Source organism: Kluyvera ascorbata ATCC 33433, from assembly GCF_000735365.1.
Taxonomy (GTDB): Bacteria; Pseudomonadota; Gammaproteobacteria; order Enterobacterales; family Enterobacteriaceae; genus Kluyvera; species Kluyvera ascorbata.
This window is the reverse complement of record NZ_JMPL01000018.1, coordinates 1-55,831: the sequence shown is the minus strand read 5'-3', so window position 1 is coordinate 55,831 and position 55,831 is coordinate 1. Positions and strand designations below refer to the sequence as shown.

At 53.1% G+C, this 55,831-nt stretch carries 52 protein-coding genes, 1 pseudogene and 1 other annotated feature; of the genes and pseudogenes, 27 read left to right on the top strand and 26 right to left on the bottom strand.

Annotation, left to right across the window (positions count from 1 at the left end):
* Together GKAS_RS07260 and cedA are read left to right on the top strand one after the other, a co-directional pair.
* Positions 1–347, top strand: a 347-nt coding sequence (locus tag GKAS_RS07260) for a ChbG/HpnK family deacetylase (RefSeq protein ID WP_035892994.1), incomplete at its 5' end; no start/stop codon positions are given.
* A gap of 139 nt (positions 348–486) precedes the next feature.
* Positions 487–726, top strand: coding sequence for a cell division activator CedA (cedA, locus tag GKAS_RS07255; protein ID WP_035892993.1), 240 nt, complete (start codon positions 487–489; stop codon positions 724–726).
* A gap of 124 nt (positions 727–850) precedes the next feature.
* Here cedA and GKAS_RS07250 read toward each other — a convergent pair whose 3' ends face one another.
* From GKAS_RS07250 to hxpB, 4 genes are all read right to left on the bottom strand, one after another.
* The gene (locus GKAS_RS07250; RefSeq protein ID WP_035892992.1) at positions 851–2,242 is read right to left on the bottom strand and encodes an L-cystine transporter; all 1,392 of its coding nucleotides are present in this window, start codon (positions 2,240–2,242) and stop codon (positions 851–853) included.
* Positions 2,243–2,419: 177 nt separating this feature from the next.
* Positions 2,420–3,010, bottom strand: a complete 591-nt coding sequence (locus tag GKAS_RS07245; RefSeq protein ID WP_035892990.1) for a metal-dependent hydrolase — start codon at positions 3,008–3,010, stop codon at positions 2,420–2,422.
* Between the two features lie 89 nt (positions 3,011–3,099).
* Positions 3,100–3,861: a 2-dehydro-3-deoxy-D-gluconate 5-dehydrogenase KduD gene (gene kduD / locus GKAS_RS07240; RefSeq protein ID WP_035892987.1), complete on the bottom strand. Its 762-nt coding sequence runs from the start codon at positions 3,859–3,861 to the stop codon at positions 3,100–3,102.
* Positions 3,862–4,014: 153 nt separating this feature from the next.
* Positions 4,015–4,683 (bottom strand): hexitol phosphatase HxpB, encoded by a 669-nt coding sequence (gene hxpB, locus GKAS_RS07235; RefSeq protein WP_035892986.1) that lies wholly within the window; start codon positions 4,681–4,683, stop codon positions 4,015–4,017.
* A 135-nt stretch (positions 4,684–4,818) separates the two neighbouring features.
* On the opposite strand from hxpB, the gene GKAS_RS07230 reads away from it, so the two are divergent.
* Positions 4,819–5,355: a YniB family protein gene (locus tag GKAS_RS07230; RefSeq protein WP_035892984.1), complete on the top strand. Its 537-nt coding sequence runs from the start codon at positions 4,819–4,821 to the stop codon at positions 5,353–5,355.
* A gap of 82 nt (positions 5,356–5,437) precedes the next feature.
* Here GKAS_RS07230 and yciA read toward each other — a convergent pair whose 3' ends face one another.
* The 3 genes from yciA to GKAS_RS07215 are packed head-to-tail and all read right to left on the bottom strand — an operon-like array spanning position 5,438 to position 7,182.
* Positions 5,438–5,836 carry an acyl-CoA thioester hydrolase YciA gene (gene yciA / locus GKAS_RS07225; RefSeq protein WP_035892982.1) on the bottom strand — a complete coding sequence of 133 codons (399 nt, stop codon included), beginning with the start codon at positions 5,834–5,836 and terminating at the stop codon, positions 5,438–5,440.
* Between the two features lie 15 nt (positions 5,837–5,851).
* Positions 5,852–6,391, bottom strand: coding sequence for a septation protein A (locus GKAS_RS07220; RefSeq protein ID WP_035892980.1), 540 nt, complete (start codon positions 6,389–6,391; stop codon positions 5,852–5,854).
* A gap of 47 nt (positions 6,392–6,438) precedes the next feature.
* Positions 6,439–7,182, bottom strand: coding sequence for a YciC family protein (locus GKAS_RS07215; RefSeq protein ID WP_035892977.1), 744 nt, complete (start codon positions 7,180–7,182; stop codon positions 6,439–6,441).
* Positions 7,183–7,700: 518 nt separating this feature from the next.
* Here GKAS_RS07215 and ompW point away from each other — a divergent pair.
* Positions 7,701–8,336 carry an outer membrane protein OmpW gene (gene ompW, locus GKAS_RS07210; protein WP_035892976.1) on the top strand — a complete coding sequence of 212 codons (636 nt, stop codon included), beginning with the start codon at positions 7,701–7,703 and terminating at the stop codon, positions 8,334–8,336.
* A 96-nt stretch (positions 8,337–8,432) separates the two neighbouring features.
* On the opposite strand, the gene GKAS_RS07205 is transcribed toward ompW, so the two are convergent.
* Positions 8,433–8,924, bottom strand: coding sequence for a hypothetical protein (locus GKAS_RS07205; RefSeq protein ID WP_051910732.1), 492 nt, complete (start codon positions 8,922–8,924; stop codon positions 8,433–8,435).
* Positions 8,908–9,714, bottom strand: a complete 807-nt coding sequence (locus GKAS_RS07200; protein WP_035892970.1) for a winged helix-turn-helix domain-containing protein — start codon at positions 9,712–9,714, stop codon at positions 8,908–8,910. The genes GKAS_RS07205 and GKAS_RS07200 overlap by 17 nt, the downstream gene beginning before the upstream one ends.
* A 423-nt stretch (positions 9,715–10,137) precedes the next feature.
* Between GKAS_RS07200 and GKAS_RS24795 the strand changes: the two genes are divergently transcribed.
* Positions 10,138–10,722: a hypothetical protein gene (locus tag GKAS_RS24795; RefSeq protein ID WP_147281557.1), complete on the top strand. Its 585-nt coding sequence runs from the start codon at positions 10,138–10,140 to the stop codon at positions 10,720–10,722.
* A gap of 155 nt (positions 10,723–10,877) precedes the next feature.
* Here the strand turns inward: GKAS_RS24795 and GKAS_RS07190 are convergent, their stop codons facing one another.
* Positions 10,878–12,359: a UbiD family decarboxylase gene (locus tag GKAS_RS07190; RefSeq protein ID WP_035892968.1), complete on the bottom strand. Its 1,482-nt coding sequence runs from the start codon at positions 12,357–12,359 to the stop codon at positions 10,878–10,880.
* 113 nt (positions 12,360–12,472) lie between these two features.
* On the opposite strand from GKAS_RS07190, the gene GKAS_RS07185 reads away from it, so the two are divergent.
* Together GKAS_RS07185 and GKAS_RS07180 are read left to right on the top strand one after the other, a co-directional pair.
* The gene (locus GKAS_RS07185) at positions 12,473–13,351 is read left to right on the top strand and encodes a LysR substrate-binding domain-containing protein (RefSeq protein ID WP_035892964.1); all 879 of its coding nucleotides are present in this window, start codon (positions 12,473–12,475) and stop codon (positions 13,349–13,351) included.
* A gap of 99 nt (positions 13,352–13,450) precedes the next feature.
* The gene (locus GKAS_RS07180; RefSeq protein WP_035892962.1) at positions 13,451–14,974 is read left to right on the top strand and encodes an EAL domain-containing protein; all 1,524 of its coding nucleotides are present in this window, start codon (positions 13,451–13,453) and stop codon (positions 14,972–14,974) included.
* A gap of 9 nt (positions 14,975–14,983) precedes the next feature.
* On the opposite strand, the gene GKAS_RS07175 is transcribed toward GKAS_RS07180, so the two are convergent.
* Together GKAS_RS07175 and GKAS_RS07170 are read right to left on the bottom strand one after the other, a co-directional pair.
* On the bottom strand, positions 14,984–15,616 hold the full coding sequence (locus GKAS_RS07175; protein ID WP_035892960.1) for a LysE family translocator: 633 nt from the start codon (positions 15,614–15,616) through the stop codon (positions 14,984–14,986).
* A 304-nt stretch (positions 15,617–15,920) separates the two neighbouring features.
* Entirely contained in the window at positions 15,921–16,868 is a 948-nt protein-coding gene (locus GKAS_RS07170) for a quinone oxidoreductase family protein (protein ID WP_035892959.1), read from the bottom strand.
* Positions 16,869–16,943: 75 nt separating this feature from the next.
* Between GKAS_RS07170 and GKAS_RS07165 the strand changes: the two genes are divergently transcribed.
* A complete protein-coding gene (locus tag GKAS_RS07165; RefSeq protein ID WP_035892957.1) occupies positions 16,944–17,399 on the top strand; it encodes a MarR family winged helix-turn-helix transcriptional regulator in 456 nt (151 codons plus the stop codon).
* A gap of 32 nt (positions 17,400–17,431) precedes the next feature.
* Here the strand turns inward: GKAS_RS07165 and trpA are convergent, their stop codons facing one another.
* From trpA to GKAS_RS07140, 5 genes are read right to left on the bottom strand one after another with little or no spacing between them, the layout of a single operon-like run.
* Positions 17,432–18,241 carry a tryptophan synthase subunit alpha gene (gene trpA / locus GKAS_RS07160; protein ID WP_035892955.1) on the bottom strand — a complete coding sequence of 270 codons (810 nt, stop codon included), beginning with the start codon at positions 18,239–18,241 and terminating at the stop codon, positions 17,432–17,434.
* Positions 18,241–19,434, bottom strand: a complete 1,194-nt coding sequence (gene trpB, locus GKAS_RS07155) for a tryptophan synthase subunit beta (RefSeq protein WP_035892954.1) — start codon at positions 19,432–19,434, stop codon at positions 18,241–18,243. Before trpB ends, trpA begins: the two co-directional genes overlap by 1 nt.
* Positions 19,435–19,443: 9 nt before the next feature.
* Positions 19,444–20,802: a bifunctional indole-3-glycerol-phosphate synthase TrpC/phosphoribosylanthranilate isomerase TrpF gene (gene trpCF / locus GKAS_RS07150; protein WP_035892953.1), complete on the bottom strand. Its 1,359-nt coding sequence runs from the start codon at positions 20,800–20,802 to the stop codon at positions 19,444–19,446.
* Positions 20,803–20,805: 3 nt separating this feature from the next.
* On the bottom strand, positions 20,806–22,401 hold the full coding sequence (trpD, locus tag GKAS_RS07145) for a bifunctional anthranilate synthase glutamate amidotransferase component TrpG/anthranilate phosphoribosyltransferase TrpD (RefSeq protein ID WP_035892952.1): 1,596 nt from the start codon (positions 22,399–22,401) through the stop codon (positions 20,806–20,808).
* Positions 22,401–23,963, bottom strand: a complete 1,563-nt coding sequence (locus GKAS_RS07140; protein ID WP_035892950.1) for an anthranilate synthase component 1 — start codon at positions 23,961–23,963, stop codon at positions 22,401–22,403. Before GKAS_RS07140 ends, trpD begins: the two co-directional genes overlap by 1 nt.
* A gap of 34 nt (positions 23,964–23,997) precedes the next feature.
* Positions 23,998–24,090: a sequence feature (Trp leader region), on the bottom strand.
* Positions 24,091–24,257: 167 nt separating this feature from the next.
* Here GKAS_RS07140 and rnm point away from each other — a divergent pair.
* Both rnm and GKAS_RS07130 read left to right on the top strand, forming a co-directional pair.
* A complete protein-coding gene (rnm, locus tag GKAS_RS07135; protein ID WP_035892945.1) occupies positions 24,258–25,139 on the top strand; it encodes an RNase RNM in 882 nt (293 codons plus the stop codon).
* The gene (locus GKAS_RS07130) at positions 25,136–25,756 is read left to right on the top strand and encodes an L-threonylcarbamoyladenylate synthase (protein WP_035892943.1); all 621 of its coding nucleotides are present in this window, start codon (positions 25,136–25,138) and stop codon (positions 25,754–25,756) included. Before rnm ends, GKAS_RS07130 begins: the two co-directional genes overlap by 4 nt.
* 40 nt (positions 25,757–25,796) lie before the next feature.
* Here the strand turns inward: GKAS_RS07130 and GKAS_RS07125 are convergent, their stop codons facing one another.
* Entirely contained in the window at positions 25,797–26,708 is a 912-nt protein-coding gene (locus tag GKAS_RS07125) for a LysR family transcriptional regulator (RefSeq protein ID WP_035892942.1), read from the bottom strand.
* Positions 26,709–26,804: 96 nt separating this feature from the next.
* Here GKAS_RS07125 and GKAS_RS07120 point away from each other — a divergent pair, with 96 nt between their 5' ends.
* Positions 26,805–27,296: a GNAT family N-acetyltransferase gene (locus tag GKAS_RS07120; RefSeq protein WP_035892940.1), complete on the top strand. Its 492-nt coding sequence runs from the start codon at positions 26,805–26,807 to the stop codon at positions 27,294–27,296.
* Positions 27,297–28,537: 1,241 nt separating this feature from the next.
* On the opposite strand, the gene GKAS_RS07110 is transcribed toward GKAS_RS07120, so the two are convergent.
* The 3 genes and pseudogenes from GKAS_RS07110 to GKAS_RS07105 form a co-directional block, all read right to left on the bottom strand.
* Complete coding sequence (locus GKAS_RS07110; RefSeq protein WP_035893000.1) at positions 28,538–28,789, bottom strand: bacteriocin immunity protein; 252 nt, start codon at positions 28,787–28,789, stop codon at positions 28,538–28,540.
* Positions 28,782–29,034 (bottom strand): annotated as a pseudogene (locus GKAS_RS23780) (bacteriocin immunity protein). Before GKAS_RS23780 ends, GKAS_RS07110 begins: the two are co-directional and overlap by 8 nt.
* A complete protein-coding gene (locus tag GKAS_RS07105; RefSeq protein ID WP_035892936.1) occupies positions 29,035–30,693 on the bottom strand; it encodes an S-type pyocin domain-containing protein in 1,659 nt (552 codons plus the stop codon).
* Positions 30,694–31,288: 595 nt separating this feature from the next.
* Between GKAS_RS07105 and rluB the strand changes: the two genes are divergently transcribed.
* The 4 genes from rluB to GKAS_RS07080 all read left to right on the top strand — a co-directional run bounded on the left by rluB (position 31,289) and on the right by GKAS_RS07080 (position 37,117).
* Positions 31,289–32,206: a 23S rRNA pseudouridine(2605) synthase RluB gene (gene rluB, locus GKAS_RS07095; RefSeq protein WP_035892934.1), complete on the top strand. Its 918-nt coding sequence runs from the start codon at positions 31,289–31,291 to the stop codon at positions 32,204–32,206.
* 181 nt (positions 32,207–32,387) lie between these two features.
* The gene (locus GKAS_RS07090) at positions 32,388–33,749 is read left to right on the top strand and encodes an MFS transporter (protein ID WP_035892933.1); all 1,362 of its coding nucleotides are present in this window, start codon (positions 32,388–32,390) and stop codon (positions 33,747–33,749) included.
* An 18-nt stretch (positions 33,750–33,767) separates the two neighbouring features.
* Positions 33,768–36,119, top strand: a complete 2,352-nt coding sequence (locus GKAS_RS07085; protein WP_035892931.1) for a beta-glucosidase — start codon at positions 33,768–33,770, stop codon at positions 36,117–36,119.
* A 23-nt stretch (positions 36,120–36,142) separates the two neighbouring features.
* Complete coding sequence (locus GKAS_RS07080; RefSeq protein ID WP_035892929.1) at positions 36,143–37,117, top strand: helix-turn-helix transcriptional regulator; 975 nt, start codon at positions 36,143–36,145, stop codon at positions 37,115–37,117.
* Here the strand turns inward: GKAS_RS07080 and cobO are convergent.
* Both cobO and GKAS_RS07070 read right to left on the bottom strand, forming a co-directional pair.
* Positions 37,089–37,679 (bottom strand): cob(I)yrinic acid a,c-diamide adenosyltransferase, encoded by a 591-nt coding sequence (gene cobO / locus GKAS_RS07075; RefSeq protein WP_035892927.1) that lies wholly within the window; start codon positions 37,677–37,679, stop codon positions 37,089–37,091. The genes GKAS_RS07080 and cobO overlap by 29 nt on opposite strands.
* Positions 37,676–38,437, bottom strand: coding sequence for a YciK family oxidoreductase (locus GKAS_RS07070; RefSeq protein WP_035892925.1), 762 nt, complete (start codon positions 38,435–38,437; stop codon positions 37,676–37,678). The genes cobO and GKAS_RS07070 overlap by 4 nt, the downstream gene beginning before the upstream one ends.
* 253 nt (positions 38,438–38,690) lie before the next feature.
* On the opposite strand from GKAS_RS07070, the gene sohB reads away from it, so the two are divergent.
* On the top strand, positions 38,691–39,737 hold the full coding sequence (sohB, locus tag GKAS_RS07065; RefSeq protein WP_035892924.1) for a protease SohB: 1,047 nt from the start codon (positions 38,691–38,693) through the stop codon (positions 39,735–39,737).
* Between the two features lie 92 nt (positions 39,738–39,829).
* Here the strand turns inward: sohB and GKAS_RS07060 are convergent, their stop codons facing one another.
* Positions 39,830–40,081, bottom strand: coding sequence for a YciN family protein (locus GKAS_RS07060; protein ID WP_035892923.1), 252 nt, complete (start codon positions 40,079–40,081; stop codon positions 39,830–39,832).
* Positions 40,082–40,475: 394 nt separating this feature from the next.
* On the opposite strand from GKAS_RS07060, the gene topA reads away from it, so the two are divergent.
* From topA to acnA, 5 genes are all read left to right on the top strand, one after another.
* Entirely contained in the window at positions 40,476–43,073 is a 2,598-nt protein-coding gene (gene topA, locus GKAS_RS07055) for a type I DNA topoisomerase (protein ID WP_035892922.1), read from the top strand.
* A gap of 181 nt (positions 43,074–43,254) precedes the next feature.
* Entirely contained in the window at positions 43,255–44,229 is a 975-nt protein-coding gene (gene cysB, locus GKAS_RS07050; protein WP_035892921.1) for an HTH-type transcriptional regulator CysB, read from the top strand.
* 336 nt (positions 44,230–44,565) lie between these two features.
* Positions 44,566–44,682 carry a YmiA family putative membrane protein gene (locus tag GKAS_RS23775; protein WP_072011363.1) on the top strand — a complete coding sequence of 39 codons (117 nt, stop codon included), beginning with the start codon at positions 44,566–44,568 and terminating at the stop codon, positions 44,680–44,682.
* A gap of 2 nt (positions 44,683–44,684) precedes the next feature.
* Positions 44,685–44,852 (top strand): hypothetical protein, encoded by a 168-nt coding sequence (locus tag GKAS_RS25255; protein ID WP_156105145.1) that lies wholly within the window; start codon positions 44,685–44,687, stop codon positions 44,850–44,852.
* 214 nt (positions 44,853–45,066) lie between these two features.
* Entirely contained in the window at positions 45,067–47,742 is a 2,676-nt protein-coding gene (acnA, locus tag GKAS_RS07045) for an aconitate hydratase AcnA (RefSeq protein ID WP_035892920.1), read from the top strand.
* 122 nt (positions 47,743–47,864) lie between these two features.
* Here the strand turns inward: acnA and GKAS_RS07040 are convergent, their stop codons facing one another.
* Positions 47,865–48,620 carry an oligogalacturonate-specific porin KdgM family protein gene (locus GKAS_RS07040; protein ID WP_072011362.1) on the bottom strand — a complete coding sequence of 252 codons (756 nt, stop codon included), beginning with the start codon at positions 48,618–48,620 and terminating at the stop codon, positions 47,865–47,867.
* 424 nt (positions 48,621–49,044) lie between these two features.
* Between GKAS_RS07040 and GKAS_RS07035 the strand changes: the two genes are divergently transcribed.
* Genes GKAS_RS07035 through bglB form a run of 3 tightly spaced genes read left to right on the top strand, consistent with a single transcriptional unit; the run spans position 49,045 to position 52,625 of the window.
* Positions 49,045–50,217 carry an oligogalacturonate lyase family protein gene (locus GKAS_RS07035; protein ID WP_035892918.1) on the top strand — a complete coding sequence of 391 codons (1,173 nt, stop codon included), beginning with the start codon at positions 49,045–49,047 and terminating at the stop codon, positions 50,215–50,217.
* Positions 50,214–51,506 carry an ABC transporter substrate-binding protein gene (locus GKAS_RS07030; RefSeq protein WP_035892916.1) on the top strand — a complete coding sequence of 431 codons (1,293 nt, stop codon included), beginning with the start codon at positions 50,214–50,216 and terminating at the stop codon, positions 51,504–51,506. Before GKAS_RS07035 ends, GKAS_RS07030 begins: the two co-directional genes overlap by 4 nt.
* A gap of 9 nt (positions 51,507–51,515) precedes the next feature.
* Positions 51,516–52,625 carry a beta-galactosidase BglB gene (gene bglB / locus GKAS_RS07025; RefSeq protein ID WP_035892913.1) on the top strand — a complete coding sequence of 370 codons (1,110 nt, stop codon included), beginning with the start codon at positions 51,516–51,518 and terminating at the stop codon, positions 52,623–52,625.
* Between the two features lie 19 nt (positions 52,626–52,644).
* Here bglB and GKAS_RS07020 read toward each other — a convergent pair whose 3' ends face one another.
* Positions 52,645–53,493 carry a helix-turn-helix domain-containing protein gene (locus GKAS_RS07020; protein WP_035892911.1) on the bottom strand — a complete coding sequence of 283 codons (849 nt, stop codon included), beginning with the start codon at positions 53,491–53,493 and terminating at the stop codon, positions 52,645–52,647.
* A 192-nt stretch (positions 53,494–53,685) separates the two neighbouring features.
* Here GKAS_RS07020 and GKAS_RS07015 point away from each other — a divergent pair, with 192 nt between their 5' ends.
* The 3 genes from GKAS_RS07015 to GKAS_RS07005 form a co-directional block, all read left to right on the top strand.
* A complete protein-coding gene (locus tag GKAS_RS07015; RefSeq protein ID WP_035892909.1) occupies positions 53,686–54,576 on the top strand; it encodes a carbohydrate ABC transporter permease in 891 nt (296 codons plus the stop codon).
* Positions 54,569–55,471, top strand: a complete 903-nt coding sequence (locus tag GKAS_RS07010; RefSeq protein WP_035892907.1) for a carbohydrate ABC transporter permease — start codon at positions 54,569–54,571, stop codon at positions 55,469–55,471. Before GKAS_RS07015 ends, GKAS_RS07010 begins: the two co-directional genes overlap by 8 nt.
* Positions 55,472–55,483: 12 nt before the next feature.
* A partial coding sequence (locus GKAS_RS07005; RefSeq protein WP_035892905.1) for an ABC transporter ATP-binding protein occupies positions 55,484–55,831 on the top strand: 348 nt, incomplete at its 3' end.

The following is a 55,831-nucleotide window of genomic DNA, read 5'->3' as shown; positions in this document are numbered from 1 at the left end:
TGGTGGCCGAGTTTGCGAAATCGAAAGGCATTGCGTTACGCGTTGACCGCACTATTCCGTATCCGTTTGAGTTACCGGAAGGGCTGCGCAGTACCGAAAGCTTTAGCAGTGAGTTCTACGGTGATGCCGTATCGGAAGCGCTGTTCCTGAAGGTGCTGGATAGCTCAATGGCACGTAATGAGCAATCTCTGGAAGTGATGTGCCATCCGGCGTTTGTCGACCGGACGATTATGGGCAGCGCGTATTGCTACCCGCGTCTGGATGAACTGGATGTGCTGACCTCTGAATCGCTGAAGTACGCGATTGCTGAACGAGGTTATCGTCTCGGGACCTACCGCGACGTGTAAGAAGAGTGATGTTTTACCCCCTAAACCCTTGCCCGGCAGTGTTCCTGCCGGGCTTTTTTGTGTATGACGCGCTCGGGTGAATCCTGCTATCATAAGACTTTCCTGCTTTTGCTATTACTGATTGTGAATTTAACTGCTTATGAAACCGCTTCGCCAACAAAAACGGCAGATTATCAGCTATGTACCGCGTACTGAACCCGCTCCGCCCGATCACGCTGTGAAAGTCGAAGGCTTTCGCGATGTCTGGTTACTGCGCGGCAAGTACGTGGCGTTTGTGCTGATGGGCAGCGCGTTTTGTCGCTCTCAGGCGTTCACCATCCCGGAGTCGGCCCAGCGTTGGGCGGTGCAGATGCGGCAGGAAGGGGAGATAGACGCGTAACGGCGTGATACCGATATAAAAAAACCGCTGGCATACAAACCAGCGGTTTTTTTGTAGCCCGGACGAGGCGTAATGCCGACTCCGGAGTCTCCCCGGCGTCGCTTTCGCTCGGCCGGGCTGCAGGTTAGCGGTGGGCTAACTCTGCGTCTTCTTCGCTATTCAACACGTCTTTGTCGGTCTGGCGCAGCCACTGGCTGGTCAGAGTACCGGCAGTCATCGAACCGCTCACGTTCAGCGCGGTACGACCCATATCGATAAGCGGTTCAACGGAAATCAGCAGCGCAACCAGCGTCACCGGCAGACCCATCGCTGGCAGCACGATCAGCGCCGCGAAAGTGGCACCACCGCCCACGCCTGCAACACCGGCAGAGCTCACGGTCACGATGCCAACAAGGGTAGCAATCCACACCGGATCCAGCGGGTTAATGCCTACGGTTGGCGCAACCATCACCGCCAGCATTGCCGGGTAGAGGCCAGCACAGCCGTTCTGACCAATAGTGGCACCAAAGGATGCAGAGAAGCTGGCGATAGACTCCGGCACGCCCAGACGACGGGTCTGTGCTTCCACGTTCAGCGGAATAGAAGCGGCGCTGGAACGGCTGGTGAAGGCGAAAGTCAGCACCGGCCAGACTTTACGGAAATACTTCAGCGGGCTGACGCCGTTAGCACCCAGCAGCAGGCCGTGTACCACGAACATAATGATCAGACCCAGATAAGAGGCGACAACAAAGCTGCCCAGCTTGATGATGTCCTGCAGGTTAGAACCAGCAACGACTTTGGTCATCAGCGCCAGTACGCCGTAAGGCGTCAGCTGCATCACCAGGCGAACCAGCTTCATGACCCAGCCTTGCAGGGTATCGATAGCGGTCAGTACGCGTTTGCCTTTCGGCTCATCGTCTTTCAGCAGCTTCAGCGCGGCGACGCCGAGGAATGCGGAGAAGATAACGATGCTGATAATAGAAGTTGGGTTAGCGCCGGTCAGGTCAGCAAACGGGTTTTTCGGCACGAAGGAGAGCAGCAGCTGTGGCACGCTCAAGTCGGCAATTTTACCAACGTAGTTGCTCTGAATGGCGTTCAGACGCGCGGTTTCTGCCGTACCCTGAACCAGACCTTCAGCGGTCAGACCGAACAGGTTTGTAACCAGCACACCGACCAGCGCGGCAATCAGCGTGGTAAACAGCAGCGTACCGATGGTCAGGAAGCTGATTTTACCGAGCTGAGAGGCGTTATGCAGACGGGCAACGGCGCTCAGAATTGAGGCGAAGACCAGCGGCATCACGATCATTTGCAGCAGTTGCACATAGCCGTTGCCGACAATGTTGAACCACTGAATAGAATCTTTCAGCACCGGGTTGTCGGAACCGTAAATCATCTGTAGCGCAAGGCCAAAGACCACGCCGATAACCAGACCGACCAGTACTTTTTTGGCCAGACTCCACTGCTTATGGCGCGTTTGTGCCAGTGCAAACAGCAGTACCACGAACACAATAACGTTCGCTATTAATGGAAAATTCATCCCCGTTCTCCTGAAGTATTATCCACGGCGTTCAGCGGCAATAAAGACAGCCGCGACGTGTGTTTTTTAGATCAAATCCGTAAAGATTTGTCTGGATGTGAGAAGGTTAACAGAAGTGTATTAGTCCGCTTATATCCAAATGGAATTGATTATGCCAAAAGTGTGAATTTCGCTGGATTATTGCTCAACGTGGCGACCGATAAAGCGGTTGAAGTCCGTTTGCAGCAAATTAATCATTGATGAGGACCAACGGACCGCGCCGTTATCCGGCAGGGACTGCGGCATAAAGACGGCATAGGCGAATAGCGCCATGCACAGCACACGCTCCAACTGGTTACCTTTGCGTGGGGCGAGAATGGGCAGGCGGAAACGCCAGCGGCATGGCCAGAGCAGCGGCACGCCAGCAGGAGTAAGCATGTCAGCCAGAATATGACTGAGATAGCCCAGCACCATCCCCTGAAGCGCATCGGCCGGAACAATCCAGCTATCGGGTACTTTCAGATAGAACAACGTCAACGCGCCAAAAACGGCGAGCAGGCTGTGGGTGAACCCGCGGTGGCCGCAGAGTCGGGCGATGGGTTTCGATAACCAACTCAGCCGCTGCCCAAGCAGCGAGCGCGGGTGGTCAATATCTGGCAGCAGACAGGTCAATATCGCCGACGGCACGATATGCCACCAGTCCCCCTGAGCGAGAACTGGCGTAAGCTCGGCATTTTTAGCAAACACCGCGCAGGCGATGGAAAAGAGCAGATGACCTTCCGCCGTCATGATAAAACCCGTTATTCTGTAAATTCATACAGTATAGGGTTTTTATACAGTAGGCGGAAGAGGTTACAGTGTAACTCTTTGTCAAAAAGTTAACGCGCCAGCCAGCCACCGTCGACGGCAATGGTGTAGCCATTGATATAATCAGAGGCGGATGAGGCGAGGAAGACCACCGGGCCTTTCAGATCGTCTGGCGAACCCCAGCGGCCTGCCGGAATACGGTCAAGAATCTCTTTGCTGCGTTCGGCGTCTTCGCGCAGCTGTTGGGTATTGTTGGTAGCCATATACCCTGGCGCAATCGCGTTAACGTTAATCTGGTGCTGCGCCCATTCATTCGCCAGCAGGCGGGTGATGCCGAGGACGCCGCTTTTTGAGGCGGTGTAGGATGGCACACGAATGCCGCCCTGGAAAGAGAGCATCGAGGCAATATTAATAATTTTTCCGCCGTCACCTTGCTTCATGAACTGCCTGGCAACGGCCTGTGAGAGAAAGAACACCGATTTGATGTTCAGATTCATCACCTCATCCCAGTCTTTTTCACTAAAGGTGAGTGCGTCTTCCCGGCGGATAGTCCCGGCATTGTTGACCAGGATATCAATGCGGCCAGCCGCGGCAACGGCCGCAGGCACAATATCAGCGATGCTTTCTGCCTGACTCAGGTCGGCCTGAATCGCGTATAAACGTCGGCCCAGCGCCGCCACTTTTTCAGCGGTTTCCTGCGGCACCCGACGGCTGACGCTCACAATATCGCACCCGGCTTCAGCGAGCCCCAGCGCCATGCCTTGACCCAGACCTTTATCACACCCAGTGACGAGCGCCACTTTGCCTTGCAGATTAAATGCGTTAAGAATCATGTCGACCCCTGTATGCGGTTTTTATCGTTATGAGAATGACCTACAGACGAAAGCATAGAAGGGCGTAGTCGAAAATTCAAATAAAAATAAAACAGTGTTTCATTTTTATGAGGTGGTTATCATTTGCGGGCATAATGTATGCCCGCACAACCATTACCCAAGAAGATTTTCGCGCGTGAGGGATTCGAGGGAAGACAGTTTGATATCGGCCAGGCTGAAACGCGGGTCAAGTTGGCTTTCAGCCGCGGGAACCACGATAGAGCGCATGCGTGCAGCTTTGCTGGCAATCATCCCGTTAACAGAATCTTCCAGCGCCACGCAGTTGAGCGGGCTGACGCCGAGCTGTGCCGCACAGTTAAGGTAGACCTGCGGGTGCGGCTTGCTGTAGTCCAGCTTATCGGCGGAAGCCAGCGCATCGAACTGGTCACGCAGGTCGAACATGGTCAGCACTTTTTCCAGCATATAGAGCGGCGATGCGGAGGCGAGACCGACCTTCAGCCCCTGAGCTTTGCAAAGCGCTACCGCTTCACGTACGCCCGGCAGCAGCGGACGCGTCTCTTCCACGAGGGAGATAACGCGGCTGATAATGCGCTCAACGACGGTTGCGCGATCCGGCCCCGTCCATGGTTGTTGCCCGAACCAGAGATCCACGACCAGATCGATACGCAGACCGCGGGTATCCGGAAGCTCATGACGGCGGGTGAAGTCTACCCCCAACTCGCTCAGGACTTCGTGTTCCCCACGATCCCACAGCGGTTCTGAATCAATCAATAAGCCATCCATATCGAAAATCGCGGCACGTATTTGACGCTCGGTGGACATAACTACCTCTCCTTTAGGGTATCGAGTGCAGCAATGGTATATCATATCGCGCGTAAAGTCGGGCGAAAGTCACCTTCAGCGGGTAGACTAAATAAGCACTTAGCCCGAGCGTAGGCGTCTTAACAAGGGGAACCCATGACGTATCAACAAGCTGGACGCATTGCCATCCTGAAGCGTATCGCCGGGTGGGTGATTTTTATTCCTGCAGTGATTTCAACGCTGATTTCCGTACTCAAATTCATGTACGAGCACAGCGCTAAACAGCCGGGAATCGATGCCGTCATGATGGACTTCGTGCACGTGATGGTCGAAATGATGCGTTTCAATACGCCATTCTTAAATGTCTTTTGGTACAACTCACCGCAGCCGGATTTCCATAACGGCCTGAATATTATGTTCTGGATTATCTATGCGCTGATCTTTGTTGCGCTGGCGCTGCAGGATTCCGGTGCACGTATGTCGCGTCAGGCGAAGTATTTGCGGGAAGGGGTGAACGATCAGCTTATCCTGGAGAAAGCGAAAGGGGCGGAAGGGCTGAGCCGTGAAGCGCTGGAAGCACGGGTTGAAGTGCCGCGTCACACGATTCTGGTACAGTTTTTCCCGCTCTATATTTTGCCGATTATCATCATCGTGATTGGCTACTTTGTGCTGAAGGTGTTGGGTTTCCTCTAAGGTTGGCCATGCTGCCGGATGGCGCTTTGCTTATCCGGCCTACAAACAACAAGCCCGGCGATAGATTGCCGGGCTTGTTGTTTTATGCACTTGGGATAGCGCGAGGCTTACCTTGCGGGTCAACCGCGACGTAGATAAACAGCGCTTCGGTGGCCTTGTAGCGCTGGCCAATCGGCTCCGACGATACTTTCTTCACCCACACTTCTATGTTGATAGTGACTGACGTATTGCCACGTTTTACGCAGCGCGCGTAACAGCACACCACATCACCCACCGCAACCGGGCGCAGGAAGGTCATACCATCCACGCGAACGGTCACTACGCGGCCATGGGCGACTTCTTTTGCCATAATGGCGCCGCCAATATCCATTTGCGACATCAGCCAACCGCCAAAAATATCACCGTTGGCATTGGTATCCGCAGGCATCGCTAAAGTGCGTAATACCAGCTCACCCTGAGGCGCGTCATTTTGTTGAGTCATGGTTCTTCTCTGTACTTACTTATGGTCGTCTTGCGGCATATGACGATAGATGTAAACGCCGCTCAGCACGGTGAAGACCAGCGTCAGAGCGGTTAAGCCAAACACCTTAAAGTTTACCCAGATTTCCTGCGGCAACCAGAAGGCGATGTAGATATTGGCTACGCCGCATAAGATAAAGAATACTGCCCAGGCCAGGTTCAGCCGCGACCACACGGTTTCCGGCAGGGTGAGTTCTTTGCCCAGCATGCGCTGGATAAGCGGCTTTTTCATCACCCACTGGCTCACCAGCAGCGCGCCAGCGAAGAGGGCGTAAATCACCGTCACCTTCCATTTAATAAACTCATCGTTATGGAAGAAGATAGTCAGGCCGCCAAACACTGCCACCAGAATAAAGGTGATAAGCGCCATTTTTTCAACTTTGCGGTAGCGCACCCAGCTGTAAATCAACACCACCGCAGTGGCGACGATCAGCGCGCTGGTGGCCGCATAGATGTCATAAATCTTATAGAACGCAAAGAAGACAACCAGCGGTAAGAAATCCAGAAACTGCTTCATACTTCGATTCCGTAGTTCAGCGCTGCCCACCGATGGGCAGCATCAGTTTATTGACGAATAAGCATATACACGCGGAATAAATAGATCAGCAACAAAGCCGAAACGAGGTTGCTAAGGGTATTGATCACCACAGCGCCGAGATAAGGAGTGAGTACGGCAAAGCTGGATGCCAGAAGCAACAGCAGCGTTTTTGCCAGCATCCAGCCGATAACTGCCGGTGTGATAAGGCGCCAATTAGCCCAACCCAGACGCGTACTGATGCGAACGGCAGAGAACACGCCAAGTTTATCCTGCACCATGATAATCGGCGCGAACGCCAGCACGATAGCCAGCAGAATACCTGGGACAATAACCAACATCATGCCCATCTGGATCAAGAAAGTGCTGAGAAAAATAAGCACAAACAGTTTCGGCAGCACCGGCGCGCTTGCGCCGATAGCGCGCAGAGCGCTCACGCAGTGTCCGGCGGAGATTAGCTGGATAAGCAGCAGGATCCCACCCGCGAGAACCGCATTACCAATAAGCCCCGAGAAGGTTGAAGCCGCAGAGGAGCGTAGCAGGATTTGCTGCTGCTCTGGAGTCATGTTCTGTACCAGATCGAACAGACCGGTGCTGCCCGCCAGATTATCCCCAGTGGTCAGCATCGCCAGCTGATCGTCGCTCGGAGAAAAGGCATGGCCGAGCACTACGGTGATAAATGAACAGAGCAAAGCAATCAGTAAGATGGTGACGAACTGATTACGGAAAAAATTACCCGTGTCACGGTATACGGACTGCGCCGTGATAGACATGCACTCTCCTTGAGTATGGCAGGTGTTGATTAGCCGGCAATTGTACCGCAAATCGCGTGGCCGTAGCACTCCCTACGCCAGCTGGGCTAAGTATATCTTTGTAAAAAGGAACTCATGATGTCGGTGTCAGAGAGTCCTGCAACGTGATTCCCCCATTTTCGCTCAACGTTCGGGCAGGAATGGTTAGCGCGGGTTGTGACCGAACAGGGGTTATAGGTCAGGCCCTTTTGACGGAGGGTTCCATCCCTGATGAGAGCGATTAGCAAACATCAATAGAATAATTAAGTATAAAAATCAGACTGTTCCATTCATCGCTATGAGAGTACAGCGTTAAATCATTTGCGCGAAATTTATGAAATTGATGTAGATATAAATTCTGTGAATTCGATGTGGGCAAAAAATTAATCTAGATCAATAAATGTTAAATATAATGATTTGGTGTGACTTATCTCGAGCAAAAAGCACTCCGTTATAGGTATATTCTCCGCGCTAGAAAAAACCATAACGAGGAAATGGATATGAAGAAGTTAGCAATGGCTGCATTAGTTTTGAGTACCTTTTCAAGCGGCGTCTGGGCGCACGAGGCGGGAGAATTTTTCATTCGTGCGGGTTCTGCGACGGTCAGACCGACAGAAGGCTCTGATAATGTTCTGGGCAGTCTCGGTGGCTTTAATGTCAGCAACAATACGCAATTAGGGCTGACATTTACCTATATGGCGACGGAGAATATTGGTATTGAACTGCTGGCAGCGACACCGTTTCGTCACAAAGTAGGGACCGGCCCTACCGGTGATATCGCGACCGTCCATCATCTGCCTCCGACGCTGATGGCGCAGTGGTACTTTGGCGACGCGCAAAGCAAGGTACGTCCGTACATCGGCGCGGGCATCAACTACACCACCTTCTTTGATAACGACTTTAACGACACCGGTAAAAAGGCAGGACTTTCTGATCTGAGCCTCGACGACTCCTGGGGAGCCGCAGGGCAGGTTGGTCTGGATTATCTGATTAACCGTGACTGGCTGCTGAATATGTCGGTCTGGTACATGGATATCGACACCAACGTGAAGTTTAAAGCGAATGGCGTGAACCAGAATGTCAGCACCAGACTGGATCCGTGGGTATTTATGTTCTCCGCCGGTTATCGCTTCTGATTTTCGGCAAAACACCGACAAAACTGGTCGTTATATGGCCAGTTTTTTTTCCACGTTTTCCCGCCTGAATCTTTGTAACGGTCCAGGCGCTTCATACTACAACTTTGTATTTACACATAGAAAAACGGGGGAGTGCAGGTTTTCAATAAGATAGGCGTTTCGGGTGGCGCGTATTTTTATGGTTCTTTTTTGCCCATCGGGAACATAAAAGAAATTCATCTTGAACTCATCGTCCGTTACTGAATCTTTCAGGTTTTTGGCATAGCGCATGTTATCTAATGAGATCTCACCCGGCGTCTTCACCTCGTAGTCAAATAACATCGTTCTTGAGATAGTCTGGGTACGATCGTCTTGTTTGATTTTCCCACTCAGGGCAACCTGTCCAGTATGGTTTCGGTGCAATCGGAAGGTGAGATTGATGGTGGCCGTTAGGTCAGGGTCTTTATAGGCCATTTGTAGCATAGTTGAACAATCGACATTCATGCTGCCTCGCGGTTGACGCGTGAAGAGCAAGTATGCCGACAGCAGAAGTGAGGCTATCGCAATGATAGCGGTTAAATACATCACCGGGTTACTGACTTTGTTCATAACCATTCCAGTAGTAATTCAAACATGAAATAAAACCATCACTGTTTGTTGTACAGCGGTTAATAAACACCCGGCCTTCCTTACCATAAAGATATGACTCTGATACCTGGTAAAGAAATACTGTCCCTGGCAGGCAAGATAGTCCCTCTTTAGTGACCATTTTTATGAAAATGTCTTTTTTATTTTCAGATAATGAATCTGTATTTTTCTGAGTGGTATAAACAGGGCAGTTTTTAAAATCAAACAGATGATAAGTCGATAATTTCTCAATGGGGTTATTCTCGTCAAGTAAGTGCGTTTTTTCACGGACTAAAAGACTCATCAAGACGACGACCAATGATAACGTTATGACTAATACAGAATAGAAATAATTAATTCCTTTATGGTTTTTAGACTTGCTCTCCCCAACCTCAGCATTATTGGCTACGTTGGCTAAAGTTGTATTGGTGCTCTCCTGAATAATTTGGACGTCTACGTCACTGCTGAACATAAACCCGATTCGTGGGATGGTCGTGATACATTCATCATGCAGACCAAAAGCAACGAACTGTTTTCTTATTTCAGAGATGTATTTATTCAGCGTGTTATTTGACGAGCGCAGACCATAAACATCCCAGACATTCTCCAGAATTTCATCACGAGCAACGACCTGACCTCTGCGCGCCAGGAGAAAAGAAAGCAATCTGCTCATCGTCACCGTTAGCGTGATGACGGTAGATTCATCTGCCGCGAGCCACATAGCTCCATCATCGGTTCGATACATAATTAATGAGCCAATTCTGAACACCATTACGTGTCTCCATACACCGCTGGGGAAGATATCGACACACAATTAACTTGTAGATATGCCCGTTGTTTACGTTTCTCCATTATCTCATACAAGATCAATCCAACAACGCATACGGATAAATGGTTTGTATTTTATTTATATTTAAGAATAAAAATTTGAATAATGGATAAATATCAATACAAATTGCTGTGGTAGGGCTGGGTAAGTAGGATTGATGTCAACCGCTATTCAGAGCGGGATAGACGAAACGATAAATAGAGTCGCTTGCCATGATGCCCTTTCTAACCAGCAAAAGGATTGTCGGCCTGAGTCTGTATCGTTATGTCTAAAAACTCAGGATATAGCTGATATTCGTTTCAGCTTCTAATAATAGATTAACGTTGGGGAGATAGCTGGCCTCTTCCTGATTGATGGAAAATGACTGTGAATTATTATATTGAGACTCGTAATCAATTCTTACGCTTTGCACTTGAAACGTTATATCAGCAAAACCAGTTCGCACAGGATACCTGTATCATCGACCTGACTTCCTGCCATTCTCTGCTTGAAGTCCTGCGTTATGTTCGACGTAATAATGATGTAAATCGATTTATTTTCATCGGTAATTCTTCTGCGGTTTCTCGGGCGCTGGTGTCACTCGTTTCTATAGAGAGTCATGCTCCAATCGAGAAGTATCATGAAGTAATATGTGATTGCCCTGGTATAAGCTACGGAGTCGCAATACGTTTATTATTGGCGCGCCGAAATATGGATAATTTTACCCATCGCGATAAAACGACGGTCTATGGGCTTTTGCTCAATGACTCAATGAATGAAGCCGCAAGGGTAATGGGAATAAGCGTCAAGCTGTTTTATATGCGCGTCAATCGGCTGGTAAAAGTGTTGAACATGCGTAGTAGTCTTCAGGTACACCAGTTCTTTCGATACGAATATCATCCGAGCTTTGTCAGGCGGAAAATGAATGAACATCACTGTGTATCGGTAAGACAATGGCGAGAAATCTGGTAAATAGCCAATAACCCACCTTAGCGGGTTATTTATTAGCAAGGCACAGTGCAAAGTAACTGATCCACTCTCATCCTGTGACTACAACGCTGGCAATGCCGCCCAGGCGACCTGGTACCTCTTCACCCCAAAAGGGATGAAGAGTGGCGTGACTTGCCCTATTTTTGGAAAAGCGCTGGTGCCCACGGTGTAGGGTCAACCTCCATAAAGGGGGCGCGTTCAAACTGGGATTTCAACGCCCACGGTACGGTGCAGTCAAATACGGTCTTACAGGTAATGCCATTTGCACGGATTGAATGGCTGTAATCTGGCGATTGTGATGGATCTAACTGGTGCCCGCGCAGCCCCGGCAGATTTGTGATGCTGACATCGCCCTGCATTCGGGTCGTCATGGCCCAAAGAATGTCGTCGCTGTCGAAGATATCCACGTCTTCGTCGACGAGAATAATATTCTTAAGCTCGGAGTAGGTGGCTAAAGCGATAGCGGCTGCCTGCCCCTGACGTCCCTCATCAGACGGTTGACGTTTTTTCACCTGCAATATACCGAGGAATTTACCGCCGCCTGCGGTGTGAGCATAAACGTTTTGCAGAAATCCTGGAATAGCCGCTTCGATAGCATTACGAATACTGGCCTCCGTCGGTAGACCGGCAAGCGTGGTGTGTTCTTCGCCAGGCCCCACCAACGTTTGCAAGATAGCGTGGTGACGCATGGTCACAGCTTTGACCTTGATAACCGGTAAGGAGGGGTTAGCGCCGCCGCAGTAGCCTGGGAACTCCGGCATTGCATGTCCGGTATTGGTATGCTGATCCTCTCTGACTCGCACGCCTGGCAGGATTTCACCTTCGATAATAATCTCTGCACGCGCAATGGCCTTTTCCCGTACGGAGACACCCTGAACCAGTTCAACAGGATGCTGACGTAGCGAGCCTGCAACGCCCAGTTCGTTATAACCAAATGGCGTGGTCGGGGCTTCAAAACAAGCGCCAATATAGATAGCCGGGTCGAGCCCCATATTAATGGTCACCGGCAGCGGTTTTCCTGCCTCTTCCGCTTTTTTGCGAAAGACTTCGATATGGCGCCCGGCAGCGAGGAATATGGAGAGCTCGTCACGCTCCTGCACGCAGAGGCGGTGAATGGTAACGTCAGTGAGCGACGCATCTTCTGGATCGCTCGCTAGCACCAGGCCAAGGCAGAAAAACGGGCCTGCATCAATCGGCGTGTTGGTCGGCGCTGGAAGCAGTTTGCGCAGGTCAAAATCAGGGTCGTCAGCGTAGAATATCTGTTCCTGGCAGGGCGCCTGTGAGGCTTGGACAACGACGGGCGCAACCGGTGTTTTTACCGCGTGACCGACATGCTGGGCGAGTTTGGATGGTTCGCAGCCTAACAGCAGCGCGGCGCGCTCCCGGCTGGCGTGCATTCCCACAAGAATACGAGAATCTGGAAAGCCTTTAATACTATTGAACATCATCGCAGGGCCAATGCGTGTTGGACGTTTTACCGTGCCGCCGGCGCCAATATGACGATAAACGCCTGCGAGTTCCGCGTTAGGGTCAACTGGGTGGTCGGTTTCAATATACTGACCGTCGTGGCGTTGTAACAACGCGATGGCGCTTCTGAGATCGTTAATCTGGTTTTCCATGTGCTTCTCCTGATTGTCGTTAACCCCATTCTCATCCGAATGCGAAATACCATCAATTGCATCATTCATGCTATTTTGATAAGAATTTTATTATCATTTTCTCGGTGGAACGTATGCAATTTCGACTGATGCGCAACTTCATCATCGTGGCCGAAGAGCTCCATATGCACAAAGCCGCAGAGCGTTTGAGTATGGCGCAGCCTGCGCTGAGCCAGCAGATTAAAACCCTGGAAGAACGCTTAGGCGTTACGCTGTTTAGCCGGGCAAATAGGCGCTTAACGTTGACACCAGCCGGTGAAGCATTCCTCAATAAATCCAGGATTGCCGTGTCGATGGCGGAGCAGGCGGTGATCGATGCCCGGCAAACGGCCAGAGGGGAACAGGGCATTTTAAATCTCGGATGCGTACCAAGCGTGATGCTCGACGGTAAACTTCCAGGCGACCTGCGTCGGCTGCATGCGCAATGGCCCGCTATCTCATTGTCAATGATGACGGGGAATGTGCAAACGTTGTACGCCGCCGTGCAACATAACCAGTTGGATGTTGCCATCATCCGCGCGCCGCTTCCGGCGTTACCGGATGATCTGCAAAGCCGACCTTTTACCTCAGAAAAAACGGTACTGGCGCTCTATACGCAGCATCCCTTGTCCACCTCTTCGGCGTTGACGCTTTCCTCCGTTAAAGACGACAAATGGATTTCTTTGCATGACCCAGAAGGCGTAGGGCTGGAACAATTCTTCTATGATGCCTGTAACAGCGCGGGGTTCCAGCCTCAGGTGATACAACACGTGACCGATGTCCTTGCCGTTATTAGCCTGGTCTCGGCGGGATTCGGCATTGCGTTATTACCTGCTTCTGCCAAGGCAGTCAGGGTCGAGAATGTTATTTATGTGGATATCATCGACAAGCTTGCGGAGAGCGAGTTAACGCTGGTATGCCACAGAATCATTCGCTCGGAGGTGCTAAATAAATTTCTGAGGAACCTTAAATAGCCGCAGCCTGTCGTGTATGGCATTTCTGCGTGTTATCGACCATGCTTACGGTATAACCAACAACGCTACGGTTTCCTTACTCACGGCCTGGTGACGTTAATGCGCAATATCCTCATTCCCGTCTGTGCCGCGATACTTCTTCTGGTTGCCGGTGTTTTTATTCTTAATGCCCAGCTCTGGTATTCGCTTCGGGAGGATCGCTTAGCTGGCGCGCGTTATGCTGCACAAAATATTGCCACTATTCTTAACGAAGCAAAGGATGCAACTCGCGTAGCGGTTGAGGTTAGCACTCGGGGATGTGATTCCGCAGGGCAATACCAGTTGGGGACCGAGGCGGCGGTGCAGCCGCACCTAAGGACGTTAGTAATCCTCAGTGAGGAGAAGGTCTGGTGTACGTCGTTGCCCGGTAATAATGTGCTGCTTCGACACCTGGATACGATCCCCGAAAAAGAGCTGTCGCTGATTCCCGCAAAAAATGCGGTTGATAACCGGCCTGTGATGCTATTTCAACGACATTTTGCGGGAAAACGCATTATTGTTAGCGTCAGCGATCGCAATATACGCGACGCCATGAATACGCCCCTACGCTACGTAAACTATTCGTTAGCGGTGGGCAATCAGGTGATGGGCATGAGCGGCGATATTACTACGCGGGTGGAAAATGCACCCGGGCGCGGCACCATCGAGGCGACTGCCTATCCTTTTAGCATTCAGTACAATCTCCCACCGTTGTTTAGCGCGAGCCGCCTGATTCACCAGGGCGGTGGGATCCTTATCTTCTTGCTGTTGATGTCCTGCATTGCCGCCTACGCGCTGTACAAATACCTTAACAAAAGCACAACCCCAGAAGAGTCATTGCGCAGGGCCATCGCGAAAGGTGAAATTGTGCCTTTCTATCAGCCTATCATGAACGGTAGGGAGGGTACCGTGCGGGGTATTGAGGTGCTGGCGCGCTGGAAGCATCCGAAAGCGGGCTTTATTTCGCCTTCGGTCTTTATTCCTGCTGCCGAAAAGTCAGGGCTGATCGTTGCGTTGACGCGTAGCCTGATGACTCAGGTCGTGGCGCATATGAATGCAATTGAAAGCAAGCTGCCGGAAGGGTTCCATGTGGGGATTAATTTCAGCGCATCGCATATAACTTCGCCAACGTTTGTTGCCGAGTGCCTTGAATATAAAAAGAATTTCATACGAAAAGATCTGAATCTGGTGATTGAAGTGACGGAGCGCGAGCCGCTGCATGTCGATGAGCACCTGATTCAGACGCTGAACGTGCTACATGAAAGCGGGTTTACTATCGCGCTCGACGATTTTGGTACTGGATACTCCGGGCTCTCTTATTTGCACGACCTGCATATCGATTACATCAAAATCGATCAGAGCTTTGTTGGCAGGGTGAATGCCTATAAGGACTCCACGCTTATCCTCGACTCCGTACTGGAGCTAGCACGAAAACTCTCTATCAGCATTGTCGCGGAAGGCGTCGAAACGCAGGCCCAACTTGACTATCTCAGCCGTAACAACATCACGTTCCTGCAGGGGTATTATTTTTATAAACCGGTCTCTTTACCCGAGCTTGTGAAAATTCTGCTGTCGAAGCCAAAAGTGAAAGTTGTCGTGGAATAATTCCCGCCGCTAGCGGCGGGATTCAGTGGCAATCTTAATCGCCAGCCCCGTTAATACGCCCCCCATTAACCAACGCTGGATGGTGCCAAACGACGGACGGCGCACCAGAAATAGCGCAATGGTGCCCGCTGAAATTGCCACTAGCGCGTTAATTGACACGCTGATAACGATTTGCGTCATGCCCAGCATCAGCGACTGCGTCAGCACGCTGCCCTGCATGGGGTTAATAAACTGCGGCAGGAGAGAAAGGTAGACGATGGCGATTTTGGGGTTGAGCAGATTGGTCAGAAAGCCCATCAGGAACAGCTTGCGCGGACTGTGCTTAGGCAGTTCTTTTAGCTGGAACGGTGAGCGCCCGCCGGGGCGTACCGACTGCCATGCCATCCACAGCAGATAGATGACGCCGGCAATGCGCAGCGCGTCATAGGCGTAGGGTACTGCCATCATCAGCGCGGTTAAGCCAAAGGCGGCGCTGACCATATAGAAGATAAAGCCCAGCGCAACGCCGCCAAGTGAGACCAGCCCCGCAGCACGCCCCTGAGAAATGGAACGTGAAATCAGGTAGATCATATTAGGGCCAGGGGTAAGCGCCATGCCGAGTGACACGAAGGCGAAGGCGAGAATGTTGTGGGACTCTGACATGGGTAACTCCATCGGGGCGAGGAGTTTTTATACTACGACGTCTAATGAATACGGGCGAGACAATTGTTGGTAGGGGCTGCTCCCGGCGGCGCTTCGCGTAGCCCGGGCGAGGCGTTTACGCCGACCCCGGGGCTGGCATGGGGCCAAAAAAAAGCCCGCATAGAATGCGGGCAAAAATACTGGAAGCAATGTGAGCAATGTCGTACCGAATACCTGAGTGATTTGCTCAACTATTCGGTAATGAGAAAGATAATATTTCTCATTTAAGATATCAACCCTATCTTTTGTGTGAAAGCGATTTTTTTTAATCGAGGGTGAAAACGGTGCGTTTCTGACTGTTGTCCTGCGACCATGCGGAGGCGACATCGCGCAGGGGAACGGGGGTGGTGGCGATGGTAAAACCACCGGCAACGGCGGCATGTAACATTTCGCCGGTTGCCTGCAAAAGCTGAGGCATCGACAGGCTGCCAATACCGCTTCCCATCAGCTGTAATGGGGCAGAGCGCAATACCGCACTGTTAAGCGCAATATCGCTTCCTGCAAGTGACCCCACCTGAACATAGCGAAGGGGGGCGTTGCCCGGGCTGTATTTGGCAAGCGCAGGCAGCATCAGCTCGGCGCTATGTCCCCAAAGATAATCGATAACCACGTCAATGCCCTGATTGGCCTGCACCGCAAACTCGGCGCTGAGAGCGGTGTCATCGCCGGTTAGCAGGATAGTGGCATCGGCGTTCAACGCGGCGAGTGCACTGGCATTGCGCCCGGTCGCAATCACTTTTTTTGCGCCAAGGTAGCGAGCAATCTGCACCGCGAGCTGTCCCGCGCTGCCGGTCGCGCCGTTCACCAGCACGGTTTCACCCGCCTCAAATTTTGCGCGTTTGACCAGCGCTGCCCATGCGGACATTCCCGGATTTGCCATCGCGGCGGCGGTCACATCGTCTAAGCCATCCGGCAGCGCAAAGCAGTTCTGGGAAGCAACGGGCGCGTATTGTGCCATGCTGCCCCACGGAGACGCGGGGAAGGCGAAATAGACCCGCTCGCCAGAGGGGAGTGTGCCGGTGCCGTCGATACCGACGACAAACGGCAGCGTGCCGTCAAAACTGTAGTGCTTCCCGCAAGCGCGACTCTTAACAACATGGCTAATCGCGGCGGCGCGTACGCGAATTAACGTTTGCTGCTCGCCGACCTGCGGTTCATTAAAATCGGCCCAAATAGGGCCTTGGGCGAGGTCAAAGACCACGGCTGCTTTCATAATTTTGTCTCCATAGGGTATTTATGTGTAAAATGCACATATCAGATAACGGCACTATACTCGGTTGGAAAATATATGCAATGTGCACATAATGATTATGACATTACGACGTTTCACGGCGCGCTGCTGGATATCATCGGTGTAATGAACCAGCCCGCCCGCGATGAGCAGCTGTTACAGGCCGCGGGCGTTCAGCTGGAACAGCTGCTGTTTCCGCTGCTGGTGGCGATTGGCCGCCGTGGGCCGATAGGCGTGGTGGAGCTGGCGGATAATCTTGGGCGGGATTACACCACCGTCAGCCGTCAGGTGAAAAAGCTGGAAGCGCAGGGGCTGGCGCACAAGCAGCCGAACGCGAACGACAGGCGAATTAGCGAAGTGACGTTGAGCGAACAGGGACAGGCGATTTTTGCGCAGATTGCGCGGGCGCGACAGAAACTGATGAATCAGGTGCTGGCAAACTGGTCACCGGATGAGGTACAGGCGCTGTTCACGCTGACGCGCAAATATGCCGACAGCTTACAGCAGCAATAAGCCGCCTGACGAGCGCCAGGCGGCCAGAGGGATTATGCGGTTTTGGTCGCCGCTTTCATGCTTTTCACAAAGTTTGACAGCTCGTCGAGCATCACCTGAGGCTTCTCGACGTTGCGCTCAATGATTTTAACAATCGCGGAACCCGAAATAGCCCCGGCAGCACCCGCTTCGATGCTCGCGGTTACCTGATCCGGCGCGGAGATCCCAAAGCCCTGCAGCGGCGGTGCCGCGTTGTACTCGGCCAGTTTTTCTACCAGATGGTGCAGCGGCAGCGCGGCGCGCGTTTCGGTACCGGTGACGCCTGCACGGGAGAGCAGGTAGGTATAGCCGCGGCCGTGTTCGGCAATCTGGCGCAGCAGTTCATCGTCAGCGTTCGGCGGGCAGATGAAGATAGGGGCAACGTTGTGGCGCATCGCGGCCTGACGGAACGGCGCGGACTCTTCTACCGGCACGTCGGCAACCAGCACCGAATCGACGCCTACGCGAGCGCATTCGGCGTAGAACTCATCGATACCACGGTTAAAGACCAGGTTGGCGTACATCAGCAGGCCAATCGGAATCGTCGGATGCTTTTGACGAATGGCCGCCAGCATTTCAAAGCACTGGGTCGGCGTAACGCCTGAAGCAAAGGCGCGCAGGGTCGCGTTCTGGATGGTTGGGCCATCCGCCAGCGGGTCGGAGAACGGGATCCCCAGCTCCAGCGCGTCAGCACCGGCGGCAATCAGCGTGTCGATAATCTTCAGCGACTGCTCCGGGTTCGGGTCGCCCAGCGTGACGAAGGGAACAAACGCGCCTTCCTTGCGGGACTTCAGTTGAGCAAACAGGTTGTCATAGCGTTCCATCAGATTTCCCCTCGCGCTTTCAGAATATCGTGTACGGTAAAGATGTCTTTGTCGCCGCGACCGGACAGGTTTACGACCAGCAGCTGCTCTTTTTCTGGATTTTCGCGCATCATTTTCAGCGCGTGAGCCAGGGCGTGGGAGGATTCCAGCGCCGGGATAATCCCTTCGTGGCGGCTGAGCTCCTTGAAGGCATCCAGCGCTTCGTTATCGGTAATTGATACGTATTCGGCGCGGCCAATGCTGTTCAGGAAGGCGTGCTGTGGCCCAACGGACGGGAAGTCCAGACCGGCAGAAATCGAGTAAGATTCTTCAATCTGGCCTTCATCAGTCTGCATCATCGGCGATTTCATGCCGAAGTAGATACCCACACGACCGTGTTTCAGCGGCGCGCCGTGTTCGCCGGTTTCGATACCGTGACCGGCAGGTTCAACGCCAATCAGGCCGACGCTGGTTTCATCGATAAAGTCGGCGAACATGCCGATGGCGTTAGAACCGCCGCCGACGCAGGCAATGACCGCATCCGGCAGGCGACCTTCTTTTTCACGGACTTGCACCTTGGTCTCTTCACCAATCATGCGCTGGAATTCACGCACGATGGTTGGGAACGGGTGCGGACCTGCTGCGGTGCCGAGCATATAGTGCGCGGTTTCATAGCTGCCAGACCAGTCGCGCAGCGCTTCGTTACAAGCATCTTTCAGGGTAGCGGAGCCGCTGTGTACCGCGATAACCTCCGCGCCCATCAGGCGCATACGGAACACGTTCGGCGACTGACGTTCAATATCTTTCGCACCCATATAGATGCGGCATTTCAGGCCGAGCAGGGCGCAGGCAAGTGCAGACGCCACGCCATGTTGACCAGCGCCGGTTTCAGCGATGATCTCGGTTTTACCCATGCGTTTCGCCAGCAGCGCCTGACCCAACACCTGGTTGGTTTTGTGCGCGCCGCCGTGGAGTAAATCTTCACGCTTGAGGTACAGCGTGGTTTTGGTGCCTTCTGTCAGGTTACGACACTTGGTCAGCGCCGTTGGGCGACCCGCGTAGTTTTTCAGCAGATCGGTAAACTCTGCCTGAAACGCAGGGTCTTTCTGGGCGCTGACGAAAGCCTCTTCCAGCTGGCGCAGGGCAGGCATCAGGATCTGCGGAACGTACATCCCGCCAAATTCACCAAAATAGGGGTTCAGTAAAGTGCTCATTATTGCTCCTTAATATGCGCGCAGCGTTTGAAATGCCGAGGCCAGTTTGCTGGCATCTTTAATGCCCGGTTGTAACTCTACGCCTGAATTGAAATCCAGTCCGACGCAGCCGCTTTTGGCGGCGGTCACGCAGTTATCTGCGCTTAAACCACCGGCCAGAATCACATTACTCAGATCCTGACCTTGTAACAGTGCCCAGTCGAAACGCCGCCCGGAACCGCCCTGACCGTTGTCGAAAACATATTTATCGACGTGGTTGAGGTCGCGTGCAGGCAACGTGTCGGCGACGCTCAGCGCTTTCCAGATTTGCACGCTGGCGGGCAGTTCGGCGCGCAGGGCGTCGATATAGGCCTGATCTTCGTCACCGTGAAGTTGAACGGCGCTGAGCTCAAGCGCAGTGGCACGTGCAACGACATCCGCCACAGGCGTATTACGGAACACCCCAACGTAGGAGAGCGGTGCCGCGTTGATCACTTCTCGCGCCTGGTCTTCGCTGACCGCACGAGGTGACGTTGGAACGAAAATCAAACCGCCGTAAATGGCACCGGCTTCATAGGCGGCCTGTGCGTCCTCTACACGCGTGAGTCCGCACACTTTATTCTCGCCAAGCAGCACGCGGCGCACGGCGGCATTGAGGTCGTCATGGGACATCATCGCTGAGCCAATCAGGAAGCCATTGGCATAGTGCGCCAGCTCGCGTACCTGAGCGTTGGTGTTAATGCCAGATTCACTGATGACCGTGACATCGTGACCCAGGCGCGGTGCCAGTTGGCGCGTGCGGTTAAGGTCAATGGACAGGTCTCGCAGGTCGCGGTTGTTGATGCCGACGACTTTCGCTTTCAGCGCAATGGCGCGTTCCAGCTCTTCTTCATTACTGACTTCGGTCAACACGCCCATGTTCAGGCTGTGTGCCACCGCCGCCAGTTGACGATACTGCTCGTCGTCCAGCACGGAGAGCATCAGCAGACAGGCGTCTGCCTGGTAGAAACGCGCCAGGTAAATCTGATAGGCGTCGATGATAAAGTCTTTGCACAGAATCGGCTGCGGCGCGATGCCGCTGACGATAGGCAGGAAGTCGAAGCTGCCCTGGAAATACTTCTCATCGGTCAGCACGGAAATTGCCGAAGCGTAGTGCTTATAAACGTTAGCAATGCGCGCCGGGTCGAAATCATCGCGGATCACCCCTTTCGACGGAGAGGCTTTTTTGCACTCCAGAATAAAGGCGGTGCGGGTGCCGCGCAGCGCATCATAGAAGCTGCGCTGGGTTGGTTGTACGTCATTCTGGAACGAGGCTAACGGTTGTTGTTGTTTGCGGGCTTCTACCCAAATCGCTTTATCGGCAACGATTTTTGCTAATACGGTTTGCATTTCTTATCCTCTTGCCGCTAATGCGGTGACGCGGTCGTAGGCTGCACCACTGTGTAATACGTCGAGTACGCGCTGAACGTTCGCTTTTAAGTCTTCATGACCATACAGGCGCATCAACATGGCGACGTTAACCGCCACGGCGGACTCGTGTGCAGCTTCACCTTTACCTTGTAGCAAGCGTGTCAGAATGTCACGGTTTTCTTCCGGCGTGCCGCCAGCCAGTTCGGCCTGATGATAAGGCTTGAGGCCAAAGTCATCGGCGGTCAGTTGATAGCTTTTAATTTCGCCATTATTCAGCTCAGCGACAACCGTTGGCGCGTGCAGTGAAACTTCATCCATACCGCCGCTATGCACTACTGCAGCACGCTGATATCCCAGCACGCGCAGGGTTTCGGCAATCGGCAGCACCAGTTCTGGGCTGTAGACGCCAATCAGCGCCAGCGGCGGGTGTGCCGGGTTAATCAGCGGTCCCAGCACGTTAAACAGGGTGCGGGTTTTCAACTGCTGGCGAACCGGCATCGCGTGGCGGAAACCGGTGTGATACTTCGGTGCAAACAGGAAGCACACGCCCAGTTCGTCGAGCGCCTGACGTGATTTGTCGGCGTTCATATCAAGGTTAATGCCGAAGGCGGCCAGCAGGTCGGAAGAGCCAGACTTACTGGAGACGCTGCGGTTGCCGTGTTTGGCGACCTTCAGACCACACGCCGCGGCAACGAAGGCGCTGGCGGTGGAAATGTTGATGCTGTTGCTGCCGTCGCCGCCGGTGCCGACGATATCGGCAAACGGGTAGTCCGGGCGCGGGAACGGCGCGGCGTTCTCCAGCAAGGCAGTGGCGGCACCGGCAATTTCATTCGGGCTCTCGCCGCGAATTTTCATGCTTACCAGCGCAGCGGCCAGTTGCTCCGGCTTCACTTCACCGCGCACCACGGCGGAGAACAGCTGGTGGCTTTCTTGCTGAGTCAGGGTTTCGGCCTGATACAGTTTTTCCAGAATCGGCTGCAGGGTGTTGCTTTGCTCCAGCTTCTGCAGCGCCCATGCCAGGGTCTGTTCCAGCAGGCGTGCGCCCTGGGTTGTCAGGATAGACTCCGGGTGGAACTGGAAGCCGCAGACGCGATCCGCGTCGTGACGTACCGCCATCACCATACCGTTGAAATGGGCGTTGATGGTTAAGCCTGCCGGAATGTTGCTGCCGACCAGCGAGTGGTAGCGCGCCACCGGCAGCGGGTTGGTTAACCCGGCAAACATCGCCTGGCCGTCGTGTTCAATGCTGGAGGCTTTGCCATGCAGGATTTCGCCAGCCTGACCAACGTAGCCGCCGTAGGCTTCAACAATCGCCTGATGGCCGAGGCAGATGCCGATAATCGGCAGCTTGCCGCGCATGCGGGTCAACAGTTCCGGCATACAGCCTGCTTCAGATGGTGCACCGGGGCCAGGGGAGAGCATCAGCACCGGGTTATCCATGGTACCCAGACGGTCAATTAAGGTCTGTGCCGGGACGTGGTTACGGTAAATCACCACGTTGTGGCCGTTTGCGCGCAGCTGATCTGCCAGGTTGTAGGTAAAAGAGTCGATGTTATCGAGCAGCAGAATGTCAGCCATCAGAAAATCTCCTGTGCATGATGAGCGGTGGCGATGGCGCGCAGAACCGCACGAGCTTTATTACGGGTTTCGTCGGCTTCAGACTGTGGAACGGAGTCGAGTACCACACCAGCGCCCGCCTGAACGGTCGCAATGCCTTTTTCAACGAAGGCGGAGCGGATAACAATGCAGGTATCAAGGTCACCGTGTGCGGTGAAGTAGCCCACCGCGCCGCCGTAGCTGCCGCGACGTTTGCCTTCAGCGGCGGCAATCAGCTGCATGGCGCGCACTTTTGGTGCGCCGCTTAGGGTGCCCATATTCATGCAGGCGCGGTACGCGTGCAGTACGTCGAGGTCTTTACGCAGCTCGCCAACCACGCGGGAGACGAGGTGCATGACAAAGGAGTAGCGGTCCACTTTGGTCAGGTCCGCGACGTAGCGGCTGCCCGGTGTACAGATACGCGCGAGATCGTTACGCGCCAGGTCAACCAGCATCAGATGCTCGGAGAGCTCTTTGTGGTCGGTACGCATTTCCAGCTCAATGCGGCTGTCGAGGTCGCGATCCAGCGAACCGTCGGCGCGGCGGCCGCGCGGGCGGGTACCGGCAATCGGGTAGATCTCAATCTGGCGGTTGGTCGCGTCATATTTCAGCGAGCTTTCCGGTGACGCGCCGAACAGTGTGAAATCGTTGTCCTGCATAAAGAACATGTACGGGCTTGGGTTGCTCTTCTTCAGCACGTCGTAGGCGGCCAGTGGAGAAGGGCACGGCAGCGAGAAGCGGCGGGACGGCACCACCTGGAAAATCTCCCCGGCGCGAATCGCTTTTTGCATCTTACGCACTACGTCGCCGTACGCTTCATCGCTTTGGTTGGTTTCACAGCGCATGGTCTTAATTTCATGTACCGGCAGTGCTGACGGCGGTTCATTCAACTGCTGACGAACCTGGGCGATGCGCTGCAGCAGACGGTCTTTCTCGGATTCGGACGGCGTAAACAGGCTCGCCTGAATACGCGTGTTCTTGGTCTGGTGGTCAATCACCAGCAGCGTTTCGGCCAGATAGAAGCAGTAGTCCGGGCAACTGGTGTCGTTTTCAAGCTGCGGGAGGTCTTCGAAGCCCGCGACCAGGTCATAGGCAAACAGACCGCCGAAGAACATCGCTTCACGTTCGTTTTGCGGAACGGTCACCAGCTCCTGTAACAGACGGAAGGCGTCGAACACTGACAGCGAACAGAGGCGAGCATCTTCATCCAGCAGCGTACTGACCGCCGGGAAACGCAGCACGCGGCAGGTCGGCTGGCGGTTGTTTTCTACACCCGCTGGCAGCGCGGCATCAAGCAGCGGCAGCAGGGAAGCGCCGTTATCGGACAGCGCCTGAATAGTGACGGTATCGCCGAGCGCGGTGATGCGCAGCGCGCTATCGACCAGCAGCAGGCTTTTTAAATCGTTTTTGCTGTCAATGTCGGCTGATTCAAGCAGCAGCGTCGCCGGGCGTGCACCGCACAGCTGATGGAACAGCGCGGTCGGATTCTCACGGTAAATCGCATCGCTGGTCAGAAGCTCGAGCATAGGTTTTTGTGTTTGCATCGTTGTTCTCGCCTGTTCTGAATAATTTTTACTTAATAAAAAGCCCGCTCATTGGCGGGCCGGGTATCTGTATGCTTTACGCAGACGTGATGACTCCGCCCTACTGGGAAGTACGCCACCAACCGCCGTGCAGGGCAATGATTTTACGCATCATTTTGAGATACCTTCTACTAAGTGAACTTGCGTACTAGTTAACTAGTTCGAGAGGGCAAAGTCAACCCCTGATTTTAGAATTTCATGCAATGCCGTTATGATAGGCCGCGAATCCTTATATGTAGTCCAATGGGAGCTGTTTTGAGCGACAACGAGTACGCCATCATTTATGACCTGCATAGCCACACGGTCGCCTCCGACGGACGGCTGACGCCGGAAGCGCTGGTGCATCGTGCGCTGGAAAACCGCGTAGGCACGCTGGCGATCACCGACCATGATTCTGTCGCTGCCATTCCTGCCGCACGAGCGGAAATCGCTCGCGCTGGTTTGCCGCTGACGCTGATTAGCGGCGTAGAGATCTCGACCCTTTGGGAAAATCACGAGATTCATATCGTCGGCCTGAATATTGATATCGCCAATCCGGCGCTCACCGCGTTTTTAAGCGCGCAGATAACGCGCCGTGAGCAGCGCGGGGTGATGATCGCCGAGCGGCTGGAAAAAGCGCATATTCCCGGCGCCTGGGAAGCGGCGCAGAAGTACGCCGAGGGGGGGGCGGTAACGCGTGCGCACTTTGCACGATTCCTCGTCGAACAGGGCAAAGCGAATAATATTGGCGACGTGTTTAAAAAATACCTCGCCCGTGGGAAAACCGGATACGTTCCGCCACAGTGGTGTACAATAAAGGAAGCTATTGATGTCATTCATCATTCGGGTGGAGTAGCCGTATTGGCCCATCCGGGGCGGTACGATTTGTCCGCCAAGTGGCTGAAAAGATTGCTGGCACACTTTAGTGAACACGGCGGCGATGCGATGGAAGTCGCCCAGTGTCAGCAAGCGCCTCACGAGCGCGCTCAGCTTGCCACCTATGCCCGCGATTACGGTTTACTGGGGTCACAGGGTTCCGATTTCCATCAGCCCTGCCCGTGGATAGAACTGGGCCGTAAACTGTGGTTACCCGCAGGCGTCGAGGGTGTCTGGCAGCGCTGGGAACAGCCGCAGAATTCAACTGAGAGGGAAGCATGAGTCAGTTTTTTTATATCCACCCGGATAACCCGCAGGCGCGTCTGATTAATCAGGCGGTCGAGATTGTGCGTAAGGGCGGCGTCATCGTCTACCCAACCGACTCCGGCTATGCGCTGGGCTGCAAAATTGAAGACAAAGGCGCGATGGAGCGCATTTGTCGCATCCGTCATTTGCCGGACGGCCACAACTTTACGCTGATGTGCCGCGACCTGTCCGAGCTGTCGACCTATTCCTACGTCGATAACGTGGCGTTTCGCTTAATCAAAAACAACACGCCGGGTAATTACACCTTCATCCTGAAGGGCACCAAAGAAGTGCCGCGTCGTCTGCTGCAGGAGAAGCGTAAAACCATCGGGATGCGCGTGCCTTCTAACCCTATTGCGCAGGCGCTGCTGGAAACCTTAGGCGAGCCGATGCTGTCGACCTCTCTGATGCTACCGGGCAGTGATTTCACCGAATCCGACCCGGAAGAGATTAAAGATCGTCTGGAGAAACTGGTGGATCTGATCATTCACGGCGGCTATCTCGGCCAACAGCCCACCACCGTTATCGATCTGACTGATGATTCTCCGGTCGTGCTGCGTGAAGGCGTCGGCGACGTAAAACCGTTCCTCTGATCTTCCACACCCGGCGAGCGATTGCCGCCGGGTGTTTCGCTTATTCAAACTGACTTATCTGCTCCAGCATCCACTGCTGCGCTTTTGCCTGCCCGTTCGCCGGACGGTAGTAAACCTTCAGGGTATAGGGCGGAATGGGGAACGGCGGGGTGTGCAGGGTGAGCTCGCGGGTATCAAATAGCTGATGGACGCCGCGACGCGGAAGCGTGATAGCCAAATCCGTACGGCTGACAATAAACGGCGCGGACATGACGCTCGGCAGCTCCACCACGGTACGACGGCTGACGTGGCGTGATGCCAGGTAGCTGTCGATAGGGCGATGATGCTCATTCCACGGGCTGACCACCACGTGTCCCAGTTGCAGATACGTTTCCGGCGTCAGCACATCGTTCGCCAGCGGATGGCCTTTACGTACCGCCACCACGTAGTCGTCGGTAAACAGTTCCAGCGATGCCAGGCCGTGGCGCGGCTGCACGTTCTCTTCCTCAAAACCGATGGCGAAATTCACTCTACCGGTTAACAGTTCCTCCAGCGCATCATATTCACGAGAGTACACAATGCGTGTTCGAATGCCGGGCGCGTCAGCCTGGAGTCTGGCGATGAGTTCGGGGAAAAACACCGCGGCGGTATAGTCGGTGGCGGCAAAGGTAAAGGTCTGATTGCTGGTCGCCGGGTGAAAATGGTCAGCCTGCCCGAGCTCACCGTTCAGCGCCGAGAGTGCACCGGCAATGGCGGGAAACAGCGATTCGGCGCGCGGGGTTGGCTGCATCTGGCTACCCTGACGGCTGAATAGCGGGTCGTTGAGCGAACCGCGCAGACGACTTAATGCGTGGCTGAATGCGGAAGGGCTCATGGCGAGTTCGCTAGCGGCTTCGGCAACGCGGCGATGGCGATAAAGCGCGTCGAAGACCAGCAGCAGGTTAAGGTCTAGCAGGCGAAGATTGCGATGCATGTTATTCAGTTTACCAGTGAAAAGAATGCAGCGTATTCATATCACGCTGGCGCTAGAATAGCGAACATCAACTGAATGCGTATCTCTGGAGGCATTGTGTCACACGCTATTTTTCGTCAGGCGACTCCGTCCGACATCGACCGTTGTTATGAAATTGAATCCGCAGCCTATCCGGCAGACGAAGCGGCCACGCGGGAGAAAATTGCTATCCGCATTGCGCGTTACCCGCAGGGTTTCCTGTGCATGGAGCAGGACGGCGACATTATCGGCTTTATCAATGCGGGCTGCGCCTGGGACGTGGTGATGTCGGATGAAGAGTTCAAAGAGCTGGTGGGTCATGACCCGCAAGCGCCAAACGCGGTGATTATGTCGGTGGTGCTGGATCCTGATTATCAGGGTAAAGGCCTTTCTACGGCGATGATGCAGGCGTTTATTGAACACATGCGCCAGCAGGGGAAAACGGCCATCTACCTGATGTGCAAAGCGCAGTACCTTGAGATGTATAAACGCTTTGGCTATCAGTTCCTTAAAAAATCTGACTCGACGCACGGCGGGGAAGCCTGGTTTGAAATGAGGCAGAGTATTTAGGTTTTTATCGCGCATTATTCCTTCTTTGCTTCAACCGCGCTGGGAAAGTGAAACAAAAGGGCAGGAACAAGCTGCCCTTTTCTCCTAAAATTCATGTCGTATGTGCGGTCACCATTTTGGGTGGGGAGTCTGCGTCGCAAAAAAACGACGCTGCCCGCCTCTTTATGCAGCCCGGTGTCGATTTCCCGTGCTGCTAATGAAGTCTCTAAGATGCCTGTGAAGGCGTACAAGCCAAATAAAAATTATTCTTATCAAGGTGTTGAAGTGCTTTCGTGAATGGCGAACATCGTTTTGTGTGACAGTTTTAGCAGCACTTTGAATCCCATCTTTTATACACTCTGTTTTCCATCCTCTAACAACGCCGATAAGGTTCTACGTTTGTGCTTATCACTAACGGGGCTTTATGGTTTCTATTGCTGAAAATCGAGGTAAGGGGAAAAGGCTGGTGGGGATGATCAAGTGCAAGCCAGCGTGGCTGGCTTGATTTTTAGATATTACCGGAAGTACAGCACGGCTCCAGCAATAATGATTGACAGCAAACCGAGAGCTGAAAAAGCATACTCGATAATGAACCAGTTTTTGAGGTGAGGTGGTAAGCCTCTGATGAACGAAACATTATCGTTGGTACTGTCTACCTAGCTTTTGCCAAAGATTAAAGGATTCACGATGAAATTGATCTTTGCTGCGTAACCAGAGCTAAACCCTATGGAATCAGCCTTGTCGAAAATAACCGCCCTGACAGGGAGTGAGCCAAATTTTTCTCTATGCAGAGCACAAATCGCGGAGAAGCATTTTTGTTGAGAAATGACAGAACTGCTACAGAGTTACTTTTAGCGCGTATTAAATTGCTCAAATCTTCTGAGCCTGTGTTCGGTGATTTGCCTACGTACGAGCAGATCGGACTTGAGTGGCACAGCATCATGGCTGATTGCGGCATACAAAAGTTTAATGAGTTTGGACAGAAGAGGGTAATCCATGCCCTGCGTCACACTTTCATTTCTGAGGCAATGACAAAAGCGTTGCCCGTGATGGTCCAATTCTGTGTCGGACACTCACGAACCCAATCGTTAGGTATCACAGCAAGATACACTCATAGACCGCCGTTGAGTGATTTGCTTCCGGTGGTTGATTGCATAAATTGGTAAGCTGCCCCACTTACAGGGCTTTATGGTTCCTATTGCCTAAAATCGGGGAAAGGGGAAAAGGCTGGAGACTTCCAGCCTTTTGCAGTCATCTCACTTTCAATCAACCTTATAGCTGGGCTTACCGTTTGCTTTACGCCATGCCTGGACTTTATCAGCGATAGCTTCAGGGGTTGCCTCTGCTGCTAATTGAGGATAGTAAATCAGGTCTGAACCTTCAGGATGTTCAGTCAGTTGAATGAACAATTCTAAAAGCTCGTCTTGGTGGGCTTCAGTCCCTTGGCCGCCGATTATTTCGGCGACTAAGCTGATGAAATCGCTTTTTGTGTAATCACTGAGCAATTTACTCACTACGGAAGCCGGGCTTACCGTTGGCTTTTCGCCATTCTTTAACCTGCTGAACGATGCCTTCGGGACTATCATCCTGTCCATCTTCCGGGTAAAAGATAAGATCAGATCCTGCGGGGTGTTCCGTAAGCCTATTAAATTCCAATATATTTTTGATATCTTCACTTTCGGTCGTATTCGAAAAAATCGCATAGCCTACGAACGAACTCCAAAAATTCGCTTTCAGTATAATCGCTTATGTTCTTCATTTACCCACCTCGATGGATTTCAATATGCCGTTTCGGAGTAACAACCCCGAGATTATCAACGTCGTAAACCTCGCCACCTTCGACTATTGGTTTAATATGGTGGATATCGTATTTGATCTTCCCGCCAACTTGCTCTGATATTCTTGGTGCGGGAGCTTTGCCGTTCCTAATGTTACCTAAATTATGCTGCCTAAATTGTTGACTCAGTTCAGGATCTTTCGATACTTCCAGCCAGAAAGCCTGCCTGAAGCTGTCAAAGTTGGAGAAGGTACGCCCACGCAGTTTATCGGCTATCTGAGACGGTATTGGTGATCCGGTGCCCTGATTTGCATCAGCTAACCATGCGCCGCTAACTTTCTGCCCCTTGCCTGTGACTTGCCCCGGCAGATTGCGAAGATAAACATAAATGGGGTCAAATGTCCCGGCAGGATGCACTAAAATATAATCCCGGAATGAGCGTTCTCCCGGTGCAGGGGTAACTGTCGACCACGGGCTATTGATTTCACTTTCGGGGTAAACCAGCACACTCGGAGGAACGTATACATTGTCCCGATTCCCGGTATTGGAGGGAGATACATATCCAGGATCGTCTGGTGTCCATACAATGGTTGGCTTGCTTGCGCCATCTTCCCAGAATTCATAATTCCCGGTGGTGGTGTTCTTCTGAAGCATTCGAACCGGAACCTTGTCCTGTCCGCCTCTGGCGCTGACATGAAAACCTTTCGGCCTTATCATCCCGTTCTGATCTGCTTCCCAGCGAAAACGAACGCGTGTCGGAACGTCTTCTTTGTTCTGGGCTGCCTGCTCTAGACGCATCTTGTCGATGTAATCTTGCTCACCGCTGTTAAGTTTTGGTGAGTAGAACATACCGAAGAGGAGAACTGTTGGAGGGCTGGGAGCAATCCAGCGCCCAGCGGTAGAAAGAGTACCGCCAATTTGCTGCAATGCTGCGCACCCGGCTTCTGTCGTTGCACCAGTGGTTATCCCTGTAGTTGTCGCTGCCCTTGCTATTGCCATTCCGGCAGCCGCTTCGGCTTTGGTTGTGTCCGGGGAACTGAAGAGGCGCTTGTACCAGGAGCGTTTGTCTTCCGGTGGTGGAGTCGGTTCGGCGGGTTTGTGCTTCTTTGCCGCCTGCGCGTGCTGAACGGGTTCTTCTTTCACCTGTTCTGTCTGAGGCGTTGCGCGGTAATAGCCTGCATGACCAAAATTATCGAATAACTCTTGCTCTGTGCCGGCATCGGTACAACCTTCACCACGAAGACAGGATTTCGCGTAAACAGCAACAGGCAGTGGTGTAATAATGGCGGGAGATGAAGAAGAGGGGGAACCCTGTGTAACTGCACTCGTTGCTGTGTTCGATGTTTTGGCTCCGATTCCTCTGCGTGTTTCGTAAGTTTGCACCATTATTCGCGGAATAATTTTTGCGTTGCAAGGGCAACTGCTGTAACTGTCCAGACTACCTGCAACCAGACGGCCCTCAGTGGTTATCCATGACATCCCACCAACAATACGATAAGTATTGCCATCTTTACCACACGTTACCTTGTCGCCCATCCGGGCTACTGGCGTGCCGTTGGTGCGCCTGTTTGGCGCTCCCTCCAGAACCTTGCCACCACAGGTTGTGGGATCGTACATGTGTAGAATGTATCCCTTTGCCATAAATCCTTCTGCTCGTTATTAATTTTTCCAGAACTGTCATTGTATGAATAACATCCACATACCAGAAGTGGTTTTTCCTCAAAGTGAAACTGCGTTCCGTATTATTAATTTGATGAATGTTTGTTCTAATTTTCATTCAGCCTGTGAAGCATCGAAACTTTTCACCGCTGCACAACCTGGGGCAGTCTTGTAACTTCTTCAATATCCATCTCAAGAGTTCGCAAAAGATAATTGTCAGAATCTTTCCGCGTCGCACTACGATACCCCTGTAACTTAAGCTTAAAAGCATCAAGGCTTATTGTTCCGTTTTGTACTAGCGGGATGAACGAGTAAACCTGGTTCATAATTAATGACGCCTGCTTCAGGCTGTCAGTACCAAGGCTTAGACGAATGTAACGTGAAGAAGCATTAATTTTGAAGTTGGTGTAGTATGTCCGACCACGTTTGTAGTTGTGACGGTTGTTGTGACATAGTTTATGACACCCTTTGAAACAGAAAGTATTTACAGATCAGTGGGTTGAATTTGTTTGTGGCTAACTCATTGTTTTAGAAAGTATACCAGACGCCTGGGAAGGCGACACCGGAAGGAAGCTCCATGAGCGAAAAAAGCGATAAAAGCGAAAAACTGCAAAAAGTGCTGGCGCGCGCTGGCCACGGCTCCCGTCGTGAAATTGAAACGATTATTCAGGCGGGCCGCGTGAGCGTAGACGGCAAAATCGCCAAGCTGGGCGATCGCGTTGAAGTGATCCCAGGCCTCAAAATTCGTATCGACGGCCACCTCATCTCCGTCAAAGAATCCGTAGAACAAATCTGCCGCGTACTGGCGTACTACAAGCCGGAAGGCGAACTGTGTACCCGTAACGACCCAGAAGGTCGCCCGACCGTATTTGACCGTTTGCCAAAACTGCGTGGCGCACGCTGGATTGCCGTCGGTCGTCTGGACGTGAATACCTGCGGCTTGCTGCTGTTCACCACCGATGGTGAGCTGGCAAACCGCCTGATGCACCCAAGCCGTGAAGTGGAACGTGAATACGCGGTGCGCGTATTTGGTGAAGTGGACGACACGAAAGTGCGTCAACTGTCCCGCGGCGTGCAGCTGGAAGATGGTCCTGCGGCATTCAAAACCATCAAATTCAGCGGCGGTGAGGGTATCAATCAGTGGTACAACGTGACCCTGACCGAAGGCCGTAACCGAGAGGTTCGTCGTCTGTGGGAAGCGGTAGGCGTGCAGGTTAGCCGTCTTATCCGCGTTCGCTACGGCGACATCCCGCTGCCGAAAGGCCTGCCGCGCGGTGGCTATACCGAGCTGGATCTGGCGCAGACCAACTACCTGCGTGAGCTGGTAGAACTGCCGGCTGAAACCTCCTCGAAAGTGGCGGTAGAAAAAGATCGTCGTCGCATGAAGGCAAATCAGATTCGTCGCGCCGTCAAGCGTCATACCACCACCGGTGGTAATACCGGCAACAACAATAATAACCGTCGCTCCAGCACGCGTAATAACCCGAAAGGCTAACGACGTCCATTCCGGCGGGCTCCCGCCGGAATGTTTTTCCCGTGTTACTCTTCTCCTGTGATGCCATTCACACTTCTATATAAAGACAAAAAACAGGAATTCCCCGGACAAAGAACGCAAAGTGATAAAATAACCCTCGCCATATACTGTCGCCACAGATTACTCAAACAGGTAGCCCGAAATGGATACAACCCAAAAACTCTCGGCAAGCTATGTGGTTATCGGCGTTAAAGAAAAAATTGGCTATGGCTTCGGTGACTTTGCCTCTAATTTATCCTTCGGTTTCGTTTCACTCTTTTTATTATTCTTCTATACCAACATCTACGGTATCAGCGCGGTTCAGGCGAGCCTGATCTTTGTTATTGCGCGAGTGGTTGATGCGATTTTTAATATCCTGATTGGCTTCGCCATTGATAAAACCCACAGCCGCTACGGCAAGCTGCGTCCGTGGTTATTATACGGCTCGGTGCCGCTGGGACTGTTAACCGTACTGTGCTTCCTGCCGTTTGGCGGCGAGGCCAAGTTCTGGTTTGCACTCTGTTCGTACACCATCTACTGCCTGGCCTACACCGCGGTGAATACGCCGTACTCGGCAATGACCAACCGCTTAACGCAGCATGAAGCCTCACGCTCGTCGCTGTCGGTCTACCGCTTTGTGATGGCGATTGTCGGCTACCTGATTGTCTCCACCACCGCGGATATTCTTATTTCGCCGTTCGACGACAAACAGCTGGGCTACGTTTTTGCCGTCTCCTGTTTTGCGCTGCTGGCAACGTTCTTGTTCCTGGCCTGCTTTGGCATGACCAAAGAGCGCGTGGGGGAAGAAGAAGATACGCCAGCGCCGACGCTGCGTGAAATGTTCCGCGCGGTGATGGGCAATGCGCCGCTGATTAACCTGTCGTTATTTACCGTTTTCTTTTATATCGCTTATACCGTGTGGATGGCGATAGCCATTTACTTTATTAAATACATCATTGGCAATGAAGGTTTTACCGCCTCGTTCTTTATGATTCAGTCCGCCGCTTATATTTTAGGCACGGTGGTTTCTGAGAAAGTTATCGCCATGATGGGGAAAAAGAAAATGGCGCTGGTGGCGCTGTTGATTGGCGTGCTCGGTGTGCTGATGCAGTATTTTGTCGCCGGTAATAATATCTGGCTGATTATGACCGGAGTATGCCTGTTCAGTATTACGCTGGGGATGGGATTTGTCGCCATGTGGTCAATGATCGCCGACACCGTCGAATATGCAGAATGGCACCACGGCGTACGCACCGAAGGCGCGATTTACGGCTTCTTCAACTTTATTACCAAAATAGCGATGGCGATTGGTGGCGGCTGCGCAGGCTGGATGCTGGATTACTATCACTATGATGCGGCGAATATCAGCGCCAGCGCGCTCAGCGGTATCAATATACTGATGACGCTGTTCCCCGGCGCCATGTTTGCGATTGGCGCTATCTTCGTTGCCAGCTATTCGTTAGATGAAAAGACCTACCGCGACATCGTGCAGAAAATCAGCCTGCGCAAACAGAACGCGCTTTAACCTCAGGGAGTCAGAGACATGAATCGTGATTTTAACAGCCTTATTGCGGCGATGAACGCAGAAGAAAAAGTGGCGCTGCTGACCGGTAGCGGCCTGTGGCGCACGGCGAGCCTGCCGCAGCATGGCATTGACGATATCGTCATGACCGACGGCACCTACGGCGTGCGTTACAGCAGCGCGCAGATAGACGGTAATGAAAAGTGGAGCATGGATGATTTTATCTCCGTGATCACCCAAACCGCCGACCGGGCCAATGCTGAAGAACCGGCGGCGAAAGGGGGCAGTGAAGCGCTGTTCAGCGCCTCGCTGCCGGCCACCTGTTTCCCCAACGGCTCGAGCCTTGCCTGTAGTTGGGATATTGACCTTGTTTATCAGATGGGCCAGGCGCTCGGGCGCGAATGTCAGCATATGGGCGTCGGGATTTTACTGGGACCTGGGATTAACATCCGCCGCACGCCGCTGGCGGGGCGCGGTTACGAATACTACGCTGAAGACCCGGTGCTGAGCGGCGATATTGCCGCCGCGCTTATCAATGGCCTACAGGATGAAGGCGTAGGTGCTAGCCTGAAGCACTTTGCGGCCAATAACTCGGAATACCGCCGCACCGAAATGGACTCCATCATTGAAGAGCGCGCGCTGCGCGAAATCTATCTGGCCGGGTTCCAGCGGGCGATTGCCAAATCGCAGCCGTGGACGGTGATGTCCTCCTATAACCGCCTGAATGGCACGCAGACTTCGCAGGACCCGTTCCTGCTGACCCAGGTGCTGCGCGACGAATGGGGCTACGACGGGCTGGTGATGTCGGACTGGTACGGGATTAAAGACCGCCCAGCGTCACTGCTCGCGGGGAACGATCTGGCGATGCCGGAAACGCGTCGTGATAAGCAGACGTTGCTGGCGGCCATTAACGCGGGTGACGTTCCTATGGATGTGGTTGACCGTGCTTGTCTGCGGATGCTGGAACTACTGGATAAAGTGCAGCGTAACCGTCGACCGAATACCAAAGCAGATTTCTCGGCACATCACGCACTTTCGCAGCAATTGGCTGCAGAGTCTATCGTTTTGTTGAAAAATGACGACCATATTTTGCCGCTGCGCCCGGAAAAAACGCCGCGTATTGCCGTACTGGGAAAACCGGCGCAGGAGCCCGTTATCCAAGGCTCTGGCTGTGCGACCACGGTACCGTATCTGCTCGACCGTCCGCTGGACGAGATCTTCGACCTCGCGGGTGACGATTTCAGCGTGACCTGGGCCATTGGCGCACCGGACGATATGAAGAGCGATGAAGCGGCGCTGGCTCAGGCTAAAGCCGTTGCCCAGGATGCCGATGTCGCGGTGGTATTTGTCAGCACCGCGGTTGGCGAGGACGGTGAAAATGGCGATCGCCACGATCTGAATATTCTGGCGGTACATGAGCAGCTCATTCGTGAGGTCGCCTCCGTACAGCCAAACGTGGTGGTGGTGCTGGCAAACAGTGACGCGGTAGTGATGCCGTGGCTCGGTGAGTGTAAGGCCCTGCTGGAGACCTTCTTCGCCGGGCAGGGCATGGGGCGTGCGGTAGCGGAAATCCTGTTCGGCAAGCGAAACCCTTGCGGTAAGCTAACGGTCACCGTACCGAACACGCTGGAAGAGACGCCGGCCTGGCTGAATTATCCGGGTGAAAACCTGCGCCACCACTACGGTGAAGGGCTGTTCGTTGGCTACCGTTACTATGATAAGCGTTGCCTGACGCCGCAGTTTCCGTTCGGATTTGGCTTAAGTTACACCCAGTTTGCCTACGCGAATCTATCACTGTCGTCGGCGCGTGCCGGTGCTGATGATACGCTGACGGTCTCCTTTGATGTGAGTAACGTCGGCGATTGTGATGGCAAAGAAGTGGTTCAGCTGTATGTTTCTGCGCCTGAAGGCGAACTGATCCGCGAAGTCCGCGCGTTGAAGGGATTCGATAAAATCGTTCTCGCCGCAGGGGAAACGCGACGCGTTAGCCTGCAACTACCGATAGCCGAACTGGCCTGCTATCATCCAGGCCTTGCTGACTGGGTGATTACGCCAGGCGTCTGGCAGGTGCATGTAGGCGGCTCGTCTCGCAGTCTGCCACTGAATGCCCGGTTTGAGGTTGACTGTCCCGCCCGTTATGTTCCATTGCGTGACGATAACTCCTTACAGCAGTTGATCCAGCAGCCTGCCGCCTTTGCCCGTGTCGTACAGCTGATTGCCGGGAAGAGTCAGCTTCCACCGGAGCAGGTTCGGGAAAAGCTGATTCGCCTGGCACCGGATCTGTTCTGCGGCCTGCTTATCGCGCTGACGGAATTCCTGGCGCTGGATATCGAGCGTGATGAGCTAAACGCGGTACTGGCTGAGCCTGAGTAACGGCTAACTACAGGAGAGAAGGCGTGTTCCCATTTTCAGTGACTCATCCCCACCCGGCAACGCAAACCGGGCGGCAGACGGCAAACAGCGGCTATGAGCTGATTGCCTTCGACGCAGAAAAACTGAACGTATTTGCCGCTGAGGTTCGCTATTGTGAGCCGCACTGGCATCCGGCACCGGAACTGATTACGGTGCTGAATGGGCGCTTCTCTCTGACCGTTGGTCAGCAGAACGTGGTCCTCCAACAGGGCGAGATGCTATATATCAACGCTGAAGAGGTGCACGAACTGAGTGCGGAGGAGGAGGGCAGCCAACTGGTGACGGTGCAGTTCTCTCCCGGACTTTTTGATGACCTGCACCCGGCGCCGTTGCTGGAGTGGCGTACCCATAAGCACGCCATGACGGATGCTGACCATACCGTTTTTCAACGGCTGATGGCGTTACTGGAACGTATTATCGATAACCATGCGCCATTTCAGCGTTTTGCGGCGATTTATATGCTGCTTGACGCGCTGGTCGCCGCCGGGCAGACGATTGAGCTCGCGGAAAATACGATACGTGAAGAGGCGATGATTAAAGAAGGGATTGAATATATTAATCAACACTTCGATCGGCCGCTGACGCTAAGCGACGTTGCCGAGCATAGCGGCATGAGCTATTCGTGGTTTTCGCGGTTGTTTAAAAAGGTCAGTCGGCACAACTTTAAAGAGTATCTGACGCTGGTGAGGCTCAATAAAGCCCGCACCCTGCTGCGCGACACGCGAACGCCAATTACTGAAATCAGCCACAGCTGCGGTTTCCCGGAGCACAAACTGCTGATTGCCGCTTTTAATAAGTACTGCGGACTGACGCCTACGGAGTACCGTAAGCGCTTTATTTCGCGTCAGAACCTGACGGAGGTCGCGCTGGCGCAAGGGGAAGACTGTTTATGCCTGCCGCTCAATAAGGCGCTGCTCGACAGGCTCGCGCTCAATAATCAATCCCAATCTGCGCCTTAATTCCCGCTTCAAACGCATGCTTCACCGGGCGCAGTTCGCTGACCGTATCGGCGTACTCCAGAATATCCCGGTGGCATCCGCGACCGGTAATAATCACCGTCTGATGATGCGGACGGTTTTTCAGCGCGGTTAATACCGCTTCTAACGGCAGATAATCGTACGCGACCATGTAGGTCAGCTCATCAAGCAGCACCATATCCAGCGTGTCGTCGGCCAGCATCCGCTTTGCATGCTCCCAGACGGCAAGGCAAGCTTCAGTGTCGCTCTCCCGGTTCTGGGTGTCCCAGGTAAAACCGGTGGCCATGACCTGAAATTCGACGCCGAGTGGCTCAAGCAGGTTACGCTCGCCGTTAGGCCAGGTTCCCTTAATAAACTGAATGACGCCAACGTTATGCCCGTGCCCGACGGCACGGGTGGCGGTACCAAAGGCGGCGGTGGTCTTACCTTTACCGTTGCCGGTAAACACAATCACGATCCCGCGGGTATCCTGAGCCGCGGCGACACGGGCGGCAACGCGCTCTTTTACGCGCTGCTGACGTTCACGATAGCGTTCATCACTCATTGTGCGATTCCTGGTTTACGCCCTGGCTGGGCATCAAAAGTCATACCGGTTTTACGGCGGCTATCATCGCCCATCAGCCACAGGTAGAGCGGCATAATATCGGCAGGCGTTTTGAGCTTCTGCGGATCTTCCGTCGGGAAGGCGCTGGCGCGCATGCCAGTGCGGGTGCCGCCTGGGTTAATGCAGTTTACGCGCAGAGGTCGATTCTTATACTCATCGGCAAGTACCTGCATCATTCCTTCGGTGGCAAACTTCGATACCGCATAGGCACCCCAGTTGGCGCGCCCCTCGCGCCCGACGCTCGACGAGGTAAAGACCAGCGAGCCGGATTCTGCTTTCAGCAGCAGCGGCAGCAGCGCCTGGGTGAGCATAAAGGTGCCGTTGACGTTGACCTGCATCACCTGCTGCCAGACGGCCGGGTCCTGCTGGTCCATCGGCACGACTTCGCCCAGAAGCCCGGCGTTGTGCAGCACGCCGTCAAGATGCGGATAGTGTAGGCTAATCTGCTGAGCAACCTGCTGGCATTCCTGTGGCGTACAGGTGAGCAGGTCGAGCGTAAACCAGCGCGCGGGCCGCAGGCCGGCGTGGTCTATCTCCTGCGCAACCGCGCGCAGTTTTTCATCGTTCCGGCCGAGCAAAATAACGCTGGCGCCGTAACGGGCGTAGGTGATTGCCGCTTCCCGTCCAATACCATCGCTGGCCCCGGTGACCAGAATGATACGGTTTTGCAACAAATCGAGTTGGGGTTGATAGTGCACAGTGACTCCTCTATGGCATTCGTCTGCCATATTTTTTGTACTTTTCATGGCTTTCGGGCTTTATGCCTGAATCTTCGCGCTATTTCAATCAGCGCACGGGAGAGACAACGGTTAATTAACAATTTGCAATGATTTCATCAGCAAAAAAGTAATCTGGAATGCGCCTCGTGGCCTGATACTGCTATCGAGACGTAGTGAACGCGGTGTTGTACACTGGGCGGTAGATTCTGTGATTTTTGTACAAGGTGGATGTGTGGAATTACTTTTTCAATATGGTCTTTTTCTGGCGAAAATCGTCACAGTTGTTGTTGCTATTGCGGTGATTGCCGTACTGATTGTCAACGTCACGCAGCGCAAACGTCAGCGCGGTGAGCTACGAATCACCAACTTAAGCGAGCAGCACAAGGATATGCAGGAAGACTTAGCCGTGGCGCTGCTCGATGCGCCGCAGCAAAAGCTCTGGCATAAGGCGCAAAAGAAGAAGCTGAAGCTGGAAGCGAAAGCGGCCAAAGCCAAAGCGAAGCAGGGCGACACCGAGGCGGCAACCAAACCGCGCGTCTGGGTTATCGACTTTAAAGGCAGTATGGACGCCCATGAAGTCTCCTCCCTGCGTGAAGAGATTACCGCTGTACTGACCGTTGCCACCCCGCAGGACCAGGTGGTCGTACGTCTGGAAAGCCCTGGTGGTGTCGTTCACGGCTACGGTCTGGCGGCATCGCAACTCCAGCGTATCCGCGATAAGCAGATCCCACTGACGGTAGCAGTAGATAAAGTCGCGGCCAGCGGCGGCTACATGATGGCCTGTGTGGCCAACAAAATTGTCGCGGCACCGTTCGCGATTCTTGGTTCCATCGGCGTGGTCGCGCAGATCCCGAACCTGAATCGTTTTCTGAAAAATAAAGACATCGACGTTGAGTTACACACTGCGGGCCAGTACAAACGTACGCTGACGCTGCTTGGTGAAAACACCGAAGAAGGACGTCAGAAATTCCGTGAAGAGCTGAACGAGACTCATCATCTGTTTAAAGATTTCGTGAAAGAAATGCGTCCGTCTCTGGACATTGAACAGGTTGCTACCGGTGAACATTGGTACGGCACACAGGCTCAGGAAAAAGGGCTGGTTGATGAAGTGGGTACCAGCGATGAATTGCTGCTGGGGCTGATGGAGAACCGAGAAGTCATTAGCGTGCGCTACACGCAGCGTAAGAAAATGATGGATCGCTTTACCGGAAGTGCGGCAGAAAGCGCCGATAAGCTGATGATGCGCTGGTGGCAGCGCGGACAGAAACCGCTGCTGTAAGCGTTTCCTTTCTATTCTTTACCTTTCTATTTATAGCCCGGTAAATCAGATTTACCGGGCTATATCTGACGGCTCAGGCCAAAGCCCTACGCTCAGTCAACCAGGTGATACTTTTCAGACAGCTGGTGGGCGAGATACTTGAACATATTAAACACCGCCGTGCTTTTCGGCGTCGGCAGGCCCTGTTCATCCAGGTAATATTCACCGCTGAAAACCAGCACGCCGTTGCGCTGTTCTACGCCGGTGGCTTCAATACCCGCCATGGTATCTTCATGCTCACGAATGAGGCGGTTTGCTTCAATTAGCAGTGTCTGACGATCGATAGGTTGGCTATTATTTGACATATTCAACTCCTCAAAATTCCTGCGCTAGTCTACGCCGGGCACCCGCTTGGGGCAAATATTCCCGACGTTTACCAGGGACAAGCATTTTACCTCAGAGTTGGCATGATGGGTGATTGCATGCTAATAAAGTTGCGTAACGAATTTTATCAGGTACAGTGTGACGCTTTCGGCGATCTGGCAACAGATTTGCTTGACATTCGACCAAATATTCTTCGTGCTATAGACCCTGACGAAAAAAAGTCTGTAAACTCAGCCACCTGACTACATGTCTCAAAAGTCAGTCGGTAAAGGGTTGATATCCATTGGTATTGCCGCAACATACAAGGCTTGTCGCCAGTGGAACGTGGAACATGTGCGATGTATTCCTGGAAGAATCAAATTAGGTAAGGTGAATATGGGTAAAGCTCTCGTTATCGTTGAGTCCCCGGCAAAAGCCAAAACGATCAATAAGTATCTGGGTAATGACTACGTGGTTAAGTCCAGCGTCGGTCATATCCGCGATTTGCCGACAAGTGGCTCAGCAGCCAAAAAGAGCGCTGACTCTACCTCCACCAAAACGGCCAAAAAGCCTAAAAAGGATGAACGAGGCGCGCTGGTTAACCGCATGGGCGTCGACCCATGGCATGACTGGGCGGCACACTATGAAGTGCTGCCTGGCAAAGAAAAGGTAGTATCGGAACTCAAACAGTTGGCGGAAAAAGCCGACCACATCTATCTCGCAACCGACCTTGACCGCGAAGGGGAGGCCATTGCATGGCACCTGCGGGAAGTGATCGGTGGTGATGAATCACGCTATAGCCGCGTGGTGTTTAACGAAATTACGAAAAATGCGATTCGTCAGGCGTTCGAAAAGCCGGGCGAGCTGAATATCGACCGTGTTAACGCTCAGCAGGCGCGCCGCTTTATGGACCGCGTGGTGGGCTATATGGTCTCGCCGCTGCTGTGGAAAAAGATTGCCCGCGGTCTATCCGCCGGTCGCGTCCAGTCGGTAGCGGTACGTCTGGTCGTTGAACGCGAACGCGAAATTAAAGCGTTTGTGCCGGAAGAATTCTGGGAAATTGACGCCAGCACCACCACGCCGGGCGGCGATGCCCTGCCGCTGGAAGTGACCCATCAGGGTGACAAGCCGTTCCGTCCGGTTAACCGCGACGAAACTATGGCTGCGGTCAGCCTGCTGGAAAAAGCCAGCTACAGCGTGCTGGAGCGTGAAGACAAGCCGACCAGCAGCAAGCCGGGCGCGCCGTTTATTACCTCCACGCTGCAGCAGGCGGCCAGCACGCGTCTGGGCTTCGGCGTGAAGAAAACCATGATGATGGCGCAGCGTCTGTATGAAGCGGGCTACATCACCTACATGCGTACCGACTCCACTAACCTGAGTCAGGACGCGGTGAGCATGGTTCGCGACTATATCGGCGATAACTTTGGCAAGAAATACCTGCCGGAGAACCCGAACCAGTACACCAGCAAAGAAAACTCGCAGGAAGCGCACGAAGCGATCCGTCCTTCCGATGTTTCCGTTCAGGCGGAAGCGCTGAAAGATATGGAAACGGACGCGCAGAAACTGTATCAGCTGATCTGGCGCCAGTTCGTGGCCTGTCAGATGACGCCAGCGCAGTACGACTCCACTACGCTGACCGTAAAAGCGGGCGATTTCAAACTCAAAGCGCGTGGCCGTACTCTGCGCTTTGACGGCTGGACCAAAGTGATGCCAGCGCTGCGTAAAGGCGATGAAGACCGCACGCTGCCGATGGTGAATCAGGGCGATAAACTGAGCCTGGTTGAACTGACCCCGGCGCAGCACTTCACCAAACCGCCTGCACGCTTTAGCGAAGCCTCGCTGGTTAAAGAGCTGGAAAAACGCGGCATCGGTCGCCCGTCCACCTATGCGTCGATCATTTCGACCATTCAGGACCGCGGCTATGTGCGCACCGAAAACCGTCGTTTCTACGCGGAAAAAATGGGCGAGATCGTCACCGATCGTCTGGAAGCGAACTTCCGCGAGCTGATGAACTACGACTTTACCGCGCAGATGGAGGACCATCTCGACCGCGTGGCAAACCACGAAGCCGAGTGGAAGCAGGTACTGGATCTGTTCTTTGGTGATTTCACCAAGCAGCTCGAAACGGCTGAGAAACCGCCAGAAGAGGGCGGCATGCAGCCGAACGAGATGGTGCTGACCAGTATCGATTGCCCGACCTGCGGTCGCAAGATGGGCATTCGTACCGCCAGCACCGGCGTGTTCCTTGGCTGTTCCGGCTATGCGCTGTCGCCAAAAGAACGCTGCAAAACCACCATTAACCTGGTGCCGGAAAACGAAGTGCTGAACGTGCTGGAAGGCGACGACGCGGAAACCAACGCGCTGCGCGCTAAACGTCGCTGCCAGAAGTGCGGTACGGCGATGGACAGCTACCTCATCGATCCGAAACGCAAGCTGCACGTTTGTGGTAACAACCCGACCTGCGACGGCTACGAGATTGAAGAAGGCGAGTTCCGCATCAAGGGGTATGATGGCCCAATCGTTGAGTGCGAAAAATGTGGTTCTGAAATGCACCTGAAAATGGGGCGTTTTGGTAAATACATGGCTTGTACTAACGAAGAATGTAAGAACACCCGTAAGATCCTGCGTAGCGGTGAAGTGGCTCCACCGAAGGAAGATCCGGTACCGTTGCCGGAACTGCCGTGCGAGAAGTCTGACGCCTATTTCGTGCTGCGTGATGGCGCGGCTGGGGTATTCCTGGCAGCCAACACCTTCCCGAAATCGCGCGAAACCCGTGCGCCGCTGGTTGAAGAACTGTTCCGCTTCCGTGACCGTCTGCCGGAAAAACTGCGTTATCTGGCCGATGCGCCGCAGCAGGACCCGGCAGGGAACAAAACGATGGTGCGTTTCAGCCGTAAAACCAAACAGCAGTATGTTGCTTCCGAGAAAGATGGCAAGGCAACCGGCTGGTCAGCGTTCTTCGTTGACGGTAAATGGGTTGAAGCGAAAAAGTAGCGTTTTTTGCCAAGAACGTCACAAAGGGCCGCAATTGCGGCCCTTTTTTATAACCTCGTTATTATTTTTGTTTCCATCTATACACACTTGCTATAAATGATATAGTGGTTATAGCCAATGCATTTCTTATGATTAAATCGTCTTTATGACCGATTCCTGAGCGCAGACTGGATACAACCGCATGAAATTACAGCAACTCCGCTATATCGTTGAGGTGGTGAACCACAACCTTAACGTCTCCTCGACCGCCGAAGGTTTGTATACTTCGCAGCCTGGTATCAGTAAGCAGGTCAGAATGCTGGAGGATGAGCTGGGGATTCAGATTTTTGCCCGTAGTGGCAAACATCTGACGCAGGTGACGCCAGCCGGCCAGGAAATCATCCGTATTGCTCGTGAAGTGCTCTCAAAAGTTGATGCGATTAAGTCTGTTGCCGGTGAGCATACCTGGCCGGATAAAGGGTCATTGTACGTTGCGACAACGCATACGCAGGCGCGTTACGCGCTGCCCGGTGTCATCAAGGGGTTTATCGAACGCTACCCGCGTGTGTCACTGCATATGCATCAAGGCTCGCCGACGCAAATTGCAGAAGCGGTCTCTAAAGGTAACGCGGACTTTGCTATCGCGACCGAAGCGCTGCACCTCTATGACGATCTGGTGATGCTGCCTTGCTACCACTGGAACCGTTCGATTGTCGTGACGCCGGAGCACCCGCTGGCATCGAAAACGTCCGTCACCATTGAAGAATTGGCACAGTACCCGCTGGTGACCTACACCTTTGGCTTTACCGGCCGTTCTGAGTTGGATACCGCATTTAACCGCGCGGGCCTGACGCCGCGTATTGTCTTCACCGCGACCGACGCCGATGTCATTAAAACTTACGTAAGACTGGGCTTAGGGGTAGGGGTGATCGCCAGCATGGCCGTCGATCCTATTTCTGACCCGGATCTGGTTAAACTGGACGCCGACGGTATTTTCAGCCACAGCACCACCAAAATCGGCTTCCGTCGCAGTACCTTCCTGCGCAGCTATATGTATGATTTTATTCAGCGATTTGCACCACATCTTACGCGCGATGTCGTAGACACCGCCGTAGCGCTGCGCTCGAATGAAGACATTGAAGCGATGTTTAAAGATATTAAACTGCCGGAAAAATAGTCCCGATTTAATTATCCGCCTCTACGATGAAGAGGCGGATAGCTTATATCCTCCCGGAACAAAAGGCTTTTCCCCTCTCCGTTAGCTCTCTATCCTGATTAAGAATTGTTTCTATTACGAATTACGCAGCAAAAGTAGAAATAAATTTAACGTTAGGCAAATTTCTCCTCTCAAATATCGCTTTGGGCTCAAAAGATTAAATTAATCTCATTGTAATATTCGTAAAACCTCTGGATTTTTGCATAGAATTTACTTAGGATTTATCTCAACGATGATTAGTTGTAACAATTGATTGGTGCGATAATGATAAGTAATATCGATTGTGAGAGGGCAGTAATGGTGTCAGAAAAGAACGAAACTCGCGTGAAACGTAAAGCATGGCTGAGCGTATTCCTCGGGTCTGCGCTGTTCTGGGTAGCGCTGGCGCTGCTGGTTTGGAAATTCTGGGGCTAGCTATGCTTACGTCTGAACGCGTCAAGCCGGTGAAGCCTCTCGTTCCGGTAGAAAAAAAACCGCAAGATGACAAAAATAATAAGGTCAACGTCCCTGATGAATGGAAATTGACCCACGACCAGAAAGAATTTATCGATCTCTTCAATCAAGATGAGAATAAGAAACAGTAACCACGTGGTTATTTACTCCTTTCGTTTTACCTCCCTCATACGAAATAAATCCTTTCCCTGCTATTAATTCCAGTTGGTAGTTATTCTTAATAACCTATTGATCGCATTTATCAATCTGAGCCCTTTCCCGGCGTTATCCCCTGAATGTGTTATCTTTTATATAGACCATGAGGAGTGTCAGAGTACTGCAATTCCCGCCATTGAAGGAGGAGCTATGTCGTCAACACTACGAGAGACCTGCAAGGAAACACTACAGGTCGATAATAAAACCTACCGTTACTACAGCCTACCGCTGGCTGCTAAGACCCTGGGTGACATCACCCGCCTGCCTAAATCACTCAAAGTTCTTCTGGAAAACCTGCTCCGCTGGCAGGACGGCGACTCCGTTACCGCTGACGATATTCAGGCGCTTGCCGGATGGCTTAAACAGGCGCACGCTGACCGTGAGATAGCCTATCGCCCAGCGCGCGTGCTGATGCAGGACTTTACCGGCGTACCGGCTGTCGTAGACCTGGCCGCCATGCGTGAAGCGGTGAAACGCCTCGGCGGCGATACCCACAAAGTGAATCCGCTTTCCCCGGTCGATCTGGTGATTGACCACTCGGTCACGGTGGATCGCTTCGGTGATGATGATGCGTTTGATGAAAACGTGCGTCTAGAAATGTCGCGCAACCATGAGCGCTATACCTTCTTACGCTGGGGCCAGCAGGCTTTTAGCCAGTTCCGCGTAGTGCCGCCGGGAACGGGGATTTGCCACCAGGTTAACCTCGAGTACCTGGGTAAAGCGGTGTGGAGTGAACAGCAGGGCGATGAACTCGTTGCCTACCCAGACACGTTGGTGGGGACCGACTCCCACACCACCATGATTAACGGCCTGGGGGTTTTAGGGTGGGGCGTTGGCGGTATCGAAGCGGAAGCGGCGATGCTAGGCCAGCCGGTCTCGATGTTGATACCGGACGTGGTTGGCTTCAAGCTGAGCGGTAAGCTCCGTGAAGGGATCACCGCAACTGACCTGGTGCTGACGGTCACGCAGATGCTACGTAAGCTTGGCGTCGTCGGCAAATTTGTTGAATTCTACGGCGATGGCCTGGATTCCCTGCCGCTGGCAGACCGGGCAACCATTGCCAACATGGCGCCGGAATACGGTGCAACCTGTGGCTTCTTCCCGATAGACGACATTACGCTTTCTTACATGCGCCTCAGCGGGCGCAGCGACCAGCAGGTCGCGCTGGTTGAGGCCTATGCTAAAGCACAGGGGATGTGGCGCTCTAAAGGCGATGAGCCGGTGTTCAGCCAGACGCTGGCGCTGGATATGGGTGACGTTGAAGCAAGCCTTGCGGGTCCGAAACGTCCGCAGGACCGCGTCGCGCTGGCTCAGGTACCTCAGGCGTTTAACGCTACGACTGAACTGGCGGTTAACGCGGGCGCTGCCGGCAAAACTGCTGTCGACTTTACCCTAAACGGTAAACCGTATTCCCTTCCGGAAGGGGCGGTGGTCATTGCGGCTATCACTTCTTGTACTAACACGTCGAACCCCAGCGTGTTGATGGCCGCGGGTCTGCTGGCGAAAAAAGCCATCGCGTTGGGATTACAGCCTAAACCGTGGGTTAAGGCGTCGCTGGCGCCTGGCTCGAAGGTGGTGTCCGATTATCTGGCGCACGCAGGTCTGACGCAGTATCTCGACCAGCTTGGTTTTAACCTGGTCGGCTATGGTTGTACGACTTGTATCGGTAACTCAGGCCCGCTGCCGGATCCAATTGAGAACGCCATCAAACAGGGTGATCTGACGGTGGGAGCGGTGCTGTCCGGCAACCGCAATTTTGAAGGCCGTATTCATCCACTGGTGAAAACCAACTGGTTGGCCTCGCCGCCGCTGGTCGTCGCCTACGCGCTGGCCGGAAATATGCGGGTGGATCTGACCCACGATCCGCTGGGGCTCGACAGCAAGGGAAACCCGGTCTATCTGAAAGATATCTGGCCGAGCAGCACTGAGATAGCACAAGCGGTTCAGCAGGTGTCTACGGGGATGTTCCACAAAGAGTATGCGGAAGTCTTTGCCGGTACGCCGGAATGGAAGGCTATCGATGTACCTGCTACAGACACCTACGAGTGGCAGGATGATTCCACCTATATCCGACTCTCGCCGTTCTTTGACGAAATGGGTGTGACGCCTGACCCGGTGCAGGATATTCACGGGGCGCGTGTGCTCGCGATGCTGGGCGATTCAGTCACCACCGACCATATCTCTCCCGCGGGCAGTATTAAGGCCGACAGCCCCGCAGGTCGTTATCTGCAGGAAAACGGCGTCGCTAGCCGCGATTTTAACTCCTACGGTTCCCGTCGTGGTAACCACCTGGTGATGATGCGCGGCACCTTCGCCAATATTCGTATCCGTAATGAGATGGTGCCGGGCGTTGAAGGTGGCATGACGCGTCTGCTGCCCGGTGACGAGGTGATGTCAATATACGATGCGGCCATGGCTTATCAACAGCAGGGGACACCGCTGGCGGTCATTGCGGGTAAAGAGTACGGTTCGGGCTCGAGCCGTGACTGGGCGGCAAAAGGACCGCGTCTGCTTGGCGTTCGCGTGGTGATTGCTGAATCATTCGAACGTATTCACCGTTCAAACCTGATAGGTATGGGCATTCTGCCGCTGGAATTCCCGCAGGGGGAAGACCGTAAAACGCTGAAGCTGACCGGTGAAGAGCAGATTGATATCGCCGGGCTGCAACAGCTGAAGCCTGGCGCCATCATCCCGGTGCTGATCACTCGGCCTGACGGGCAGCAGCAGACGCTGGCGTGTCGCTGCCGTATTGATACGGCGACAGAGCTGACCTATTACCAGAATGACGGCATTCTGCACTATGTCATTCGTAATATGCTGAGCTAAAAAAAGGGGCCGACGGCGGGCCCCAAAACGGACGTTGGCAATTGCAGCAAAAGAAAACGCTAGCGTGGCATGTTGAACAGAAACGCGCCTCTCACGCCAATCCGGCGTGAGAGGAATAATGCTTATTTAAAGGTGTAAACTACCCCCATACGCAGACGGAACTGGCGCTCGGTGGATTTTGACGAGCGGCCAATGTCGCCAAAGGTGACATACGGTTTCCACTCTTTTTTATCCCCAAGTGAATAGTCAAACTGCCATTCCTGCTCATAATCGTAGTTCTGGTTTCCCCAAAGCACTTCATCACCGTGCTTGTAGATGAATTTGTAGGTAGTAGAGAAACGGTCCAGGGTATAGCGTAAATAGAGATCGCCACGGTTAACGGTGCGATGTTTATTGGTGCTACAGGATTTATCACCGTTATATCCGCAGTCTGGGTCGTTAGCATAATCAGTCAGTTCAAAACGATACATCCCTCCTATAGCCCAATTTTCATTAATCGTATACCAGGGTACAAATCCGAATTTCCATTCCGTTCTTTCACTGTTGAATTCGGGTTGGATGAGTGGCGCTATTTTAAAATTACCGAAGGTAAACGATTTCGATAATGTAAGTTCGACGGCGTTGATGACCGGATCATTATACCATTTATCCTGCGGATCATTGCCACCTGTCTTGTATTTAGTCTCAATTGAAAAATTATAATTATCCGGCAAGGCCGCAGACATGTTTAGTTTGTCATAGTGAGTACGGTCACGCACTCGGTACTCATGACGGTAGTCGAGGCTCAGCGAGCGGATTGGAGAGGTATATTCTTCAGCCAGTACAACGTTACTGGTTAATAAAGCGCAACCTGCTATAAGGTATTTACCGGATAACATAATAATTCTTTCCTCGTTATTATTTGAATAAGGCATTAAAAATGCACTCAGTTCACTCCACGTAAGTCTGCTGAGGTATTAATTGCCGCTGCTGGCAAGCTTTCGCTAAATGAACGCCCGTAGTTAAGCATCCGTCGCTGAGTTAAAACCTTTATAAAACCACCAACTGTTTAGTTTTTTTGTCGGGAAAGCTAAGAAAGATATTTGTCGTGTTAAGAATGTGAGCATGGCTGAAATTATTCATGATAACGCTGCAACCTTTGTTATTGCGTCACCCGGTAACAGGCTTTGTCTTTATTTCAAAGGTTATTGTCGGAGCGCCTCGGCATGCTGTGAGCGACTCCTGTCAGCCTGGCCTGATGGGAGAATCCGCATCCTGGGATGCCTTTGAATCGACCAGACAACTCCTGACATTGAGGACACTATGGCAAAGGGTGATGTCACTCCACTGACGTTTACATCTGAAATTGACCCCGTCACGCAGGTTCGCGTGGTACGGCTAACGCCGCGGGATCGTATCTTTCATCGCAACTACTTCTATCAGAAGTGCTTTTCGCAGCAAGGCAGGCAACTGCTGATTGGCGGTGTGGATGAAGGCAACTGGAACTACTGGCTGCTGGATTTGCAGCAGCATACGCTGCGTCAACTGACGGAAGGCCCTGGCGACAATAGCTTTGACGGCTTCATCACGCAGGACGACAGCGCGCTGATCTTTATGCGGCAGAACCGCCATATCGTCCGTGTAGAACTGGATAGTTTGCGCGAAGAGATTCTCTATGAGCTGCCTTCACAGTGGGTCAGTACCAGCGCCTGGGCACCAGATAGTACCGGCAGCAAGATGATTGGTATGTCGTTATCGGCGGAAACCTGGATACCGCTGAATGACTGGAATGATTTCCAGCGTCAGTATCATATGAACCCGACAACGCGTTGCGAAGTTGTCGACCTCGCTACTGGACGAACCGAGATTCTGTTTGAAGAGTCGCGCTGGCTGGGGCATCCCGGTTTTCGTCCGAACGACACCAACACCATCATGTACTGCCATGAAGGGCCACACGATCTGATCCGTAACCGCATTTGGCTGTACGACCGCCCGACCGGCCTCTCCACGCCGGTCAGCCAGCCGGAGGCGGAAACCTTTACCCACGAATTTTGGGTGCCTGACGGTTCGCGCATCGTTTTCGTCTCGCTGCATAAAGAGACGCATCAGCGGCACATTTGTCAGACGCTGGCCGGTAGCGTGCAGAGTGAGAAGGTGATGGAAATGCCCGCCTGTTCGCATCTGATGAGTAACCACGACGGGTCGCTCCTGGTCGGTGACGGCTGTGGTACACCGGTTGATTTAACCGATGAGGGTGGCTATACGGCGTTAACCGACCCGTGGCTTTACCTGTTTGCGCCAGACCAAAAGCACACGCGCAAAATTACCCGCCACGACACCTCCTGGCGCGTTATCGATGGGCAGTGTCAGGCAAGCCATCCGCATCCCTCTTTTAGCCCGGACCTAAGCCACGTGCTCTATACCTCTGACCGCGATGGTTTGCCTGCCGTCTATCTGGCGGAGATAGCCCCTTTACTAAAAGGAAGCTCTAAATGAAAAAGATCGCCTTCTCATTAATGCTCGCCTGTAGCGGCATGCTGTGCGCGACACCGACCTTTGCTGATGACAGTGATACGGTGACGCTGCGCGTGGCCTGGTGGGGCGCTAACTCTCGCCACCAGAACACGCTGAAAACCATCCGCGCCTTCGAACAGGCGCACCCGAATATCAAGGTGAAAGCGGAGTATACTGGCTGGGATGGCTTCGTATCACGCCTTTCCACGCAGATAGCCGGGAAGAATGAACCTGACGTAATGCAGCTCGACTGGAGCTGGATTCAGGTGTTTTCGCGGTCGGGTAATGGCTTTTACGATCTTAACCAGCTCAGCAAAGAGGTAGGGCTGGACAACTATGCGGGCAAGCTCAGCACCGTAACCGTCAATGGCAAAGTGCAGGGGCTGCCGGTGTCGCTGGTGGCGCCTATTCTCTACTACAACACCGAAACCTGGAAGAAAGCCGGGCTGGCCTACCCGAAAACCTGGGATGAACTCTTTGCCGCTGGTCACGTGTTTAAAGAGAAGCTCGGGGATAACTACTATCCGGCGATCGTCACCACTTCAATGGAGCTGATTAACTCGTGGATGGTACAGAAATACAACCAGCCGATGCTCAATGAGAAAGGGGAGTTCACCTACAGCGAAGCGCAATGGCTGGAGTTTGTACAGGTCTACCAGAAACTGGTTGCCGAGCACGTCCTGCCAAGCCAGAAGTACATTCAATCCTTTGGCAAAGCGCAGCCGTTTGAGATGAAACCGTGGATCAACGGCGAATTTGGCGGCTCAAACCTGATGAGCTCGGCGGTCGCCAAATATGAAGACACTCTGGCACCACCGGCGAAACTCGAAGTGGGGCCATATCCGCTGCTGCCGGGCGCCAAGGATGCGGGGCTGTTTATCAAACCATCGATGATCTTTGCCATCAGCCGCAACACGCAGCACCCGAAAGAGGCGGCGATGCTGCTTGATTTTATGGTTAACCAGCCGGAAGGCGTACAGTTAATGGGGCTGGAGCGCGGCTTCCCGGTCAGCAAAGCGGCGGCAGACTTCGTGCTGAAAACCAATATGGCGCAGCCGAATGACCCAGTGATAACCGGACTAAAGCTGGTCGAAAGCATGCCGTCGGACAACGTCTACGTCTCACCGTACTTTAAAAACCCAGAGATCGAACAGTACTGGCTGGATCTCACCCAGCGGATCGATTACGGCAAAATTAGCGCACAAGACGCGGCAAAAGAGTTTGAACGCACGGCGAAGCGCGCGCTGCGTAAACATGCACCGACGAAGTAAGGGGAGTTCATGGAGAGGAAACAACTGCAGTTTAGCGCCGATGAAACGGTGCTGATGACGGAAAAACTGATTGATGCGCTGGTGAACATTCGCGATGAAAACGGCGCGTTTCTGATGACGCTGGCCGATGGACGCGTGGTCGACACCAAAGGCTGGGGCGGCTGGGAGTGGACCCACGGCGTAGGTCTCTACGGGCTCTGGCAGTACTGGCAGCAAACCCGAGACCCGCGCTGGCTGGCGATTATTGAGCAGTGGTTCGCGGATCGTTTCCGTGAAGGCACGCCGACCAAAAATGTTAACACCATGGCCCCGATGCTGACGCTGGCCTCGGTGTACGAAGAGAATGGCTACACGCCATGGAAGCGCTATATTGAATGCTGGGCCAACTGGGTGATGTACGAAATGCCACGCACCGAGCTCGGTGGTTTACAGCATATGACCTTTAATTATGCGCACCATCAACAGCTGTGGGACGACACGCTGATGATGAGCGTGATGCCGCTGGCAAAAGCGGGCCAGGTGCTGAATCGTCCGGAATGGGTTGAAGAGGCCAAGCGGCAGTTTCTGCTTCATTCTCAGTATCTGTGTGATGCCCCGACGGGGTTGTGGTATCACGGCTGGAATTTCGAGGGCCGACACCACTACGCCAAAGCGCTGTGGGGACGAGGTAATAGCTGGGTAACGGTGGCAATCCCTGACTTTATTGAGATGCTCGATTTGCCGCAGGGCGACCCGGTTCGCGAATTCCTGCTAGGGCAACTCTCGCGTCAGGTTGCTGCGCTGGCGGAGCGGCAGGATAAAGAGAGCGGACTCTGGCACACGCTGCTGGATGACCCAACTTCCTACCTGGAATCGTCCGCCTCGGCAGGCTTCGCCTACGGCATTCTGAAGGCGGTGCGTAAGCGCTATATTGATAAACGTTTCCTGGCGACCGGGGTAGCGGCGGCGGAAGGCGTCATGCGGCAAATTAGCTCGCAGGGCGAGCTGGAGAACGTTTCTTTCGGCACCGGAATGGGCAAGGATCTCGACTACTATCGCAATATCGAACGTACTTCCATGCCGTATGGACAGGCGATGGCGATGCTGGCGCTGATTGAGTATCAAAATCTGTTTATCTGAGCCACAGCGGCTCTCCGTCTCAGGACTGGAGAGCCGTACGGTGGTTTATCAGCGGAAACAGCCCGTACTTGCGCACCGTGCGCGGCGGCATGCCGAAAAAGAGTTTGAAACGATGAGAGAAGTAGTTGCTGTCGTTAAAACCGCACAGGTAGGCGATATCGGTGATGGACTGCTCCGAGGTGACCAGCAGGTTCATGGCATGGCATAAGCGGACGTGAGTAATGTAATCATTCGGTGTGAGCGCAGTAATCGACTGTACTTTACGTTCCAGCATGCGCTTTTGGATATTAAATTTTTGTGCCAGGTAATCAATGCTTAATTGATCATTTGCATAATTGTGATGCAAATAATTTAGCAGATAGATAATAGAATCTTCTTTGGCACAATCATTAGTTGTCTGACTAACATGACCTCGCTGTAAAAACACGACGAGTTGGGTGAATAATGTCTCCAGCATGACGGAACGCCAGGCTAATTCTTTGTTGAGCTCTTCATTTAATAGGTTGGTATAAAATGCACTATGTACGATGGTTTGATGCGTGGCCATAAATTGTTTATTTGGCACGAAGTTAGCCAGCAACGTGAGTAGGGTATCCGTCAAGAAGTCGGGATGAATGAGAATATTGAGCAGCGATAGCTTTTCCACTTTCTCAAAATAATGTTCTTCATTCGGCGCGATGATAAACACGGAACCGCAACTGATAGGCCATGAAATGCCGTCGATAACGTGCATACCGCTCCCTGAAGAGACACAGACCATTTCGTAAAAGTCATGGGCATGCAGGGGACAGATATCCTGATCCGCGATGTGCTTAATCATCAGCGATGCATTTTCAGGGAAATAGGTAGCGTGACGACGCAAAGCCATAGCGGCAGCCTTCAAAAGAGAGATTATTTTCCGACTATAGGGTTTAATCTTTATAAAATGAAATGTTTTTTCATTTTTTTGCTAAAGTTCACAGCTAATTTTTATTAGCTAATATTAAATGTGATAAAGATCACTGTACCTCCGATATCACGGAACGTCTTGCAAGATATCTTTATTATATTAGAGGAATCTATGAACGAGAATAAGTTATTAGGGCTGGCATGGATCTCGCCGTACATAATAGGGCTAGTGGTCTTTACCGCATTTCCCTTTATTTCGTCGTTTCTATTGAGTTTCACCCAGTATGATTTAATGAGCCCGCCGGAATTTAACGGCATTGAAAACTATCGCTACATGCTGACGGAAGATCCGCTCTTCTGGAAATCGATGGCGGTCACCTTCGTCTACGTATTTCTGACTATTCCCGTCAAGCTGGCGTTCGCGCTAGGCATTGCCTTCGTGTTGAATTTCAAACTGCGGGGCATTGGCTTCTTCCGTACCGCCTACTACATCCCGTCTATTCTCGGCAGTTCGGTGGCGATTGCGGTGTTGTGGCGCGCATTATTCGCCATCGATGGCCTGTTCAACAGCATGCTCGGGGCGATTGGCGTTGACCCGATCAACTGGCTGGGCGAACCCTCTCTGGCGCTGATTTCCGTAACCCTGCTGCGCGTCTGGCAGTTTGGTTCGGCGATGGTCATCTTCCTGGCTGCGTTGCAAAACGTTCCGCAGTCGCAGTATGAAGCGGCGATGATTGACGGTGCCTCGAAGTGGCAGATGTTCCTCAAGGTGACGGTGCCGCTGATAACGCCGGTTATCTTCTTTAACTTCATTATGCAGACCAGCGGCACCTTCCAGGAATTTACCGGTCCGTATGTGATTACCGGCGGAGGCCCGACCTACTACACCTACCTGTTCTCACTCTACATCTACGATACCGCCTTTAAATATTTTGATATGGGCTACGGTGCCGCGTTGGCGTGGGTCCTGTTCCTGGTGGTGGCTGCCTTTGCGGCCGTTGCCTTCAAATCGTCGAAATACTGGGTCTTCTACTCCGCCGATAAGGGAGGCAAAAATGGCTAATCTGCACACCATGTCTGCGACCGAGCAGGAGGCTGCACGCGAAGTAGCCCGTACGCTACGTCGCGAAAAAATCAGTCGCTCGCTGCGATATACCATTCTGCTGGTGGTCGGGTTGATGATGCTTTACCCGCTGGCGTGGATGTTCTCGGCATCGTTTAAACCGAACCACGAAATTTTCACCACCCTGAATCTCTGGCCGGTGCATGCCACCTGGGATGGGTTTATCAACGGCTGGAAAACCGGGACGGAATACGACTTCGGTCACTATATGATTAACACCTTCAAATATGTTATTCCGAAGGTGATTCTGACCATCGTCTCTTCCACCATCGTGGCCTACGGCTTTGCCCGCTTCGAGATCCCGTGGAAGAAGTTCTGGTTTGCCACGCTCATCGCCACCATGCTGTTGCCAAGTACCGTACTGCTGATTCCTCAGTACCTGATGTTCCGTGAAATGGGCATGCTCAACAGCTACCTACCACTGTATCTGCCGACGGCGTTTGCCACTCAGGGCTTCTTCGTCTTTATGCTGATTCAGTTCCTGCGCGGTGTACCGCGTGATATGGAAGAAGCGGCGCAGATTGACGGCTGCAATTCCTGGCAGGTGCTGTGGTACGTGGTCGTACCGATTCTGAAACCGGCGATTATCTCTGTCGCGCTGTTCCAGTTTATGTGGTCGATGAACGACTTTATCGGCCCGCTGATTTACGTCTACAGCGTGGATAAATATCCGATTGCCCTGGCGCTTAAAATGTCCATCGACGTGACCGAAGGTGCGCCGTGGAACGAAATTCTGGCAATGGCGAGTATCTCCATCCTGCCATCTATCATTGTGTTCTTCCTGGCGCAGCGCTACTTCGTCCAGGGTGTCTCCAGCAGCGGAATTAAAGGTTAAGAGGGAACTATCATGGCTGAAGTGATTTTTAATAAACTGGAAAAGGTCTACTCCAACGGCTTCAAAGCGGTACATGGTATCGATCTTAACATTGCGGAAGGGGAGTTTATGGTGATTGTTGGTCCGTCCGGCTGCGCCAAATCCACCACGCTGCGGATGCTGGCAGGACTTGAAACCATCAGCGGAGGTGAAATTCGTATCGGCGAGAAGATAGTGAACAACCTGGCGCCAAAGGAGCGCGGGATTGCGATGGTGTTCCAGAACTATGCGCTGTATCCGCATATGACCGTGCGTGAGAATCTGGCGTTCGGCCTGAAGCTGAGCAAGCTGCCGAAAGACCAGATTGAAGCCCAGGTGAAC

Excerpts from the sequence above, each read along its gene's own strand:
- cedA (WP_035892993.1), top strand. The coding sequence starts at position 487 with ATGAAACCGCTTCGCCAACAAAAACGGCAGATTATCAGCTATGTACCG.
- GKAS_RS07250 (WP_035892992.1), bottom strand. The coding sequence starts at position 2,242 with ATGAATTTTCCATTAATAGCGAACGTTATTGTGTTCGTGGTACTGCTG.
- GKAS_RS07245 (WP_035892990.1), bottom strand. The coding sequence starts at position 3,010 with ATGACGGCGGAAGGTCATCTGCTCTTTTCCATCGCCTGCGCGGTGTTT.
- kduD (WP_035892987.1), bottom strand. The coding sequence starts at position 3,861 with ATGATTCTTAACGCATTTAATCTGCAAGGCAAAGTGGCGCTCGTCACT.
- hxpB (WP_035892986.1), bottom strand. The coding sequence starts at position 4,683 with ATGTCCACCGAGCGTCAAATACGTGCCGCGATTTTCGATATGGATGGC.
- GKAS_RS07230 (WP_035892984.1), top strand. The coding sequence starts at position 4,819 with ATGACGTATCAACAAGCTGGACGCATTGCCATCCTGAAGCGTATCGCC.
- yciA (WP_035892982.1), bottom strand. The coding sequence starts at position 5,836 with ATGACTCAACAAAATGACGCGCCTCAGGGTGAGCTGGTATTACGCACT.
- GKAS_RS07220 (WP_035892980.1), bottom strand. The coding sequence starts at position 6,391 with ATGAAGCAGTTTCTGGATTTCTTACCGCTGGTTGTCTTCTTTGCGTTC.
- GKAS_RS07215 (WP_035892977.1), bottom strand. The coding sequence starts at position 7,182 with ATGTCTATCACGGCGCAGTCCGTATACCGTGACACGGGTAATTTTTTC.
- ompW (WP_035892976.1), top strand. The coding sequence starts at position 7,701 with ATGAAGAAGTTAGCAATGGCTGCATTAGTTTTGAGTACCTTTTCAAGC.
- GKAS_RS07205 (WP_051910732.1), bottom strand. The coding sequence starts at position 8,924 with ATGAACAAAGTCAGTAACCCGGTGATGTATTTAACCGCTATCATTGCG.
- GKAS_RS07200 (WP_035892970.1), bottom strand. The coding sequence starts at position 9,714 with ATGGTGTTCAGAATTGGCTCATTAATTATGTATCGAACCGATGATGGA.
- GKAS_RS07190 (WP_035892968.1), bottom strand. The coding sequence starts at position 12,359 with ATGGAAAACCAGATTAACGATCTCAGAAGCGCCATCGCGTTGTTACAA.
- GKAS_RS07185 (WP_035892964.1), top strand. The coding sequence starts at position 12,473 with ATGCAATTTCGACTGATGCGCAACTTCATCATCGTGGCCGAAGAGCTC.
- GKAS_RS07180 (WP_035892962.1), top strand. The coding sequence starts at position 13,451 with ATGCGCAATATCCTCATTCCCGTCTGTGCCGCGATACTTCTTCTGGTT.
- GKAS_RS07175 (WP_035892960.1), bottom strand. The coding sequence starts at position 15,616 with ATGTCAGAGTCCCACAACATTCTCGCCTTCGCCTTCGTGTCACTCGGC.
- GKAS_RS07170 (WP_035892959.1), bottom strand. The coding sequence starts at position 16,868 with ATGAAAGCAGCCGTGGTCTTTGACCTCGCCCAAGGCCCTATTTGGGCC.
- GKAS_RS07165 (WP_035892957.1), top strand. The coding sequence starts at position 16,944 with ATGCAATGTGCACATAATGATTATGACATTACGACGTTTCACGGCGCG.
- trpA (WP_035892955.1), bottom strand. The coding sequence starts at position 18,241 with ATGGAACGCTATGACAACCTGTTTGCTCAACTGAAGTCCCGCAAGGAA.
- trpB (WP_035892954.1), bottom strand. The coding sequence starts at position 19,434 with ATGAGCACTTTACTGAACCCCTATTTTGGTGAATTTGGCGGGATGTAC.
- trpCF (WP_035892953.1), bottom strand. The coding sequence starts at position 20,802 with ATGCAAACCGTATTAGCAAAAATCGTTGCCGATAAAGCGATTTGGGTA.
- trpD (WP_035892952.1), bottom strand. The coding sequence starts at position 22,401 with ATGGCTGACATTCTGCTGCTCGATAACATCGACTCTTTTACCTACAAC.
- GKAS_RS07140 (WP_035892950.1), bottom strand. The coding sequence starts at position 23,963 with ATGCAAACACAAAAACCTATGCTCGAGCTTCTGACCAGCGATGCGATT.
- GKAS_RS07130 (WP_035892943.1), top strand. The coding sequence starts at position 25,136 with ATGAGTCAGTTTTTTTATATCCACCCGGATAACCCGCAGGCGCGTCTG.
- GKAS_RS07125 (WP_035892942.1), bottom strand. The coding sequence starts at position 26,708 with ATGCATCGCAATCTTCGCCTGCTAGACCTTAACCTGCTGCTGGTCTTC.
- GKAS_RS07105 (WP_035892936.1), bottom strand. The coding sequence starts at position 30,693 with ATGGCAAAGGGATACATTCTACACATGTACGATCCCACAACCTGTGGT.
- rluB (WP_035892934.1), top strand. The coding sequence starts at position 31,289 with ATGAGCGAAAAAAGCGATAAAAGCGAAAAACTGCAAAAAGTGCTGGCG.
- GKAS_RS07090 (WP_035892933.1), top strand. The coding sequence starts at position 32,388 with ATGGATACAACCCAAAAACTCTCGGCAAGCTATGTGGTTATCGGCGTT.
- GKAS_RS07085 (WP_035892931.1), top strand. The coding sequence starts at position 33,768 with ATGAATCGTGATTTTAACAGCCTTATTGCGGCGATGAACGCAGAAGAA.
- cobO (WP_035892927.1), bottom strand. The coding sequence starts at position 37,679 with ATGAGTGATGAACGCTATCGTGAACGTCAGCAGCGCGTAAAAGAGCGC.
- GKAS_RS07060 (WP_035892923.1), bottom strand. The coding sequence starts at position 40,081 with ATGTCAAATAATAGCCAACCTATCGATCGTCAGACACTGCTAATTGAA.
- topA (WP_035892922.1), top strand. The coding sequence starts at position 40,476 with ATGGGTAAAGCTCTCGTTATCGTTGAGTCCCCGGCAAAAGCCAAAACG.
- cysB (WP_035892921.1), top strand. The coding sequence starts at position 43,255 with ATGAAATTACAGCAACTCCGCTATATCGTTGAGGTGGTGAACCACAAC.
- GKAS_RS23775 (WP_072011363.1), top strand. The coding sequence starts at position 44,566 with ATGGTGTCAGAAAAGAACGAAACTCGCGTGAAACGTAAAGCATGGCTG.
- GKAS_RS25255 (WP_156105145.1), top strand. The coding sequence starts at position 44,685 with ATGCTTACGTCTGAACGCGTCAAGCCGGTGAAGCCTCTCGTTCCGGTA.
- acnA (WP_035892920.1), top strand. The coding sequence starts at position 45,067 with ATGTCGTCAACACTACGAGAGACCTGCAAGGAAACACTACAGGTCGAT.
- GKAS_RS07040 (WP_072011362.1), bottom strand. The coding sequence starts at position 48,620 with ATGTTATCCGGTAAATACCTTATAGCAGGTTGCGCTTTATTAACCAGT.
- GKAS_RS07035 (WP_035892918.1), top strand. The coding sequence starts at position 49,045 with ATGGCAAAGGGTGATGTCACTCCACTGACGTTTACATCTGAAATTGAC.
- GKAS_RS07030 (WP_035892916.1), top strand. The coding sequence starts at position 50,214 with ATGAAAAAGATCGCCTTCTCATTAATGCTCGCCTGTAGCGGCATGCTG.
- bglB (WP_035892913.1), top strand. The coding sequence starts at position 51,516 with ATGGAGAGGAAACAACTGCAGTTTAGCGCCGATGAAACGGTGCTGATG.
- GKAS_RS07020 (WP_035892911.1), bottom strand. The coding sequence starts at position 53,493 with ATGGCTTTGCGTCGTCACGCTACCTATTTCCCTGAAAATGCATCGCTG.
- GKAS_RS07015 (WP_035892909.1), top strand. The coding sequence starts at position 53,686 with ATGAACGAGAATAAGTTATTAGGGCTGGCATGGATCTCGCCGTACATA.
- GKAS_RS07010 (WP_035892907.1), top strand. The coding sequence starts at position 54,569 with ATGGCTAATCTGCACACCATGTCTGCGACCGAGCAGGAGGCTGCACGC.